At 70.9% G+C, this 54,781-nt stretch carries 55 protein-coding genes and 1 tRNA gene (1 of these 56 cut by a window edge); 36 read left to right on the top strand and 20 right to left on the bottom strand.

Annotated features, from left to right (window positions below; all coding sequences use genetic code 11):
- From ACOWU6_RS12880 to ACOWU6_RS12865, 4 genes are all read left to right on the top strand, one after another.
- Positions 1–886, top strand: partial view of an ABC transporter substrate-binding protein gene (locus ACOWU6_RS12880; protein WP_324013490.1) — the 3' portion only. The gene continues 431 nt to the left of window position 1, outside the view; 886 of the gene's 1,317 nt are visible here — the last part of the coding sequence; its start codon lies off the left edge, out of view; its stop codon occupies positions 884–886.
- A 62-nt stretch (positions 887–948) separates the two neighbouring features.
- Positions 949–1,890 (top strand): carbohydrate ABC transporter permease, encoded by a 942-nt coding sequence (locus ACOWU6_RS12875; protein ID WP_421075929.1) that lies wholly within the window; start codon positions 949–951, stop codon positions 1,888–1,890.
- On the top strand, positions 1,887–2,750 hold the full coding sequence (locus ACOWU6_RS12870; RefSeq protein ID WP_421075928.1) for a carbohydrate ABC transporter permease: 864 nt from the start codon (positions 1,887–1,889) through the stop codon (positions 2,748–2,750). Before ACOWU6_RS12875 ends, ACOWU6_RS12870 begins: the two co-directional genes overlap by 4 nt.
- A 28-nt stretch (positions 2,751–2,778) precedes the next feature.
- On the top strand, positions 2,779–3,831 hold the full coding sequence (locus tag ACOWU6_RS12865; RefSeq protein WP_421075927.1) for a LacI family DNA-binding transcriptional regulator: 1,053 nt from the start codon (positions 2,779–2,781) through the stop codon (positions 3,829–3,831).
- A 129-nt stretch (positions 3,832–3,960) separates the two neighbouring features.
- Here ACOWU6_RS12865 and ACOWU6_RS12860 read toward each other — a convergent pair whose 3' ends face one another.
- Both ACOWU6_RS12860 and ACOWU6_RS12855 read right to left on the bottom strand, forming a co-directional pair.
- Positions 3,961–4,293 carry a TfoX/Sxy family protein gene (locus ACOWU6_RS12860; protein WP_324013496.1) on the bottom strand — a complete coding sequence of 111 codons (333 nt, stop codon included), beginning with the start codon at positions 4,291–4,293 and terminating at the stop codon, positions 3,961–3,963.
- A gap of 2 nt (positions 4,294–4,295) precedes the next feature.
- Entirely contained in the window at positions 4,296–4,676 is a 381-nt protein-coding gene (locus tag ACOWU6_RS12855) for a hypothetical protein (protein ID WP_421075926.1), read from the bottom strand.
- A gap of 66 nt (positions 4,677–4,742) precedes the next feature.
- Here ACOWU6_RS12855 and ACOWU6_RS12850 point away from each other — a divergent pair, with 66 nt between their 5' ends.
- Positions 4,743–5,369 carry a winged helix-turn-helix transcriptional regulator gene (locus tag ACOWU6_RS12850; protein WP_421075925.1) on the top strand — a complete coding sequence of 209 codons (627 nt, stop codon included), beginning with the start codon at positions 4,743–4,745 and terminating at the stop codon, positions 5,367–5,369.
- Positions 5,370–5,436: 67 nt separating this feature from the next.
- On the opposite strand, the gene ACOWU6_RS12845 is transcribed toward ACOWU6_RS12850, so the two are convergent.
- Positions 5,437–9,072 (bottom strand): glycoside hydrolase, encoded by a 3,636-nt coding sequence (locus ACOWU6_RS12845; RefSeq protein ID WP_421075924.1) that lies wholly within the window; start codon positions 9,070–9,072, stop codon positions 5,437–5,439.
- Positions 9,073–9,293: 221 nt separating this feature from the next.
- On the opposite strand from ACOWU6_RS12845, the gene ACOWU6_RS12840 reads away from it, so the two are divergent.
- Positions 9,294–10,418, top strand: a complete 1,125-nt coding sequence (locus ACOWU6_RS12840; RefSeq protein WP_421075923.1) for a branched-chain amino acid aminotransferase — start codon at positions 9,294–9,296, stop codon at positions 10,416–10,418.
- A gap of 51 nt (positions 10,419–10,469) precedes the next feature.
- Here ACOWU6_RS12840 and ACOWU6_RS12835 read toward each other — a convergent pair whose 3' ends face one another.
- On the bottom strand, positions 10,470–11,339 hold the full coding sequence (locus ACOWU6_RS12835) for an AraC family transcriptional regulator (protein ID WP_421075922.1): 870 nt from the start codon (positions 11,337–11,339) through the stop codon (positions 10,470–10,472).
- A 77-nt stretch (positions 11,340–11,416) separates the two neighbouring features.
- Positions 11,417–12,793, bottom strand: coding sequence for a plasmid pRiA4b ORF-3 family protein (locus ACOWU6_RS12830; RefSeq protein ID WP_421075921.1), 1,377 nt, complete (start codon positions 12,791–12,793; stop codon positions 11,417–11,419).
- A gap of 118 nt (positions 12,794–12,911) precedes the next feature.
- Here ACOWU6_RS12830 and ACOWU6_RS12825 point away from each other — a divergent pair, with 118 nt between their 5' ends.
- The 3 genes from ACOWU6_RS12825 (at position 12,912) to ACOWU6_RS12815 (ending at position 14,285) form a co-directional block, all read left to right on the top strand.
- Complete coding sequence (locus tag ACOWU6_RS12825) at positions 12,912–13,484, top strand: hypothetical protein (RefSeq protein WP_421075920.1); 573 nt, start codon at positions 12,912–12,914, stop codon at positions 13,482–13,484.
- 119 nt (positions 13,485–13,603) lie between these two features.
- Positions 13,604–13,674 (top strand) — tRNA-Cys (locus ACOWU6_RS12820).
- Between the two features lie 23 nt (positions 13,675–13,697).
- Positions 13,698–14,285, top strand: coding sequence for a 2'-5' RNA ligase family protein (locus ACOWU6_RS12815; protein ID WP_421075919.1), 588 nt, complete (start codon positions 13,698–13,700; stop codon positions 14,283–14,285).
- A 41-nt stretch (positions 14,286–14,326) separates the two neighbouring features.
- Here the strand turns inward: ACOWU6_RS12815 and ACOWU6_RS12810 are convergent, their stop codons facing one another.
- A complete protein-coding gene (locus ACOWU6_RS12810; RefSeq protein WP_421075918.1) occupies positions 14,327–14,689 on the bottom strand; it encodes a MerR family transcriptional regulator in 363 nt (120 codons plus the stop codon).
- 50 nt (positions 14,690–14,739) lie between these two features.
- Here ACOWU6_RS12810 and ACOWU6_RS12805 point away from each other — a divergent pair, with 50 nt between their 5' ends.
- Positions 14,740–15,630 (top strand): aldo/keto reductase, encoded by an 891-nt coding sequence (locus tag ACOWU6_RS12805; RefSeq protein ID WP_421075917.1) that lies wholly within the window; start codon positions 14,740–14,742, stop codon positions 15,628–15,630.
- A gap of 1 nt (position 15,631) precedes the next feature.
- Here the strand turns inward: ACOWU6_RS12805 and ACOWU6_RS12800 are convergent, their stop codons facing one another.
- Both ACOWU6_RS12800 and ACOWU6_RS12795 read right to left on the bottom strand, forming a co-directional pair.
- The gene (locus ACOWU6_RS12800; protein ID WP_421075916.1) at positions 15,632–16,150 is read right to left on the bottom strand and encodes an ATP-dependent endonuclease; all 519 of its coding nucleotides are present in this window, start codon (positions 16,148–16,150) and stop codon (positions 15,632–15,634) included.
- A gap of 24 nt (positions 16,151–16,174) precedes the next feature.
- Complete coding sequence (locus tag ACOWU6_RS12795; protein WP_421075915.1) at positions 16,175–17,203, bottom strand: LacI family DNA-binding transcriptional regulator; 1,029 nt, start codon at positions 17,201–17,203, stop codon at positions 16,175–16,177.
- A gap of 174 nt (positions 17,204–17,377) precedes the next feature.
- On the opposite strand from ACOWU6_RS12795, the gene ACOWU6_RS12790 reads away from it, so the two are divergent.
- The 4 genes from ACOWU6_RS12790 to ACOWU6_RS12775 all read left to right on the top strand — a co-directional run bounded on the left by ACOWU6_RS12790 (position 17,378) and on the right by ACOWU6_RS12775 (position 21,926).
- Entirely contained in the window at positions 17,378–18,760 is a 1,383-nt protein-coding gene (locus ACOWU6_RS12790) for an ABC transporter substrate-binding protein (RefSeq protein ID WP_282979890.1), read from the top strand.
- Positions 18,760–19,719, top strand: coding sequence for a carbohydrate ABC transporter permease (locus ACOWU6_RS12785; RefSeq protein ID WP_271174117.1), 960 nt, complete (start codon positions 18,760–18,762; stop codon positions 19,717–19,719). Before ACOWU6_RS12790 ends, ACOWU6_RS12785 begins: the two co-directional genes overlap by 1 nt.
- A gap of 9 nt (positions 19,720–19,728) precedes the next feature.
- A complete protein-coding gene (locus ACOWU6_RS12780) occupies positions 19,729–20,562 on the top strand; it encodes a carbohydrate ABC transporter permease (RefSeq protein WP_421075914.1) in 834 nt (277 codons plus the stop codon).
- A 65-nt stretch (positions 20,563–20,627) separates the two neighbouring features.
- Entirely contained in the window at positions 20,628–21,926 is a 1,299-nt protein-coding gene (locus ACOWU6_RS12775) for a glycoside hydrolase family 32 protein (protein ID WP_421075913.1), read from the top strand.
- A 103-nt stretch (positions 21,927–22,029) separates the two neighbouring features.
- Here ACOWU6_RS12775 and ACOWU6_RS12770 read toward each other — a convergent pair whose 3' ends face one another.
- Complete coding sequence (locus ACOWU6_RS12770) at positions 22,030–27,039, bottom strand: CshA/CshB family fibrillar adhesin-related protein (RefSeq protein WP_421075912.1); 5,010 nt, start codon at positions 27,037–27,039, stop codon at positions 22,030–22,032.
- Positions 27,040–27,438: 399 nt separating this feature from the next.
- Between ACOWU6_RS12770 and ACOWU6_RS12765 the strand changes: the two genes are divergently transcribed.
- The 4 genes from ACOWU6_RS12765 to ACOWU6_RS12750 all read left to right on the top strand — a co-directional run bounded on the left by ACOWU6_RS12765 (position 27,439) and on the right by ACOWU6_RS12750 (position 31,679).
- Positions 27,439–28,161, top strand: coding sequence for a GNAT family N-acetyltransferase (locus ACOWU6_RS12765; protein WP_421075911.1), 723 nt, complete (start codon positions 27,439–27,441; stop codon positions 28,159–28,161).
- A 72-nt stretch (positions 28,162–28,233) separates the two neighbouring features.
- Positions 28,234–29,541: a GAF domain-containing protein gene (locus tag ACOWU6_RS12760; protein ID WP_421075910.1), complete on the top strand. Its 1,308-nt coding sequence runs from the start codon at positions 28,234–28,236 to the stop codon at positions 29,539–29,541.
- Between the two features lie 100 nt (positions 29,542–29,641).
- Positions 29,642–31,189 (top strand): aldehyde dehydrogenase family protein, encoded by a 1,548-nt coding sequence (locus ACOWU6_RS12755; RefSeq protein WP_271174111.1) that lies wholly within the window; start codon positions 29,642–29,644, stop codon positions 31,187–31,189.
- Positions 31,190–31,286: 97 nt separating this feature from the next.
- Positions 31,287–31,679 (top strand): DUF779 domain-containing protein, encoded by a 393-nt coding sequence (locus ACOWU6_RS12750; protein WP_271174110.1) that lies wholly within the window; start codon positions 31,287–31,289, stop codon positions 31,677–31,679.
- A gap of 158 nt (positions 31,680–31,837) precedes the next feature.
- Here the strand turns inward: ACOWU6_RS12750 and ACOWU6_RS12745 are convergent, their stop codons facing one another.
- Together ACOWU6_RS12745 and ACOWU6_RS12740 are read right to left on the bottom strand one after the other, a co-directional pair.
- Positions 31,838–32,368, bottom strand: a complete 531-nt coding sequence (locus ACOWU6_RS12745; protein ID WP_421075909.1) for a hypothetical protein — start codon at positions 32,366–32,368, stop codon at positions 31,838–31,840.
- Positions 32,369–32,379: 11 nt separating this feature from the next.
- Positions 32,380–33,528, bottom strand: coding sequence for a zinc-dependent alcohol dehydrogenase (locus ACOWU6_RS12740; protein WP_282979879.1), 1,149 nt, complete (start codon positions 33,526–33,528; stop codon positions 32,380–32,382).
- Between the two features lie 153 nt (positions 33,529–33,681).
- On the opposite strand from ACOWU6_RS12740, the gene ACOWU6_RS12735 reads away from it, so the two are divergent.
- Complete coding sequence (locus ACOWU6_RS12735; protein ID WP_282979878.1) at positions 33,682–34,179, top strand: DUF2243 domain-containing protein; 498 nt, start codon at positions 33,682–33,684, stop codon at positions 34,177–34,179.
- Positions 34,176–35,033: a cytochrome c oxidase assembly protein gene (locus ACOWU6_RS12730; protein ID WP_421075908.1), complete on the top strand. Its 858-nt coding sequence runs from the start codon at positions 34,176–34,178 to the stop codon at positions 35,031–35,033. The genes ACOWU6_RS12735 and ACOWU6_RS12730 overlap by 4 nt, the downstream gene beginning before the upstream one ends.
- Here ACOWU6_RS12730 and ACOWU6_RS12725 read toward each other — a convergent pair.
- From ACOWU6_RS12725 to ACOWU6_RS12715, 3 genes are read right to left on the bottom strand one after another with little or no spacing between them, the layout of a single operon-like run.
- The gene (locus ACOWU6_RS12725) at positions 34,978–36,114 is read right to left on the bottom strand and encodes a hypothetical protein (RefSeq protein WP_421075907.1); all 1,137 of its coding nucleotides are present in this window, start codon (positions 36,112–36,114) and stop codon (positions 34,978–34,980) included. The two genes, ACOWU6_RS12730 and ACOWU6_RS12725, sit on opposite strands and share 56 nt — an antisense overlap.
- A gap of 27 nt (positions 36,115–36,141) precedes the next feature.
- Positions 36,142–36,843 (bottom strand): cache domain-containing protein, encoded by a 702-nt coding sequence (locus ACOWU6_RS12720; protein WP_421075906.1) that lies wholly within the window; start codon positions 36,841–36,843, stop codon positions 36,142–36,144.
- Between the two features lie 20 nt (positions 36,844–36,863).
- The gene (locus ACOWU6_RS12715) at positions 36,864–37,646 is read right to left on the bottom strand and encodes a FadR/GntR family transcriptional regulator (protein WP_324013550.1); all 783 of its coding nucleotides are present in this window, start codon (positions 37,644–37,646) and stop codon (positions 36,864–36,866) included.
- 120 nt (positions 37,647–37,766) lie between these two features.
- Here ACOWU6_RS12715 and ACOWU6_RS12710 point away from each other — a divergent pair, with 120 nt between their 5' ends.
- The 10 genes from ACOWU6_RS12710 (at position 37,767) to ACOWU6_RS12665 (ending at position 46,709) form a co-directional block, all read left to right on the top strand.
- The gene (locus ACOWU6_RS12710; RefSeq protein WP_421075905.1) at positions 37,767–38,840 is read left to right on the top strand and encodes an ABC transporter ATP-binding protein; all 1,074 of its coding nucleotides are present in this window, start codon (positions 37,767–37,769) and stop codon (positions 38,838–38,840) included.
- Positions 38,841–38,894: 54 nt separating this feature from the next.
- Entirely contained in the window at positions 38,895–40,085 is a 1,191-nt protein-coding gene (locus tag ACOWU6_RS12705; RefSeq protein ID WP_421075904.1) for an extracellular solute-binding protein, read from the top strand.
- Positions 40,086–40,144: 59 nt separating this feature from the next.
- The gene (locus tag ACOWU6_RS12700) at positions 40,145–40,972 is read left to right on the top strand and encodes an ABC transporter permease (protein ID WP_271174100.1); all 828 of its coding nucleotides are present in this window, start codon (positions 40,145–40,147) and stop codon (positions 40,970–40,972) included.
- Positions 40,973–40,979: 7 nt separating this feature from the next.
- Positions 40,980–41,789 (top strand): ABC transporter permease, encoded by an 810-nt coding sequence (locus ACOWU6_RS12695; RefSeq protein WP_421075903.1) that lies wholly within the window; start codon positions 40,980–40,982, stop codon positions 41,787–41,789.
- 138 nt (positions 41,790–41,927) lie between these two features.
- Entirely contained in the window at positions 41,928–42,842 is a 915-nt protein-coding gene (gene phnD / locus ACOWU6_RS12690; protein ID WP_421075902.1) for a phosphate/phosphite/phosphonate ABC transporter substrate-binding protein, read from the top strand.
- A complete protein-coding gene (gene phnC, locus ACOWU6_RS12685; RefSeq protein ID WP_324013554.1) occupies positions 42,839–43,663 on the top strand; it encodes a phosphonate ABC transporter ATP-binding protein in 825 nt (274 codons plus the stop codon). The genes phnD and phnC overlap by 4 nt, the downstream gene beginning before the upstream one ends.
- A complete protein-coding gene (gene phnE, locus ACOWU6_RS12680) occupies positions 43,644–44,522 on the top strand; it encodes a phosphonate ABC transporter, permease protein PhnE (RefSeq protein WP_421075901.1) in 879 nt (292 codons plus the stop codon). Before phnC ends, phnE begins: the two co-directional genes overlap by 20 nt.
- A complete protein-coding gene (locus tag ACOWU6_RS12675; RefSeq protein ID WP_421075900.1) occupies positions 44,519–45,283 on the top strand; it encodes a tyrosine-protein phosphatase in 765 nt (254 codons plus the stop codon). Before phnE ends, ACOWU6_RS12675 begins: the two co-directional genes overlap by 4 nt.
- Complete coding sequence (locus ACOWU6_RS12670) at positions 45,280–45,987, top strand: TetR/AcrR family transcriptional regulator (protein WP_421075899.1); 708 nt, start codon at positions 45,280–45,282, stop codon at positions 45,985–45,987. The genes ACOWU6_RS12675 and ACOWU6_RS12670 overlap by 4 nt, the downstream gene beginning before the upstream one ends.
- Complete coding sequence (locus ACOWU6_RS12665) at positions 45,984–46,709, top strand: tyrosine-protein phosphatase (protein ID WP_421075898.1); 726 nt, start codon at positions 45,984–45,986, stop codon at positions 46,707–46,709. Before ACOWU6_RS12670 ends, ACOWU6_RS12665 begins: the two co-directional genes overlap by 4 nt.
- Positions 46,710–46,886: 177 nt before the next feature.
- Here ACOWU6_RS12665 and ACOWU6_RS12660 read toward each other — a convergent pair whose 3' ends face one another.
- Positions 46,887–47,681 (bottom strand): mechanosensitive ion channel family protein, encoded by a 795-nt coding sequence (locus ACOWU6_RS12660; protein ID WP_421075897.1) that lies wholly within the window; start codon positions 47,679–47,681, stop codon positions 46,887–46,889.
- A gap of 341 nt (positions 47,682–48,022) precedes the next feature.
- Here ACOWU6_RS12660 and rpsF point away from each other — a divergent pair, with 341 nt between their 5' ends.
- From rpsF to dnaB, 5 genes are all read left to right on the top strand, one after another.
- Positions 48,023–48,385: a 30S ribosomal protein S6 gene (gene rpsF, locus ACOWU6_RS12655; protein ID WP_271174091.1), complete on the top strand. Its 363-nt coding sequence runs from the start codon at positions 48,023–48,025 to the stop codon at positions 48,383–48,385.
- A 6-nt stretch (positions 48,386–48,391) separates the two neighbouring features.
- Positions 48,392–48,952: a single-stranded DNA-binding protein gene (locus tag ACOWU6_RS12650; RefSeq protein ID WP_271174090.1), complete on the top strand. Its 561-nt coding sequence runs from the start codon at positions 48,392–48,394 to the stop codon at positions 48,950–48,952.
- Positions 48,953–48,982: 30 nt separating this feature from the next.
- Positions 48,983–49,237, top strand: a complete 255-nt coding sequence (rpsR, locus tag ACOWU6_RS12645) for a 30S ribosomal protein S18 (RefSeq protein ID WP_029146075.1) — start codon at positions 48,983–48,985, stop codon at positions 49,235–49,237.
- Positions 49,238–49,246: 9 nt separating this feature from the next.
- Positions 49,247–49,702, top strand: a complete 456-nt coding sequence (rplI, locus tag ACOWU6_RS12640; protein ID WP_271174089.1) for a 50S ribosomal protein L9 — start codon at positions 49,247–49,249, stop codon at positions 49,700–49,702.
- A 414-nt stretch (positions 49,703–50,116) separates the two neighbouring features.
- Positions 50,117–51,499 carry a replicative DNA helicase gene (dnaB, locus tag ACOWU6_RS12635; protein WP_271174088.1) on the top strand — a complete coding sequence of 461 codons (1,383 nt, stop codon included), beginning with the start codon at positions 50,117–50,119 and terminating at the stop codon, positions 51,497–51,499.
- A gap of 21 nt (positions 51,500–51,520) precedes the next feature.
- Here dnaB and ACOWU6_RS12630 read toward each other — a convergent pair whose 3' ends face one another.
- From ACOWU6_RS12630 to ACOWU6_RS12615, 4 genes are all read right to left on the bottom strand, one after another.
- Positions 51,521–51,814 carry a hypothetical protein gene (locus ACOWU6_RS12630; protein ID WP_421075896.1) on the bottom strand — a complete coding sequence of 98 codons (294 nt, stop codon included), beginning with the start codon at positions 51,812–51,814 and terminating at the stop codon, positions 51,521–51,523.
- Between the two features lie 73 nt (positions 51,815–51,887).
- Positions 51,888–52,091: a hypothetical protein gene (locus ACOWU6_RS12625; RefSeq protein WP_271174087.1), complete on the bottom strand. Its 204-nt coding sequence runs from the start codon at positions 52,089–52,091 to the stop codon at positions 51,888–51,890.
- A 74-nt stretch (positions 52,092–52,165) separates the two neighbouring features.
- Complete coding sequence (locus ACOWU6_RS12620) at positions 52,166–53,050, bottom strand: J domain-containing protein (protein ID WP_421075895.1); 885 nt, start codon at positions 53,048–53,050, stop codon at positions 52,166–52,168.
- A gap of 28 nt (positions 53,051–53,078) precedes the next feature.
- Entirely contained in the window at positions 53,079–53,603 is a 525-nt protein-coding gene (locus ACOWU6_RS12615; protein WP_421075894.1) for a hypothetical protein, read from the bottom strand.
- A 106-nt stretch (positions 53,604–53,709) separates the two neighbouring features.
- On the opposite strand from ACOWU6_RS12615, the gene ACOWU6_RS12610 reads away from it, so the two are divergent.
- A complete protein-coding gene (locus tag ACOWU6_RS12610; RefSeq protein ID WP_421075893.1) occupies positions 53,710–54,441 on the top strand; it encodes a hypothetical protein in 732 nt (243 codons plus the stop codon).
- A 60-nt stretch (positions 54,442–54,501) separates the two neighbouring features.
- Here the strand turns inward: ACOWU6_RS12610 and ACOWU6_RS12605 are convergent.
- The coding region (locus ACOWU6_RS12605) for an HNH endonuclease (RefSeq protein ID WP_421075892.1) at positions 54,502–54,781 on the bottom strand (280 nt) is incomplete at its 5' end.

Here is a 54,781-nt window from a genome sequence, read left to right as displayed (position 1 = left end):
CGACACGCGCTACGCGGCGCTCATCACGACCCCCGCTGTCGAGGGCGTGTACTACAACAAGGAGGTCTTCGAGGAGGCCGGGGTCACCGACCTCCCGAAGAACTGGGACGAGTTCATCGCGCTCGCGCGGGACCTCAAGGAGCAGGGCACGACGCCGTTCTTCGACTTCGGCGGGGGCACGCCCTGGGCCACGCAGTGGTGGGTTCAGGTGCAGCTCGCCGACGCCGCGAAGGACGGCCTGTGGGACGAGGTGAACGCGAACGAGAAGGGGTTCGACGAGTCGCCGATCCAGGACGCGATCGACGAGTACGCCGCCCTGATCGATGAGGGGCTCTTCAACGAGGACATCAAGACCGCGACGTTCGAGGAGCAGGGCCCTGCCCTCCTGAGCGGCGAGGCGGCGATGGTCGTCCAGGTGAACTCGTTCTTCGGCCAGCTGCAGTCCCTGGCGGACACTGCGGAGCTCGATGAGAAGATCGGCTTCTTCCCCATCTCGCCGAGCGGCAACGTGGGCACCTTCATCCCCGATCAGTCCAACGCCCTCGTGGCGTTCAAGACGGGGGATGCCGAGCGCGAGGCCGCATCGCGGCAGCTCCTCTCGTACTGGCTCGGCGACGGCTACGAGGAGTTCGTGAACGCCCAGTCCACGGTCTCGCTGCAGACGGATGTCCCGTCGTCGGACGAGGTGCCGCAGGCGCTTCTCGACGTGAGCGCGTCGCTCGGCGACGCGGTCGGCTCGATGCAGGCGCTCGCCGTCGCCAACCCCGACCTCTACCTGAACCTCGGCGACATGATCCAGGGCACCATGACGCCGGCCGAGGTGGGCGAGGCCACGCAGGCCCAGTTCGCCGAGCTGGCCAAGGCGATCGGCGCCTCCGGCTTCTGACTCTCGGACAGCCGGGCGCCGACGAGGTCGGCGCCCGGCACCCCACCGGAAGGCATTCACCCATGACGACCACCCTCGGTCTCCCGCGCCAGGCGGCGCCGGCCGCTCGACCCGACGAGCAGCCGGCCCGGCCCGCACGACGCACGCAGGACCATCCGGCCTGGTTCCTGATCCCCGCGCTCGTCGTTCTCGTCGTGTTCTTCCTCGTGCCGACGATCTTCAACTTCATCTACGCGTTCACCGACTGGTCGAGCTTCAAGTCCGAGATCGGCTTCGTCGGCTGGGCGAACTTCACCGCGCTGTTCTCGAGCGGCCAGCTCGTGAACGCGCTCTGGGTGACGCTCCTCTACGCCGTGCTCGTCGCCGTCTTCCAGAACCTCTTCGGTCTCGCGCTCGCGCTCCTCCTCGAGCGCGACACGCGACTGAACCGGATCATCCGCGTCGCGTTCTTCATCCCCGTCATCATGTCGGCGCTCGCGGTCGGCTACATCTTCCAGGCGATGCTCAAGCCCGAGGGCGCTCTCAACGGCATCCTCGGCTTCCTCACCGGCCAGGACGTGCAGATCGCGTGGCTCGGAAGCACGACCTGGACCATCGTCGTCGTCGCTCTCGTGCACGCATGGAAGTGGATGGGGCTGTCCATGCTCATCTATCTCGCGGGGCTGAAGACGATCAGCGGCGATGTTCTCGAGGCGGCGCGGATCGACGGATCCGGCTGGTGGGGAACCTTCACCGCCATCCGCTTCCCGCTCCTCGCGCCCGCGGTCACCTTCAATGTCGCGACCGCGCTGCTCGGCTCGATGAACGGGTTCGACATCGTGCAGGCCACGACGGCGGGCGGTCCGGGCGGCACGACCGAGCTCCTCAACATCTTCATCTTCCGCACATTCGGCCAGGGCCTGTTCGCCCAGGCGACGACGATGAGCCTCGTGCTCTTCCTGACGGTGGCCGTGCTGGCCTTCCCCGTCATCCGCATGCTCCGGAAGCGAGAGGACATCCTGTGAGCGCCACCATCCCTCACGCCGCGTCGCGGCGTCGCTCGAGCGTCGCGGCCTCGCGCTGGGCGCAGCCTGTCGTCGCCGTCGTGACAGCTGTCGTGCTGCTCGGGATCCCGTTCTGGCTCGTCGTCGTCACCGCGTCGAAGACCCAGGCGGAGGCCTTCGAGCCCGACCTCAGCCTGCCTTCCGAGTGGCGTCTCCTCGAGAATCTCGCGACGGTCTTCACGGAGGGCCGGATGTGGCCGGCGTTCCTCGGGAGCGCGCTCGTGATGATCCCCTCCGTGCTCGGGGTGCTCATCCTCGGGTCCATGGCCGCCTGGATCCTCGGGCGCCGGCGGGGCCGCGTCATGTCCGCTGTGTACGCGCTCGGCATCAGCGGCATCGTGCTCCCGCCCGCGGTCGTCACGATCGTCCTCCTGCTGAGGCAGCTCGGCCTCGCCGGAACGCCGCTCGGCATGATCGGCGTCTACATGGGCATGTACCTCTCCACCGTGATCTTCTTCGTGACCGGCTTCGTGAGGACCATCCCCGCCGAGCTCGAGGAAGCCGCGCGGGTCGACGGCGCAGGGCCCGTCCGGGTCTTCGTGCGGATCATCCTGCCGCTGCTCATGCCCGTGCTCGCGACCGCGACGATCCTCATCTGCCTCTACATCTGGAACGACGTCTTCTACGCGCTCTTCGTGGTCGGCGGTCGCCTGGACACCCTGCCCCTGAACCTCTACCAGGTCGCGAGCTCGGGACTCTACCTGCAGAACTGGCACCTGATCTTCGCGTACATCGTGCTGATGAGCCTTCCGCTCCTGATCACGTTCATCGTGGCGCAGCGCAAGATCATCTCCGGTATCACGAGCGGCGCGGTCAAGTGAGACGATGAGGGCGAAGGACACCACCGACATGAAGAGCAAGCACCCCACCATCGCCGACGTCGCCCGGCGCGCCGGAGTCTCGGTGCCGACGGTGTCGCGGGTGCTCACCGGTGCGGCGAGGGTCAGCCCGACGAAGCGCGAGGCCGTCGAGAACGCGATCGCCGAGCTCAACTACCGCCCGAGCGCAGCCGCCCGCGCCCTCGTCTCCCGGCGCTCGCAGGTCATCGCCGTGATCGCCGGGGACACGTCCCGCTACGGATACGCCGAGACGATCCGCGGCGTGGAGCTCGCCGCACGCGCCGAGGGGTACACCGTCATGATCACGGTCGTCGAGTCGGCAGACGACGACGAGGTCGACCGCGCGATCACGGCCACGCTCACACATGCCATCGCGGGCGTGGTCGTGCTCAAGTTCGACCCTCCCGGGGTGGCCGTGGTGAACCGGCTTCCCGATGACGTCCCCGTCGTCGCGCTCTCCGGCGTGCGCGACGTCAGTGTCCCGCAGGCGGTGCTCGACGAGACCCGCGCGGCAGAGGAGCTCACGAACTTCCTGCTCGAACTCGGCCACGAGACGGTGCATCATGTGCGCGTGCCGCCCTCGCGTCGGGAGGACGGACGGACGACCGGATGGCGCCGAGCGCTGCGGAAGGCCGGCGCACCGATCCCCGCGCCGTTCGACGCGACGTGGGAGCCGGTGAGCGGACGACAGGTCGCGCGGGAGATCGCGGCGGATCCGACCGTGACCGCCGTGTTCTGCGGCAACGACGAGATCGCGATGGGCGTCATGCGCGGTCTGGCCGACGCCGGCCTGCGCGTCCCGGAGGACATCTCGGTGGTCGGATTCGACGATCACCCGCTGAGCGAGATCTGGTCGCCTCCCCTGACGACCGCCCATCAGGATTTCGCCGGGATGGGACGCCGGGGGTTCCAGCTGCTGCTCGACCTCCTGAACGGCGCCGGCGGCAAGCGCTTCTCCTCCGAGCGCCCGGCGCTCGTCACGCGGGAGAGCGCCGCAGCGCCCAGCCCTGAGCGCATGCGCGCGCTCGAGGACGCTCGAGGCGAGCTGGCCGCGGGCGCCTGACGCGCGCACAGAACCGGGACGCCGAACAGAAGTAGGCGTCCCGTCAGGCGGCGATCTTCGGCCGTCGCCGACCGTGACGGGGCCTCGTCCGCGTTGCGCGCGAGGCCCCGCCACGCTGTCGCGTGGACGTCAGCCCGCTCGTTCCAGGCTCACGTCCACCCAGAACTGCAAGGCGTCCTCCGCCTGCACGTGCTCCGGCGCGACGTGCAGCCATCCGGGTCCCATCGTCCGCTCGCCCATGAAGGCCTGCTCGGCCGCGGTGCTCTCGATCAGGTCCGCATGACGGCTCGGTGCGACGTGAACCAGCAGCTCCCCGTCCTTGCCGGCCGTCACCGCCATCCTCTCGTCGACCATGAACGCGCGGCTGCCGAACATCGACACTTCGCGGACCACGCGCCCGTCGAGGAGCTCGCGGATGCGCGCCGCGAGCGCATCTCGCGCCGGTCGCTCGGCGGCAGCCACTGTCAGCGCCCGCCCTTTGCGAGGTAGTCCTGGCCGTCGTAGTGCAGCTGCAGCCGATCGATGACGCCGTCGCGAAGCGTGAAGAACTCGGCGATGCGCACCACGCCGCCCGGCATCGTCGCGTCGTAGAGGACCGCGGAGCCGCCCGTGCCATGCACCTCCTGGACGAGCTCGATTCCCTGCACCGTCGCGACGAAGCCCGAGGCGCCCTGGAGGAAGCCCTCCGTGGCATCGGGGATGTGGCCGGCGAGCGATCCCGTGAAGTCGAGATGGTCGGAGAGGAGCGGGCGGAGCGCGTCGCCATCGCCATAGGCATCGGCGCCGGACGTGAGCACGGCGTAGTACTCCTGCAGGACACGCGGCGCGTCGCTGGAGACGATCATGGGGAACCTCCCGAGTAGAGTTACTATAAATTCTCAAGTGATCTTTCTCGAAGTCAAGAGGGTTCCGTGAAGTCATACGGCCAGCTGTGTGCGGTTGCGCGTGCTCTGGATGTGATCGGCGATCGCTGGACGCTGCTGATCGTGCGCGAGCTGCTCATCCGGGGTCGTGCCCGATTCCGCGACCTGCAGGCGGGTCTGCCCGGTCTCGCACCGAATCTGCTCACCCAGCGCCTGCGCGACCTGGAGGGGGAAGGTGTGCTGCGACGCGAGCGGGGTACGCCGCGGAGCGACTACATCCTCACCGAACGCGGACGGGCGCTCGAGGGGGTCGTGCGCGAGCTGCTGAAATGGGGAGCGCCGACCGTGCGCGATGCGCCCGCCGACGCGATCTTCCAGATGCACTGGCTGAGCATGCCGGCGGCGCACCTGCTGCGCGACAGCCAGCCGGAGCGAGGTGCTGGGTGCGTGCGATTCGGCGATCCGGCGGACGGGTTCGACGTGCTCGTCGGTGACGGCACGGTCCGCGTCGGTCCGTGCGATGGCGGGCGGACTCCGGACGCCGTCGTGAAGGGTCCAGGGGCAGTTCTTGTCGGACTGGTCCAGGGTGCGCTGCCGCTCGAGCGCGCCGCGGCCGCGGGTGTCGCGATCGAGGGCGACGTCGAGGCGCTTCGCCGCATCCTGCCCGCGGGTTGAGCGGAGACAGAGCTGCGGCGGACAGGGGTGCATCCCCGTCCGCCGCAGCGTGTGCGGTATCCGCTTCTCAGCGGCGTGCCGGCGCGGGCAGCATCCGCTGCTCCTCGCTGACGAGGGTCGCGCTCTCGAAGCCGGGAGCCGACACGGTGAGCTCGACGCTCAGGTGCTTGCCGGCGTCGCCGCGGACCGGCGTGTAGCTCGAATCCGTCGCACCCGCGATCGGCCGCCCGTTGCGCAGCCACTGCCACGAGACGTCGCCGTCGGCGGGGGCGGACTCCGCGACCGCCTCGACGGGCTCGCCGATCGCGGGCGCCTCGCTGAGCTCGAGCCGCGTGATCACGGCCGTCCTCGAGATCGCGACGGTCGTCTCGCTCGAGACGGATCCGTCGGCCGATGTCACGACGATGCGCGCGGTCCATCCGCTCGAGGCGTCGGCCTGCTCGACCTCGACCGATGCCTCATCGTCGAGCGCGAAGGCCTGCACGACGGGCGGAACGGACGGATCGGCGGTCACCTCGTAGGCGCTGGCCTCGGGCGAGAAGCCCTCCACCGTCTCGCCGGCCACGCGGAGGTCCGCGAGGGTTGCGACTGCGGCCGGCGAGGCGACGCTCTCGAACAGCTCGACCTCCGAGACGATCATGTGCATCCCCTCGGCGGCGTGCAGGGTGAAGCGCACCCCGGTCGCCGTCCGGGTGGCGAACTCGGCCGTCACGATCGGAGCGCCGGTGGACGGAGACTCCACGGCCTGCGGAGACTCCCAGCCGGGCGCGGGCGCCCAGGTGCCGTCGGCGTCGCGCACCTCGATCGTCATCGTCTCGGCCCAGCTCGGGCGGCCGTCGCGCCAGAAGCGGATCGCGGCTCCGTCGAGGTCGCGCGCCTCGAACGCGTACGTGAGGGTGCTCGTCTGCTGCTGAGCGCTGCCGGACCAGTTCGACCATCCCTTGTCGTCGAGGACGCCGTTCAGGGTGCGCTCCGCCGGGTAGCCGGGCTCCGTGTAGCTGGCCTCGACCGCGACGCCGCCGTCTGCCGCGAAGCTGCGCTGCGTGCCCTCCGTGACGAGCACGGCGAGCCGCGCCTCGAGCTCCGCGCCGTCGGCCTGCGCCGTCCCGGCGATCGAGATCGCACCAGGCTCGGTCAGCGCGCTCTCATCCAGCGTCGTCCAGTCCCACTCGACTGGCACCTCGAAGGCGTGCTCCGACGCCCCCACGCGGGCCGGGACGGTGTCGGGGGCCGCGGCACGCACAGCGTCCGCCGTGGTGCCCGCCGCGACCGTGACCGATACCGGATCCGTCGCGGTGAGGCCGCCGACATCGACGTGCGCGACGACGGTGAACGTCTGCCCGAACAGGTCGACGGCCGTGCCCGGCACCTCCACGCGGCCCTCGTTCTCCCAGGTCGCGTCATCGGGAAGGTCCCACTCGACCGGAACCGCCGCGCCCGTGCCCCACGCGTACGCCGAGAGGACGGTCTCGGGGAGGAGAGGAGCGACGCCGGCCGTTGTGCGCGCAGGGATCGCCGTCCCATTGACGGGGGTCAGGTCGCGCGCCTCCCAGGCCTGGTTCGCTCCTCCGTTGGAGCCGTACACGCCGACCGAGGCGCCCTCGGCCGAGGACTGCCCGCCCACCTCGAGGGCGAGCGCAAGCGCCTCGTTCACGAACGAGAAGCTCTTCCCGTCGGTGGTGTTGACGATCCACCGTGTCTCGGGGCTCTCGGCCGCGGCCGTCGGGTCGATGTCGCGCAGGTCGGTGCCCGCGCTCGTCGCGCCGAGGACGCGCCCGTCGCCGTTCTCGAGCACGACGCGCTGGGTCGCGGTCCTCTCGCCGACGGCGACCGTGTGGGCCGTCCACTTCTGCGCCGCTGCAGTCGCCGTGTCGTCGGCGAGCGTCGTGATGCTCGTCGCCGCACCGGAGCCGCCGGCGGTGAGTGCCTTTCCGCTCTGCGCGCCGACGAGCTGGTAGCTGTGCCCATCCTCGATGGCCGGAGCATCGGCCGAGACGCCGGCGACGCCGTCGATCACGAAGGTCGTGACCGACTTCGAGGGCACGGTGAGCGTGGCCGAAGCGTCGTCGACGGCGACGGGTGCTCCCTCGACGAGCGCGTTCGCGGTCGGCTCATCGGGCGACGGGGCCTCCGTCGTGACGTACGGCGTCACGGTCGCGCCGTCCGCGATCTCGCCGAAGGCGGAGAGATCGAGCGTGACCGAAGCCGCATCCGCGCTCGTGTTGCGGTGGACGATGGTCGCGCCCGTTCCGTCGCCGCGGATGGCCGCGGTGCTCGAGGTGTCGTCGACGGGCACGAGGCGATCGCCCTCGTGGATGAACTTCGTGAAGTTGCGGATGGTGTTGAACTTCGAGTTGACCTCGACGCCGCACGGCTCGACGGCGGTCGAGTCGCCGCCCGCGTCCGCGACGCGTCGCGCCGACTTCCACACGGTGCGGCCATCCTCCTCGTAGGGCTCGCAGTCGAGGTCGATGAAGACCGAGCCCCAGTTGAGGTCCTCGCCCTGCGGCTGCATGTTGTAGAGGTCTTCGACGGGCTGCCAGAGCACCCACGCGCTCGGCTCGAGCTCGCGCAGGTCGTCCATGATCCGACCCGCGATGCCGAGACCGTTCTCGATGTCGACGGGGTCGTAGCCGTCGACCCAGCTGCCCTCGATCTCGCTCATCCAGAGCGGGGTGTCGGCCTGCTTCGCGAGGTCGCGCACGACGAGGCGTCCGCTCGTGCCATACGTGTGCACGTTCATGCGGCTGACGTCCTCGCGCGTCTCCGCGGGGTATGCCGCCCAGTTCCGCGCGAAGATCCCCGGGTTCGTCTCGTCCATGGCCGAGATGCGCGCATCCGTCTCGGCCCCGTCGAGCACGGCGGCGAGCGCCTCGACGACCTCGACCTGGCGCTGCGGCCCGACGTGCATGCCCTCCTGGCGGCCGCCGACCGGAACGCCGTTCTCGAGCCGCGTCCCCCAGTAGTTCGTGTTCGGCTCGTTGAACGGGTCGATCGTGTCGACCTCGATCCCGTGCTCGGCTTCGAGCTGCTCCGTGACGTTGACGAGGTACTGGGCGAACGCCTCGTCCGCCTCGGGCTTGAGCTGCTCGGCTGCCGCGTCGAACCCGCCCGAGACGTAGCCGCTCTCGGTCATGAAGTAGGGCGCCGAGTTCGCGAAGGTCTCCCAGTGCGTGATCTGCCCGTCGGCGACCAGGCGGTCGACCCACCAGCGCTGCGTCTCGTCCGCGTCCCAGTCATAGTGCGCGGGGTCATCCGCGTCGAACGCCGCGAGAACCGCGTCGCGATCGGCGTAGGTCGTCGCCGCTCCGCCGTAGAGCCCCTCGGAGCCGTCGGGATCCGGCGCCCACCAGCCCTCGACGGCGCCGCCTGCGCGCAGGTAGTCGGCCACGTCCGAGGCGTTGCCGCCGCCGATGTTGTAGCGGGCGATGTTGAGGTCGAGTCCGTCCTCGCCGAAGACGGCCTGGTAGAGCTCCTCGCGGAGTTCCTCGGGGTAGTCGCCGGTCGCATTCGCGAACCAGACGAGGCTTGTGCCCCACCCCTGGAACGCCTCGCCCGCGGAGGCGGGGTTCGGCGTGATCGTGACGGATCGCTCCGCCGCCTCGGCCGCGCTCGCGGCGGGTGAGGCGATCAGCGCCCCTCCCACGAGCGCGGCGCCCGTCGTGAGCGCCGCGGCGCGCCGCAGCGTGTGCGATGTCGGCATCGACACTGCCCCTTTCGTCGTCGAAAGCGTCGCGCGGCGCCCGGGCGGGCCACCCGCTGCGACAGACCATGTTTGCGCAACCATAGCGGATGCCGCGCTGCCGCGCTGCCGCCGCAGGCCGCGCGCACGCCACGACCTCGCGATTGGCCCGAGACGGAGCGCGCGCCCCTCTGCGAGTCTGCTCGGATGGGCGTGCCATGCACACGCGGGAAGGGAACGAGATGACGACGACGGCGACCGGATACATGGCAGGCGACTTCGCGGTGCGGCGGCATGCCGCCCCGACCTCGGTCGGCGAGCGCGAGCGCATTCTCGAGGACCCGGTGTTCGGCCAGCGCTTCACTGACCATATGGCGATCGCGGAATGGAGCGCAGACAGCGGCTGGCACGACCTGCGCGTGGAGCCCATGGGGCCGCTTCCGCTCCATCCTGCAAGCGCCGTCCTGCACTACGGGCAGGAGATCTTCGAAGGCCTCAAGGTCTACCGCCACCCGGATGGCCGGCTCGTCACGTTCCGCCCGGAGATGAATGCGCGGCGGATGGCGCGCTCGGCGGAGCGGCTCGCCCTGCCGGTCCCGCCAGAATCGCTGTTCCTCGCGGCGGTCGACGCGCTCGTCGCGCAGGACGCGGAATGGGTTCCCGCGCGGCCCGGCGCGAGCCTCTACCTGCGTCCGTTCGTCATCGCGTCGGAGGCGTTCCTCGGCGTGCGGCCGGCGAAGCAGGCGCTCTTCGGAGTGATCGCCTCGCCCGCCGGCGCCTATTTCTCGGGCGCGAGCGAGGGCGTCTCGCTCTGGCTCTCGACGGACTTCTCGCGCGCGGGGCGCGGCGGCACGGGAGCCGCGAAATGCGGAGGGAACTACGCGGCGTCGCTCGCCGCCCAGCGCGAGGCCGAGGCGCACGGCTGCGCACAGGTGCTCTTCACCGATGCCGAGACGCACACCTGGGTCGAGGAAGCCGGCAGCATGAACATCTTCTTCGCCTTCGCCGACGGCTCGATCGTCACGCCCCCTGCCGAGGGGACGATCCTCGAGGGCGTCACGCGCGACAGCGCGCTCGCGCTCGCGGCCGACCTCGGCCACCGGGTCGAGGAGCGCCCCGTGAGCGTCGGCGAGTGGGCCAGGGCGGCCGCGGACGGCACCCTCACCGAGGTGTTCGCGACGGGAACCGCCGCTGTCGTGACGCCCATCGCCCGTCTCGTCTCGCCCGAGCGCGTCATCGAGACGCCGACCGCGGGCTTCGGCCCGATCGTCGTCCGGCTGCACGACGAGCTGACCGGCATGCAGTTCGGAACCGTCCCAGATCGATTCGGATGGCTGCGGGAGGTCGGTCGCGCGCCGGCCGCCTGACGGCGGGCCATCCACCGCGCGTCTCGCAAGCGGCGGATGGCCCGATGCCCGTCAGGCGCGCTCGACCGGGAGCCAGAGCTCGCACCGGGCGTGGGTGAACGCGGCGTCGTGCTCGAGAACGGCCACGATGGACGGCCCCGGGCGCAGGCGCCAGGGGTTCGACGGGAACCACTCCGCGGCGGTCGCAGCCCACATGTCCTGCAGCGCCTTCGGATGCGGGCCGTCGCTCGTGAAGACGGCCCAGCTGCCGGCGGGCACGGCGATCGCATCGAGGTCGTCGGGAGCGTCGACGTCATCCGAGATCGCGACACCGTGCAGGTAGGTCAGGTCGCTGCCCTCCGCGCTGTCCTGCTCGATGTCGTCGGTCACCTGGAGGATGCCCGCCGGCTCCGTGTCGCCGAGCGCCTTGAGACGCACGTGCTCTTCCATCGGGATGCGGGCGATGTGCTCCTGGATGTGCGGGTTGACCCCCTCGTGAATGAGCGGGACGCGCGTGGCGTGGCCGACCAGCCGGAGTGCGGGGCGTTCGATGAGGCGGACGTGCATGGGGGTGCTCCCTTCGACGGTCAGGCGGAACCTGAGCTGCTGTTGACTGCGGAAGGGGCCGCCGTCGCGACGTGCCTCGCTCGGGCCGACGCCGTGCACGCTGCGGAACGCCCGCGCGAACGCCTCGGTCGATCCGTAGCCGTACCGCACCGCGATCGCGAGCAGGTCGCTCGACGACTCCGCGACATCCGCCGCGGCCAGCGTCATGCGCCGCCTCCGGACGTATTCCGAGACCGGCATGCCCGAGAGCGAGGAGAACATCCGTCGCAGGTGGTGCTCCGTCGTGCCGTGGGCGTGCGCTACGGCGGCCACGTCGATCTCGTCGTCGGGCGTGCGCTCGACGGCGTCGATCAGGTCGTTGAGTGCGGCGATCATGGCCCCTCCTTCCGCATCGAGTCTCGTTCGCACGACCGGTGCTCCGCCCGACCGTTCCGGACCGATCCGGTCGGGCGCTACCGCAGCGCCTCGCGCGCGAAGAGGGCGATGTCGGCGCTTCCCTCGCGCGTGAGCCGCTCGCGCCATCCGAAGAGCACCCCGAGCAGGTCCTCCGTCCGCCCGGCGACGCTCGCGATGTCGTCGCGGTCGAACTCGCCGCTCGGGTGCTGCCATCCCGCCATCGTGAGCCCGAAGGCGATCGCGCGCCACCGCTCATCCGCCGGGGTGCCGTCGGCGAGCGAGAGGAACAGGAGCACGGCCGCGTCGACCTCGGCGTCCTGCAGCTTGCGGTAGAGCCCGCGCGCGACGAGTCGCAGCAGCCTCCGCGGGTGGCCGAGCGCCTTCTTCGCCTCTGCGCCCAGCAGCAGGCGCCCCTTCTGCACGCGCACGAGTCCGAGGCGCTGCGCCGTCTCGCGCAGGTTCGCGATCGGCGGCGTGAGGTCCTCGCGGTTGCCCTTGCCGATCCAGTCCTCGATCCAGCCGAGCGCGGTCATGCCGTCGAGCACGACGTCGGGCGGCAGCCAGCCCGCCGAGGTGAGGTCGATGCCGCCCGCGCCGACGGCATCCACGAGCCATGCGAAAGGGCGGATCAGCCGCTCGGCCGTCGCATCGTCGAGGTCGGTGGGCGCGAGCACGCCGGTGCGATAGAGATGCTGGCGGAGCTCGGAGCGGATGGCCGGAGGCAGCGTCCCGGCGAACGCGACGATGGGCGACTCGAGGTCGACATCGCCCGGCGGGCGCAGCTCGTCGGCCTTGACGAGGCCCGACATGTCGTACGGGTGGACGCCCGAGCCGCTGGGGTTGAAGAGCAGATTGAGCTCGGCCTGGATCGACGGCGGGTCGAAGAACGTGGGGTCCGCCGGCGCCCAGGGCCCGACGGTGTCGGCGACCCACTGCCGGATCTCGTCGTGCTCGGGGTGGTCGGGGTCGGCCCAGATCGCGCACTTCTCCTGATACCCCTCCGCGCCGCCGGAGTCCTCCCACGGCCCGCGATTGCGCCCCGTGCGCAGAAGCACGGGCGGGGCCTCGGCGATCGGCGTCATCTCGTGGTTGATCTCCACGAGGTGGTGCCACGTGTCGCCGAAGTCGTAGATGTAGGCGAGCGGTGACTCCTCGAGGGCGCCGAGGATGGTCCACTCGTCCTCATCGAGGATCTCCGGATCGTCGGACGACGGCTGCCCCCACCGCAGCGGCGGGCGCGGGGTCAGGTCCTCGGTGAGGGGCAGCCCCTCGAAGGTCTCGTGTCGATGGGTCTCGCGCCAGCCCAGCATCACCTGGATCGCCATGTGCAGCTGGCGGATGGTCATCTGGCCGTCGATCTCGAACTCGCGCCAGATCTCCGGCTCGACGTCGCGCAGGGTGACGCGGAGGTAGAGGCGCTCGTCCGGTTCCATGGGTCGATCGTACGGACAGGCCGCGGCCCAACGTTGGGCCAGGGCCCTTGCCGCTGGTGCGCCGCGGCCCTACCGTGCTGTGCGAGGAGTCGACGCGCTCGACGCCGGAGGAGTGCCCATGACCGCCATCACGCCCCGGAGCCGGCCCTGGCTGCTGCGCCGCTGGGCCGCCCTCGCCGGGATCGTGTTCGGAGGGGCGCTCGCCCTCGCGTTCGCGCGCGGCTTCTCGGACGCCGCCGAGGTCGCTCAGGTGCTCACGGCGGCCGGCTTCGTCTACCTCGGCGCCGCGGCGCTCGGCCGGCCCGGCCTCGCGTGGCCGCTCTTCGGCGTCACCTTCGTGCTCATCGGCGCAGGAGCCCTCGTCGACGGATTCGACCCGTTCTGGGCCCTGGTCGTCCTCGCGATCGCGCTCGCCGTCGTCGGCGTCCTGCGCGGAGCCATCCGGCCGCCGTGGGGGCTCCCGCTGCAGGCCGCTGCGATGGCCGCGATCATCGGGATCGCGCTCGTCGTCGCGGCGCTCGGTCAGCCGTGGGCGGGAGTGCTCGTCGGGCTCGGGCTGCTCGGGCACGCGGTGTGGGATGCGCGGCACCTGCGCGCCCGGCGCGTTGTCGCGCCATCCATGGCCGAGTTCTGCTGCGCTCTCGACGCGCTGCTCGGCGTGGCGGTGATCGGGATGTCCGTGGCCGCGTGAGTCACGGTGACTCGGACACGGTGGATTTGTGACCAACGCCCCTGTCGCAGCGCGGTCTGACCGCCGTTCGGAAACACAGGGCCCTGCTCGGTCAGCGCGCCGATATCGTCGGTGGTCACGGTGCCTTGGCCGAGCGGTGAGGCAGCGGCCTGCAAAGCCGCGCAGGCGGGTTCGACTCCCGCAGGCACCTCGTCCCCATCAAAGGAGAAGCCCGTGAAGCGCGCGATCATGACCGACCCCGAGCAGCTGCGGTCGCTCGAGGGCCAGCAGTACGTCGTGCTCTGCCCGACGGGGCCGGTGGCGGCGTTCTTCGACTCGACGCAGGAGGAGCTCCGCGCGGCGGTGCCGACGGCGCCCTTCCCGACGGTCGGGCACGTGACGCTGCGCGGCTTCTCGGAAGCGCGCCGTGTCGGAGAGCTCCGCAATGAGATCCGGGCCTGGGCGGCGGGGATCCCTCCCATCGAGCTGCAGGTGGACGCCGTCGACGCCTTCCCTGCGCCCTTTCAGATCGTCATCACGCGGCTCGCCCGGACCGCGTCGCTCGTCGACGCCTACTCGAGCCTCACCGACCTCCTCGACGCCACGGAGTTCCGTCGGATCGGCGAGCTGCCCCTGGAGCAGTGGGTCTTCCATCTCTCGCTCATCTACGGCGCAGCGCTCTCCGCGGAGGAATGGGAGACGCTGCGTCGCGGAGCCGTCCGCGACATCCCCTCGGGCCCCAGCGAGACGGTCGCGAGCGTCGAGTTCGTGTGGTTCGAGGGCGGTGCCGAGCACTCCGAGACGATCGCGCTCGGCGTCTGAATCACCGTAATTCACCGTGATTCCCGCGCCGCCCGCGCACGTCACACTGCGACGAGTCGTCGCAGCCCTTCGATCGTCTCGCGCTGATGGTCGAGCGTCTCGATGCGCTCGTCGATGGACGCGAGATGCTCGCGCAGGTAGTCGGCGACGCACGCGTCGAGTCTGACGCCATCGCCGATGAAGCAGGGCAGGATCTTCGCGACGATCGCGAGCGGCAGGCCGGCGTCGAGCAGACGCCGGATGCGGAGCACCGTCTCGACGGAGGCGCGATCGAAGCGGCGGTGCCCCGCCGCGGTGCGAACCGAGGTGATCAGGCCCTGCTGCTCGTAGTAGCGGATCGAGCGGACGCTCGAGCGCGTGCGCTCCGCCAGCTCGCCGATCCCGATCACATCGAGACGCTCCATGTCGATCTCCTCTTGCATCTGACACTGATGTCAGGTCCTACGGTCGCCCCATGACCACGACACACGACGCAACCGCTGCCCTGACGGAAACCTTCCCGCTCGGAGGCGACCTCGCCATCCGCCGGATCGGGTTCGGCGCGATGAGGCTCACGGACGCGACCGGCGACGGCACCCAGGCCGGAGCGCGGATCTGGCGGGCACCCGCTGATCCGGCTGCTGCCGTCGCTGTGCTTCGCCGGGCCGTCGAGCTCGGGGTGCAGTTCATCGACACGGCCGATTCCTATGCCCTGGGCGAGAACGAGGAGCTGATCGCCCGGGCCCTGCACCCCTATGGCGAGGATCTCGTGATCGGAACCAAGGTCGGCAACCTCAGGCCATCGCCGGAGGAGTGGGTCCCCCTGGGGCATCCCGCCTACCTCCGTCAGCAGGTCGAGCTCTCGCTCCGACGGCTCCGTCTCGACCGGATCGATCTCGTCAGCCTCCACCGCCTCGACCCGGCGTACCCCGTCAGCGACCAGGTCGGGGCTCTCGCCGAGCTGCGCGCCGAGGGCAAGATCCGGCACATCGGCCTGTCCGAGGTGTCGGTCGCCGAGATCGACGAGGCCCTCGCGGTCGCGTCGATCGCCGCCGTTCAGAACCTCTACAACGTGGGCGCGCGCGATCACGACCCCGTGGTGGACAACACGGCTGCACGCGGTATCGCGTTCGTGCCGTTCTTCCCGCTCGCGGTCGGCGCCCACACGCGCGCCTCCGGAACGCTCGACGAGGTCGCGCGCAGGAACGGCGTCCTGCCCGGCCAGGTGGCGATCGCCTGGCTCCTCCGTCGCTCTGCGAACGTCGTCCCGATCCCCGGGACCACGTCCATCCGCCATCTGGAGGAGAACCTCGCGGCCTCGCGCGTCGCGCTGAGCGATGACGACCTGATCACGCTCGGCGGCTGAATCACCGTGATTCACTCGCCGCCTGGATGACCTCTACGAGCGGTCGGGGCAGCTCGTCGGGGCGGAGGATCGCGACGAGAGCGGAGGCGTAGCGGAGCTTGCGCCCGCCGATCGACCCCATGAAGCGGTGAAGCACCTCCTCGACGGGGTGCTCGCGGTGGAAGGGCTGACCGCGCAGTGCGCGCCACGCGGGCAGGTCGCCCTCCGCCTCAATGACGGCGAGCACGCGATCGGCTCCCGAGGCGCGGATCAGCTCCTCCTCGAGATCGCGCTCGCACGCGAAGAGAGCGGATGGCTGCGCCGACGAATGCGCGAGCGCGCGCTCGACACGGTGGTGCTCGGGCGCGTCGTAGAGCACGACGACGCGGTCGGCCGCGTGCTCTTCAAGGTGACGCAGGAGGTTCGTGATGCCGTACATGACGACGATCTCGGCCGAGAGCGGGCGGCGCAGGGCCACCGCCGCGGCCTGCAGCGCCGCGCGGTCGCTCTCGCCCTCGACGAGGATCACGGTCCGCGACATGAGGGGACGGTAGCAGGGGAGACGTCAGGGCCGCGGCGGCCCCACCGACTCCCGCTCGATGAGCGGCATGGGCACGAGCTCGTGGCCGAGCTCGCGCTCGCCGAGGATCATCGAGGCGCCGAGGGCGCCGATCTCGGGGTAGGGGAGCCGCGCGGTGGTGAGCCCTGGTCGCTGGTAGCCCGCGAGCACCTCGTCGTCGAACGAGATCACCGAGACGTCATCGGGGATCCGGCGACCGCGCTCGAGGAGCACCTGGTAGACCCCGAGCGCGACCGCGTCGTTCGACGCGAGGATCGCCGTGAGGCCGGGTTCCCGCGAGAGAAGCGCCGCCGCGGCGTCGTAGCCGAGCGCTGGCTGCCAGTCGGCGATGTCCACGCGCGTCGGGACGACCCCCGCCTCGTCGAACGCGCGCTGGATGCCGTCGAAGCGCAGCGCGATGGTCGCGCTTCGCCGGAGGTCCGACACGATCTCATCCGGCAGGTCGCCGACGAGGCCGATCCTCCGGTGCCCCGCGTCCAGAAGGCGCCGCGCCACGGCGTACCCCGCTGCGCGCTCATCGGGCAGAACGCTCGGATGATCCGAGGACGATCGCCCGTTCACGATCGCCACGGGCACGTTCGTCGAGGTCTCCGGCAGGTCGATCATGCGCGCACCCATGAGCCCGATGAGGATGCCGTCGACGCGGTGGTCGATCATCGTCTCGAACGCGTCGGCGAGGGCACCGTCGCCACCGCCGGTCTCGGCGATGAGCACGGTGTGCTCGTGCGCCTTGGCGACCTCGAGCGCTCCGCCGATGAGCCCCGAGGCCTGACGCGTCAGCGTGACCTGATCCGAGATGAATCCGATCGTCTGGGTCCTGCCGCGGCGGAGCACACGGGCAGCCGGATTCGGGCGGTAATCGAGCTCGGCTGCGGCCGCCCGCACGCGATCCGCCGCGGCGGCGGAGAGCCTCGAGCCCGGCCGGTCGTTGAGGATCATGCTCACGGCGGCCTTCGACATGCCCGCGCGCTCGGCGACGTCCGCGAGCGTGGCGCGGCGGCTCTGCTTCGGCATGGCACTCCTCGCTGCGTCCTCACCGACGCCCGTTGCTGAATTGTTTCAGCATATCCCTCGCGCACGGTTCCCGACCATGCTACGGTGCATCTGCTGAACGCATTCAGCACTCCATTTCACGGCACACGATCGGCTCGCGCGAGCCGCCGTGGCCCCATCCGCAGGAGCAACAACGTGGTTGAACTGAGTCGCAGGGCTGCGCTCGCCCTGCTCGGCCTCGGGATCGCCGGCACGGCGATCTCCTGGCCGCGCCTGACCGGTGCCGACATCCCCGGTCGCGGCGACGACGCGCTCACCGTCGCCCTCTTCGGGACCGCCCAGGACGCGGCCGCCCGCCAGTCGCTCGTCGAGGGCTTCCAGCGTCTCCATCCCGGCATCACCGTCCGCATCGTCGCGGTCCAGGGCCAGGACTGGAGCAACTTCTTCGCGAAGATCCTCACGATGGTCGCCGCCGGCAACCCGCCCGACGTCGTGTCGGTCGCGACCGAAGGCACGCAGCTCTTCGCCGAGCGGCTCGCCCACCCGATCGACGACTACGTCCAGCGTGACGCCGCCGACCTCCAGGAGTACTTCGACGACGTCCATCCCTCGCTCATCGAGTCGTTCATGTACAAGGGGAGCCTCTTCCAGCTGCCCGACAACTTCAACGCCGCGAACGTGTACTACAACACGGCTGCGTTCGAGCGGGCGGGTCTCGAGCGACCGCGCGACGACTGGACGGTCGACGACTTCTTCACCGTCGCGCGCACGATGAAGGACTCGGCCGAGGGGAGCTTCCTCCCGTACTTCTGGAACAACCGCCTGTGGGGCGGCGTCGTGCCGTGGCTATACGTCAACGACGCGAGCTTCCTCACCGAGGAGAAGGCGCCGGGTGGCGACTGGCTCTGGTCGCGGTTCTACCCCGGCGAGGCGCCGCGCGGCGGCGGCTATCTGTGGCAGAACGCCGACGCGCTGAACGAGCGCACGATCGAGAGCTTCGAGGTGCTGCAGCGGATGGTCGGCGAGGGCATCGCGGCGAACCCCGCGCAGGGCGGCGGCAACGAGCTCGTCTCGCTCTTCGCCCGCGGCTCGGTCGGGATGACGCCGGCCGGCGGGTTCTGGGTGCAGGGTCTGCATGACGCGGGCTTCGCGAACGACGAGTACGACGTCACGTACTTCCCCCGGATGCGCAGCCAGCGCCACCAGTTCGGCGCGGGTGGGTACGCCATCATGCAGACGTCGCCCCGCAAGGACGAGGCGTGGGAGTGGCTCAAGTACTGCATCTCGACCGAGGGCATGGCGCTCGCCCACCAGAAGCCCGACTCGTCGCTGCCGCGCCGCACCCTGAACGCCGAGCTGTACGGCGGCGAGATCGGACCGAAGCACTGGGAGGTGTTCTACGACACCCTCGACCGCCATCCCGACACTGGGCCCATGCCCGCTCCGCCGCAGCAGGCCGCTGTGGAATCCGCGCTCATCAAGAACGTCGTCTCGACGATCACGAACGGGCCCGGCGGCGTGCGCCGCGGACTCGAGACGATGCAGCGCGACCTCGAACTCGCACTGAAGGGACGCTGATGTCCACCGTCGTCACTCCGCCGCCGAGCACGCGCGCGGCCGTCCTCCCTCGGGGCGTGAAGGGCGTTCGCCCCGAGGCCACGGCCAAGAAGGGCAGTCGCCTGCTCATCTGGGTCTTCCTCGCGCCCACCGTCATCGGCCTGGGCCTGTTCAGCTTCATCCCGATCGTCGGGTCGTTCCTTCTCGCCTTCTTCCGCTGGGACGTCATCACGGCCCCCGAGTTCGTCGGCGTGGACAACTTCGTCGAGCTCGCCGCCGATCCGACCGTGCGCGTGTCGTTCCTCAACACGATCGGCTTCGTCGTCGTCGCGGTGCTGCTCCAGCTCGCGGTCGCCCTCTTTCTCGCCGTGCTCGTCCAGTCGAAGATGCCGAGCTGGCTGCGGACGTTCTTCCGCTCATCCCTCTTCTTCCCGCTCATCCTCTCCGCGGCGTCCGTCTCGCTCGTCATGGCCTACCTGTTCAACCAGGAGTTCGGACTCGTGAACCAGGTGCTCGGATGGTTCGGGGTCGCCAACATCGGATGGCTCACGACGGGATTCGGCGCGAAGATCGTCGTCCTGCTCGTCTACGTCTGGCAGAACTTCGGCTTCACGTTCCTGCTCTTCCTCGGCGGCGTCTCGGCCATTCCGAAGGAGGTCTACGAGGCGTCCTCGCTCGACGGCGCGACCGGGTGGACGCAGTTCCGCCAGATCACGCTTCCGCTCGTGAGCCCGACGATGCTCGTCGCCTCGGTCATGGCGATCATCAACGCGCTGCAGATCTTCGACCAGCCGTACGTGCTCACGCGCGGCGGACCGGGCGACGAGACCCGCACCGCAGTCATGGTGATCTACGAATCCGCCTTCCAGCAGCTCGAGTTCGGGCTCGCCTCCGCGATCGGCATCGTGCTGACCGTCCTGATCATGCTGGTGACGCTCGTGCAGTTCCAGCTCAGCAAGCGCTACGTCTTCTACGGATGAGGAACGACGATGTCCATCCACGCAGTTGAAGCCCGCTCCCCGCGGCAGGCCCTCGCCCAGGTCGGAAAGTACGCGGTGCTCGTCATCGCCGCGTTCTTCACGCTCGCCCCGGTCGTCTGGACGCTCATCACGGCGCTCACGCCGTCGAACCCGGAGACGAACGAGACCGAGTTCGGCCTCGGCGCCTTCGCCGACGTCTTCGCGCAGATCCCCGTCTGGCTCTACACCTGGAACAGCGCGCTCGTCACGCTGCTCATCGCGGCCGGGCAGATGCTCACCGCCGCGATGGCGGGCTACGTGTTCGCGCGGTTCGAGTTCCGCAGCAAGAAGGTCCTCTTCGCGCTCATCCTCGCCACGATGATGGTGCCGATGCAGGTCACGATCGTGCCCGTGTTCATGCTGATCCGCGGCATGGGCCTGGCCGACACGCTCCTCGCGCTGATCGTGCCGATGCTGCCGACCGCGTTCGGGACGTTCCTCATGCGGCAGTACTTCATGGGGCTCCCGCCCGAGCTCGCGGAGGCCGCCGAGATCGACGGCGCCGGGCCGTGGCGCGTCTTCTTCGGGGTCTACCTGCCGCTCGCGGCACCGGGTCTCGCGATCGTCGGGATCCTCGCGTTCAACTACCACTGGAACGAGTTCTTCCGCCCGCTCATCCTCACGATCAGCGAGCAGAACTTCACGCTCCCGCTCGGGCTCGTCACGCTCCAGGGCAACCTCGGCACCGGTTCGATCGCGACCGTCCTCGCAGGCGTCGTGCTCTCGATGATCCCCGCGCTGCTCGTGTTCATCTTCGGCCAGAAGCCGCTTCGCGAGGGCCTTACGGCCGGCGCGGGCAAGTAGCAGCTCCGCACGGTCGTCCCGCGTCCTGCGGGAAGCCGCGCGTCACCCCCTCACGAAAGGACCCCATGTCGGACATCCTCGCCCCGGCCGTCGACCACCCCGATCGAAGCTTCCCGCGGCTTCACCCCCGCCCCGCGCGCGGTTGGGTGAACGACCCCAACGGCATCCTCTTCACGGAGGGGCGGTGGCACCTGTTCTTCCAGTACAACCCCGATTCGGCGCGGCACGAGCTCATCTGCTGGGGCCACGTGAGCTCGCCCGACCTGCTGCGGTGGGACGAGCATCCGATCGCCCTGCGCCCGCAGGAGGGCGGGCCCGATGCCGCCGGCTGCTTCAGCGGCGTCGGCGCGCTCGACGACGGCGTCCCGACCGCGATCTACTCGGGGGTCGTCGGCTTCGACGGTCGCTCGGAGGTCGTGATCGCGCGCGGATCTTCCGACGCCGAGACGTGGGAGCAGACCGGACACGTCGCGGCACGGATGCCGGCCGACCCCGCGATCAGGATGGTGCGGGATCCGTTCCTCTTCGAGCTCGGCGGCCGCCGCTGGGCCCTGCAGGGATCGGGTCTCGCGGGGGATCGAGGCGCGCTACTGCTCTATGCCGCCGACGACCTCGACGCGTGGGAGGAGCACGGTTTCCTGCTCACCTCGGAGGACGAGGTGGCGGCGCAGCTGCCGGCGTGCGAAGGCTGGGAGTGCCCCCAGCTCGTGCGCAGCGGCGACGACTGGGTCGTGCTCGTGTCGCTGTGGCGCGACGGCCAGCCTCATCTCGGTGTCGGCTACATCATCGGCGCGCTCGACATCGATCCCGCCTCGGGCCTGCCCGCGTTCCGCGGGCGCGCTTCGGGGATCCTCGACGAGGGGGCGGCGTTCTATGCGCCGCAAGCCGTGCAGGATGAGCACGGCGACCGCGTGCTCCTGTGGGGATGGGCGCAGGAGGTCGCGGAGGACGGCGCCCGTGCGCGCACCCAGGAGGACAGCGACGCGCAGGGATGGTCGGGGCTGCTCACGTTCCCGCGCGAGCTGAGCGTGCGCGGCGACGACGTCGAGCTCGCACCCGCACGCGAGCTCGACGCGCTCCGGGCCCAGGAGGTCGACCCCGCAGCGCTCCCGGATCAGGCGGAGGTCCGGCTCTCGGGGGAGGGGGCGGCCGACCTGCGCCTGGGCGACCAGGTCGTGTGGCGGGGCGAGCTCGAGGGTGACGACGTGCGCATTCTCATCGACGCGTCGATCGTCGAGGTGCACCCGCGGGGACGCGCATCCGTCACCCTGCGTGCGTATCCCGCGGAGGGGGAGCACTACGCCGTGTCGGCTGAGCCGGGGGTGTCGGCGACCGCGTGGCGGCTGGCGCTGCCCCAGGAATGAGGCTGGTGTCGCCGCGTCTCGCGGCGACTCGCGGGGCGGGCCACCGTGGCAGACAGAGAGACGGCCGGCCATCCTTGCGGATGACCGGCCGTCTCTCATCGGGTCAGGCCGCGTCGCGCTCGCGACGACGGCGGACGACCATCAGGGCCGCACCGCCCGCCGCGGCGACGAGCGCCGCCAGAAGCGCACCCACCGTGATCGACACGCCCGTGGGCGACAGCGAGCCGTCGTCTTCTGGCTGCGGGGCCGGTGTCGGGTCCGCCGGCGCACTCGGCGCGGGGTCGGCGGGGTCGGATGGCGCGGGCTCCGCGGGCTCGCTCGGCTCCGGCTCCGCGGGCTCGCTCGGCTGAGGCGCCGGGTCCGTCGGCTCGGGCTCTGCCGGTTCGCTCGGCTCGGGCGTGGGCTCGGGTGCCGGGTCCGTCGGCATCGGCTCCGGCGTCGGCTGAGGTGCCGGGTCCGTCGGGGTCGGCTCGGGCGTGGGCTCGGGTGCCGGGTCCGTCGGGGTCGGCTCGGGCGTGGGCTCGGGTGCCGGGTCCGTCGGGGTCGGCTCGGGCGTGGGCTCGGGTGCCGGGTCCGTGGGGGTCGGCTCGGGCGTGGGCTCGGGTGCCGGGTCGGTCGGAGTGGGCTCCGGGGTGGGCTCGGGCGTCGGCGTCACCGTCGGGTGCTCCGTGCACAGGCGCGAGTCGGGGTCGCACACGGCCGGCGGCTCCTCGCCCGTCCGGGTGAGGTGGTTCGCCAGCGTGTGATCGCCCTGCTCGTCATACGGGCGCACCTCGACCGTGTAGGTCACCGTGGCCGTGGCCTCCGTGTCCAGCGTTCCCGTGACGTGCAGCACGTCACCGTCGAGGACGGCCGTGAGGCCATCCGCCGTCGGACCCTCGACGAGCTCGGCGTCGTCCAGCACGTCGGCGAGCGAGTCGGTCCAGTCGACCGCGGTCGCGGCCTGGCCGTCGTTCGCGAACGACAGCGTGTACGTCACGCGGTCGCCCGCGTCGACGGCCGTGTCCGATGCCGGGTCGGCCGACTTCTCGGCCGTGATGCGGCCGATGGGCGTCACGGTGCAGTCGGCCCCGTCGCACGTCGCCGGCGGCTCCTCACCCGAGGGCACGAGGAAGTTCGCCGCGACGTCGTTCCCGCGCTCGCCCTCGGCGTTGACGACGACCGTGTAGCGCACGGTCACGACCTGGCCGGCCGCGAGCTCGCCGGTGATCGCGAAGGCGCCGTTCAGCACCTCGGTCACCTGCAGCGCGTCATCGGAGGCCACCGGGGCCTCGCTGAGCGTGGCGTCGTCGAGCACGTCGGCCAGGCGGTCGATGTGCGCGACGGTCGCGGGGCCCTCGCCCTGGTTGTCGAACGTCAGGGTGTAGGTGAGCTCCGTGCCGGTCACGATCGGGTCGGACGACGCCTCGACGGCCTTGCCGGTGAGCAGGCGCCCGATGGGCGTCACCGTGCAGTCGGGGTGCTCGCCGTCGGCCGGCTGACACGTCGGCTCGGTCGGCGGCTCCTCGCCCGCCGGCAGCAGGAAGTTCGCGGCGATGTCGTCGCCGCGCTCGCCGTCGGCCTTCACGGTCACCGTGTACATGACGGTCTCGACCGAGCGCGGTGCCACCTCGCCCGTGATCGCGATCGTGTCGCCGTCGCGGATGGCCGTGAGGGCTCCCGCGGTCGGCTCGACGGTCACGTCGGCGTCGTCGAGCACGTGGACGAGGTGGTCGACCTCGTCGACGCTCGCGGGCGCCTCGCCCGTGTTCTCGAAGTGGAGCGTGTAGGTCAGCTCGGTTCCCGCGGCGACGGGCGTCGCGGATGCCTCGACCGACTTCCACGAGGCGAGCTCGGGAACGGGGTGCTCGGTGCACGACACGAGGGCGTCGTCGCACGACGGCTCCTCGAGGTCGCTCGGCGCGAGGACGTTGGCGAGGCGGTTGTCGCCGCGCGCGCCATCTTGCCCGACCTCGACCGTGTACGCGACGGTCGTGACCTGGCGCGGCTCGAGCGTGCCCGACACGCGCAGAGCGTCTCCGTCGATCACCGCGTCGAGCACCGCGGAGGACGGGTCGTCGACGAGGGCCGCGTCATCGAGCACACCGGACAGGTCGTCGACGTAGTCGACGCCCCCGGCCGCCGTGCCGTCATTGCGGAACTCGAGCGTGTAGGTCACGCGCTGGCCCGCGACGACCGTCTCGCCCGTCGCCGGATCGGCCGACTTGGCGGCCGAGATCGCGGGCATGGGGGTCGACGTGCAGTCGTCGCCGCTCTCGCACGAGGTGCTCGGGGTCTCACCCGGCGCCATGAGGAAGTTGTCGGCGCGGTGGTCGCCGCGTTCGGCGGCGGCCCTGACGGTGACCGTGTAGGTGATCGTCGCGGTCTTGCCCGCGCCGATCGTGCCGCCGATCGCGAAGCGGCCGTCCTGCACCTCGGTCACCGTGACCGACTCCGTGTCGGACGACGGCTGGGTCGTCAGATCGGCGTCGTCGAGCACGCCCGAGAGGTCGTCCTCACGGGCGACGGGCGCGGTCGTCTCGCCCGTGCCCGTGACGGTGATCTCGTAGGTGAGCACCGTGCCCTCGCCGACCGGATCGGTCGACGCGGTCACCGACTTCGCGTACTCGACGGCCGCGATGGGCGTCGTCGTGCAGTCGGGGAAGCGCGCGGCGTCGGGCTCGCACACGGGCTCGGTCGGCGGCTCCTCGCCCGCGGGCAGGAGGAAGTTCGCCGCGATGTCGTCGCCGCGCTGCCCATCCGGCTTCACGGTCACGGTGTACCGCACCGGCACCGTGGCGCCGGGAGGGACCGTGCCCGTGATGGCGATGCGGTCGCCGTCGCGCACGACTGTGAGCGTGTCGGACGACGGCTCGACGGTGACCCTGGCGTCGTCGAGCACGTGCACGAGGTGGTCGACCGCGTCGACGGTCGCATCGGCCTCGCCGTCGTTCGCGAACCACAGCGTGTACTCGAGCGTCGAGCCGGCGACGACGGGGTCGTCGTCCGTCTTGACGGTCTTCCACCACGTGAGGTTCGCCGCCGGGATCTGCGCGAAGTCGCAGCTCGGTGCGCCGGACGCGGTGTCGGCCTCGGGCACGCACGCGGTGTTGCGCAGGACGTTGTCGCCCGTGCCTCGGAAGTCGACCGTGTACTCGATCGTCACCGTCCGGCCCGACGCGAGAGCGCCCTGCCACGTGAGATAGCGCTCGCCGTCGAAGACGGGCTGCGGGTCGACATCGGACGTCGCGGTGCCGAAGACCGCGTCGTCGAGCACGTCGACGAGGTCGTCCTCGACGCGCGCGGGCTCCTCGGCCGTGAAGGCGCCGGGGCCCACGTTCGTGAGCTCGATGCGGAATGTCGCGGTCTCGCCGACGGCGGGGAGCTCCTCGGTGACCGCGGTCTTCACGACCTTCAGCTTCGGGAGCAGGTGCACGGCCTCCGCGCAGGGCTCGCCCGTCGTCGGGTCGACGCCGCCGTCGGCGGGGTCGCAGCTCGGGGTCGCCGGGTTCTCGGGGTCGTTCGGCTCCCACGCGACGTTGCGCGCGGTGCCGTCTCCGCCGGCCTTCACCGTGGTCGTGTAGGTGATCTCGACGGCGTCGCCCGCGGCGAGGGGCCCGGTCCACGACAGCAGCGGCTCGGCGTAGGCGAGGTCGCCCTCGCGGTCGGCTCGCGCGTCGTCGTTGTACGCGGCATCGTCCAGCACGCCCGAGAGGTCGTCGAAGACGACGGCCGGGTACGCGTCGGTGTACGCGGTGGCTCCCGTGTTCCGCGCGCGGACCGTGTAAGTGACCGTGTCGCCAGGGCGCGTGTCCGCGGTCGCGTCCGAGATCTTCTCGATCGCGAGGTGGGGCAGGGCGATCGAGAGCGCGTGGTCCTCGACCTCGCCCGTCGTCGTCATCCCCACGGGCGAGGCGACGCCATCCGCCGTCTGGGCGATGCGGATGCGCGCGAAGCTCGCGCCGTCCTGCGCGTCCATCGGCACGGTCCATGCCAGGTCGACGGACGAGCCGACGCACTCGACCGCTCTGGAGCGCTCGCCGTCGTCGAAGGCGCCGTTGCGGTTCCAGTCGATCCAGGCCGCGACGAACCCGGGCCCGGTGCAGGACACGTCCTCGATCACGTAGGGCTCCCCGGGCGTCACATCGATCGATCCGATCGCGGCCACCGCGTCCTCATCGGCCTGGGCGGTGCGGTCGTCCGCGTCGGCGGCCGCGCTGAACTGGTGGCCGTTGTCCGAGTCGACGATCGCGCCGAGGCGCGTGCGCGGCTGGCTCTGGGTCGCCAGCGCGAACGACGACGAGGAGACGTTCGTCTCACCCACCGGCACCTCGCCGCCGGTCCAGGCGCGCTCGAAGAGGGCGCCGGCAGCGCCGTAGCTCTCGGGGGCGTCGCCGAAGTCGGCCTCGAGGACGACGCCGAGCGCGACGGCGCTCTTGCCGCCGCCCTTGACCGTCACGGCGGCGCCGGTCGCGCCGTCCATGTAGCCGATCGCCATCGGGCCGCTGCCACCCCGCTGTCGCGAGGAGCACTGCTCGGCATCGGGGTGCAGGCGCAGGGTCTTGTCGGTGGCGAGGGTCGCCAGCACGTTCGTGTCGCAGCTGCGCGCCCGCTCGATCACGCGCCAGGTCGTGGCGGCCTCGTCGGGCTTGGCCTGGACGTACTCGCCCTGGCTCCGGTTGCTCGACTCCGCATCGGCGACGACGAGGCCGCCGAGCGGCACGAGGGCGCCGTTCAGGCGCGTCTCGCACGAGAAGTGGAAGCTCACCGTCGCGCCGTTGTCGCGGTTCACGAGGCCGTACACCATCTGGTTCGCGGAGCCCGCGCCGCCGATGTTGTACAGGTCGTCGAGCGAGTCGCCGCTGTAGTCGCCCGAGCGGTACGCCGCGACGCTGCCGACGACATCCGTGATCGTGCACGTCGTCGTGAGCTCCTGGCCCGCGATGTCGCGCGTGCTCGTCGCGGTCGTCCCGTTCGTGATCGGAGCGCCGCTCGCGCCCCATTCGATCCAGTCGATGGCGCCGATGTGCCGGCCCGATCCGCCCTCCGCATACGTCGCCGCAGCGGGCTCCGCGACGACGAGCGCGCCCGTCGCTCCGACAAGCCCTGCGACGAGCGTCGTGATGACGGCCATCGCGCCGCGTCGCGTCCTGCGTCGTCGTCCGTCACGGCGCCTTCCGCGCACGCCGAACGTCGGTGTCTCCGTTTTCACCGGTGCCTCCCCAGACAGCCTCTTTTTCGAGAGGGCAGGAGACACGGCGCGCTCCAGAGCGCACGGCGCCAAGCCGAGATGACCGTCGGCCCCAGACCGAACGATCGCATGGGCGTGCGAGCACGCCGAGATTCCCCAACCCCGCCTTCGACCCTATGGGGACTTCTGCCCAGCTGCCGTCCGCACACAGCGGATCTGCAGGTTCGCCCCGCTTTTTCGCCCGCGCATTCACCCCGCCTCACCCCGCGGGCGTGTCGGGAAGCGTCCGCGGCCATCGCGCGTTGCCGCTCGTGCCGCCATCCGCTCGACAGGAGGACTCCCATGACCTCGGCCATCCCGCTGCCCGCTGACCCCGCGGTCGACGACGCGGTCCTCGACAACCCGGCCTGGTCATCCCTCACCGGCCCGCACGCGCACTTCGCGATCGGCAACGAGCTTGTGAAGCACTACCCGGCCGACGTCTCGCCGTTCGTCGGCGTGCGCTCGTGGAGCGACCCCGACGTGTGGGACGCGCTTATCGACGTGTTCGGGCCCGGCGCGCCCGTCACGATCTCGAACGCCGACCCCGAGCTCCCGAGCGGATGGGCCGAGCTCGGCCGCGGCTCGGGCGTCCAGCTCGTCGAGACGGATCGGCTCGCGCCCGTGCCCTTCGATGAGGCCGTCGAGCTCGGCGCGGGCGACGTCGCCGACATGCTCGCGCTCGTCGAGCGCAACCAGCCCGGCCCGTTCCTGCCGCGCACGCACGAGCTCGGCCGCTACGTCGGCGTCCGACGGGATGGCCGCCTCGTCGCGATGGCGGGGGAGCGCCTGCACCCGGCCGGCTGGACCGAGATCAGCGCCGTGTCGACCGACGAGGCCTACCGCCGGCAGGGTCTCGCGTCGCGGCTCGTGCTCGATGTCGCCTTCCACATCCGCGAGCGCGGCGACCGGGCCCTCCTGCATGCGGCGGCCGACAACGTCGGCGCGGTCCGCGCCTACGAGAAGCTCGGGTTCGCGCTGCGCCGCACGTCGGAGTTCCTCACGGTGCAGACGCCCGAGCGCTGACCGGGCCTCCCCGACAGCAGCGCGACGACCTACACTGGTGGCCATCCGCTCCCTCGACGAGGAAGGAGCTCCATGTCGTCGCCGTGGCTGCGCAGCGAGGGCGTCCGCGCCTCGCGGCTCCTCGTCGAGCGCGCGCACGATGAGCTCCTCGCCGGCAACAGCGCGGATCCGCGCCTCGCGCAGGTGCGGCCCCTCGTGCGGGAGTCGTGGCGGAGGTCCGTCGGCAGCGCGGTGGGAGCCGAGGCGCTGCCCGCTCTCGAGCTGACCGGAGCCGCCCTCGAGGAGTACCGGCGTGCCCATCCGCTCGCGGGCGCGCTCGCGCTCATCCGCGGGCTCCTCCTCCCCGGCGAGGCCGACGAGGCGGGCGTCGTCGTCGCGGTCGGCGATGCCGCCGGCCGCCTCCTCTGGGTCGAGGGCGACCGCCGCGTGCGCGCGCTCACGGGACACATGGGCTTCGTCGAGGGCGCGAACTGGGCCGAGGACCGGGTCGGCACCGCGGCACCCGGCACGGCGCTCGCCCTCGGGAGGTCGGTGCAGGTGCGCGGCGCCGAGCACTTCAACCGCTTCGTGCAGCCGTGGTCGTGCACGGCCGCCCCGGTCAGAGACCCCGAGAACGGCCGCCTCATCGGGGTCATCGACGTGACCGGCGGCGACGAGGCGGCGACCCCGCAGGCGCAGCTGCTCGTCGACGCCACGGCGCGCGCGGTCGAGGGCGAGCTCCTGGTCGCCCGGCTGCGCGCGCAGAGGGAGCCGTCGCGGAAGCCGCGTCGACGCGTCGAGACGGCGCAGCGCGCGACGCTCAGCGTGCTCGGCCGCGATCGCGCGCTGCTCACCCTCGCCGGAGACGGCGGCGAGCGCGTCGTCGAGCTCGGCATGCGCCACGCCGAGCTCGTGCTCATGCTCGCGACCCACCGTCAGGGGCTCACGGCAGAGCGGCTCGCCGAGCTCGTGTACGGCGACCCCGCCGCGATCGGCACGCTGCGGCCCGAGATGGTGCGGCTGCGCAAGCTGCTCGAGCGGACGGCGCCGGCGCTCGTCCCCGAGTCCCGCCCGTATCGGATGGCGGGCGAGATCGAGACCGACGCGCAGCAGGTGCTCTCGCTCCTCGATCGCGGCGCCCACCGCGTCGCGCTCGCAGCCTACCGGGGCGACGTGCTGCCCGACTCGGCGGCACCGGGCGTCGAGGAGCTGCGCGAGACCATCCGCTCGTCCCTGCGGGAGGCGCTCCTCGCGGAGGCCGGCGTCGACGTGCTCCTCGCGTACACCGACACCGCGGCGGGCGCCGACGACGTCGAGGCGCTGCGGCAGGTGCTGCGGATGCTCCCGGCCCGGTCGCCGCGGCGCGCCGGCGTCGTCGCGCGGCTCGTGGCGCTCGAGTAGCCCTCCCGCGCGCAATCCGATGCAACCTCCGGCGACGTAGCGTGACGGCACAGCCACGCGGGGGCATCCCCGCGACGTCGCGCAGTCGAAGGAGACAGCAATGACCATCGTGGAAGAGGGCGTCTCGAGCGTCTACGCCGCCCCGGGCGAGAAGGGCTCCGTCGCCCAGTACCGCGCTCGCTACGGCCACTACATCGGCGGGGAGTTCGTCGCCCCGGTCAAGGGCGAGTACTTCGAGGACATCTCGCCCGTCAACGGCAAGCCGTTCTGCGAAGTCGGCCGCGGCACCGCCGAGGACATCGACCGCGCCGTCGAGACGGCGTGGAAGGCGTTCGCGTCGTGGCGGCACACGAGCCCCGCCGAGCGCAGCGTCATCCTCAACCGGATCGCCGACCGCATCGAGCAGAACCTCGAGGCGATCGCCGTCGCCGAGACGTGGGAGAACGGCAAGCCCGTGCGCGAGACGCTCGCGGCCGACATCCCGCTCGCGGTCGACCACTTCCGCTACTTCGCGGGCGTGCTGCGTGCGCAGGAGGGCGGGATCAGCCAGCTCGACGAGAACACCGTCGCGTACCACTTCCACGAGCCGCTCGGCGTCGTGGGCCAGATCATCCCGTGGAACTTCCCGATCCTCATGGCGACGTGGAAGCTCGCGCCCGCGCTCGCCGCGGGCAACTGCGTCGTCCTCAAGCCCGCCGAGCAGACGCCCGCGTCGATCCTGTTCCTCTTCGACCTCATCGGCGACCTCCTGCCGGCGGGCGTCGTGAACATCGTGAACGGCTTCGGCATCGAGGCCGGCGCTCCGCTCGCGTCGCACAAGCGCATCCGCAAGGTCGCGTTCACGGGCGAGACGACCACCGGGCGCCTCATCATGCAGTACGCGTCGCAGAACCTCATCCCCGTGACGCTCGAGCTGGGAGGCAAGAGCCCGAACATCTTCTTCGAGGACGTCGCGTCGGCGCAGGACGCGTACTACGAGAAGGCGAAGGAGGGCTTCGCGATGTTCGCCCTGAACCAGGGCGAGGTCTGCACGTGTCCGTCGCGCGCGCTCATCCAGCGGTCGATCTACGACACGTTCCTGTCGGATGGGCTCGACCGCGTCTCGAGGATCCGGCAGGGCAACCCGCTCGACCCCGAGACGATGATCGGCGCGCAGGCGTCGAACGACCAGCTCGAGAAGATCCTGTCGTACATCCAGATCGGCAAGGACGAGGGCGCGAAGGTCCTCGCGGGCGGCGAGCGCGTCGACCTCGGCGGCGACCTCACGGACGGGTACTACGTGGCTCCGACCGTGTTCGAGGGGCAGAACAGCATGCGGATCTTCCAGGAGGAGATCTTCGGCCCCGTCGTCTCGGTCACCGGCTTCGACACGTACGACGACGCCATCGCGACCGCGAACGACACCCTCTACGGCCTCGGCGCGGGGGTATGGAGCCGGAGTGCCGACCTCTGCTACCGTGCTGGTCGCGCGATCGAAGCAGGGCGGGTGTGGACGAACACCTACCACCAGTACCCGGCGCATGCCGCCTTCGGCGGCTACAAGCAGTCGGGTATCGGTCGGGAGAACCACCTGCGTATGCTCGATCACTACCAGCAGACGAAGAACCTTCTCGTCTCCTATGCGGAGGGGCCCATGGGCTTCTTCTGATCCGATCGGATCCGCCCGGGCGGGATGACCCGAATCCCCGCCCGGGCGTCGGATCCCCGCGACGACGACGTCGCGGGTGCACAGGGAAGGAGGAGGGATGTCCGAGGAGCTCAGCAGGGTCGCGGTGACCGAGGCGGCGGCTGCTCTTCTGCGCACGCTCACGGCCCAGCACGGGCCGCTCATGTTCCACCAGTCGGGCGGGTGCTGCGACGGCTCGTCGCCCATGTGCTATCCGGTCGGGATGTACCTGACCGGCACGGGCGATGTGCTGCTCGGGACGATCGACGCGGGTCTCGACGACCCGATCGAGGTCTACATGTCGGAGTCGCAGTTCGAGTACTGGAAGTACACGCACCTCACGATCGACGTCGTGCCGGGGCGCGGGGGAGGGTTCAGCGTCGAGTCGCCCACGGGCATGCGGTTCCTCATCCGGTCTCGCATGCTCACGGAGCCCGAGCTGGAGCACTTCGGCCTGACGCCGCGGGCGTAGCCGCACGCCGGGAGTGCGGCCCTGCTCACGCCGCCCCTGCAGACACGCTCCTGCTCACGCCGCCCGGCTCACGCCGACCCCTGCATGCATGTCTCGCTCGTGGCGGGTATCGGGGCGCCGAACCGACGGCGAGTGAGACATGCAGATCTGGGCTGCCGTTACCGGCGCCGCGTGAGGGAGCCGAGGGCGCGCACCGCGAGGACGCCTGCGAGCACCCACGGCCCGACGACGATGATCGGGTCCATCCACGCGTGGCGGAGGTCGATGCGGCCGCGGCCGATGCGCGACCCGACGGGGCGCCGGCTCCACTCTCCCCGCACGCCCGTCTGCGTGATCGGGTTGTCGGGATGGCGCGACGCGAGCGAGCGCACGTGCGCGCCGATCGACTCCACGCGGTCGCCGAGCACGAGCAGCAGCCAGTGCCGCAGCTTGCCCTCGCTGTACCGTGCGTAGGCGATCCGGCGGATCCTGCCCGAGAGCCCGTGCAGCGGCTGGGCGGTGCCGAACACGGGCGGCAGCTGCGGATGCTCGATCGAGTGCTCGCGCGCGGGGTCGGACATCCGATCCTCGAGCGCCCAGGGCGCGGCGAGTTCCTGCGGGTCGAGCTCGTGCTCCTCGCGCCATCCGTCCTCGAGCTCGATCCCCCAGCCGGGGATGCGCGGGCGGAGCGCGTCGACGGGCTGCGTCATGTCCATCCTCCTCAGTCGTCCGAGACCTCGACGACGGTCTTGATGCAGTCGTCGAGCTTCGCCGAGACCATGTGATAGCCGTCGACGATGTCGTCGAGCGGCAGCCGGTGCGTCACGAGCTCTCGCGGCGCCAGTCGCCCGGCGCGCACGTGGTCGAGCAGGGCGGGCCACATCGCGCGCACGGGCGTCTGATTGGCGCGGATCGTGAGCCCCTTGTTCATCGCGTCGCCGAACCGGACGGCGCTGTGCAGCGGGCCGTACGCTCCGATCACGGCGACGTTGCCGCCCTTGCGCACGCCGTCGATCGCCCAGTTCAGCGCGACCGGAGAGCCGCCCTGGAGCTTGAGCTTCGAGGCGGTCACGTGCTGCAGCCATCCGCCGTCGGCCTCGGCACCCACGGCGTCGATCACGACATCGGCCCCGAGGTGGTCGGTCTCGCGCTTGAGGTGCAGCACGGGATCGCCGATCTCCGACAGGGCGTGCGTCTCGGCGTACGCGAACGAGCGCGCCTTCTCCAGCCGGTAGTCGAGGTGGTCGAGCACGAGCACGCGGCCCGCGCCCATGAGCCAGGCCGAGCGTGCCGCGGCGAGCCCCACGGGGCCCGCGCCGAAGACCGCGACGGTGTCGCCCTCCTCGATGTGCCCGAGCCGCGCGCCGAAGTAGCCGGTCGTGAACGCGTCGGTGAGCATGAGCGCGTCCTCGTCGCTCAGCCACTCGGGGATGACCATGGGCCCGACGTCCGCGAACGGCACGCGCACGCGCTCCGCCTGACCGCCGTCGTAGCCGCCCGCCGTGTGCGAGTAGCCGTAGATGCCGCCCACCGCCGTCGCGTTCGCGTTTACGCTGTGGCAGTTCGAGAAGAGGCCCTGCCGGCAGAACGCGCACGACCCGCAGAAGATGTTGAACGGCACCATGACCCTGTCGCCAACCGCGAGGCGCTGCACCGAGCCGCCGACCTCCTCGACGACGCCGATGAACTCGTGGCCGAACGTGTGCCCGATGCGCGTGTCCGGGAGCATCCCGTGCAGCAGGTGCAGGTCCGACCCGCAGATCGCGGCCCGCGTCACGCGGACGATCGCATCGTTCGGATGCTCGATGCGCGGGTCGGGCTTCTCCGTCACCTGGAGCTTGTACGGACCTCGGTACGTCAGCGCCTTCATGTGTCCTCCTCGTCGCGTCGAGTCTGCGCAGGGCGCTCGGATGGCGCGAGGGGGTTGCGGATGACTCGGCGCTGTGCGACGCCGCGCGTAGCACGACGGGTCGGCGGATGTCCATGGCTTGGATGGCGACGGAGCACGCGAGAGCGTCGGACCATGGCCGGATCTCCTGACCCCCGGACCCTGTGGGCCGCGCGCGGCACGTACGCGACGCGCACCGCGTGGGCCGGTGCGCTCTTCGGCATGGGCCTTGTCGCCTTCGTCGACGAGGCCGTGTTCCACCAGATCCTGCACTGGCACCACTTCTATGACCGCGGCACGCCCGCGGCCGGTCTCGTGTCGGACGGGCTCTTCCACGCCTTCAGCTGGTTCGGCACCGTGGCCGGGCTGTTCCTCCTCGCGGATGTCGCGCGGCGCGGGGCGCTCTGGACGCCGCGCTGGGTCGGCGGAGCACTGCTGGGCGCCGGCGCCTTCCAGCTGTACGACGGCACGATCCAGCACAAGGTGCTCGGGCTCCACCAGATCCGGTACGTGGACGATGTCCTGCCCTACGACATCGTCTGGAACGCGATCGCCGTCCTGCTGCTCGCGGCGGGCCTCGTCCTCGTCGTCCGCACGCGCCCGGCCGCCGCGTGGGCCCACGTCGAGCGATGACGCCGATGTCCGGCGGCCACGCGCACGCCCACGGGGCGGGAGTCCCGCTCGACGTCGTCGTCCTCGCACTGGCAGCGCTCGCGGTCGCGTCGTATGCGGCAGGAGCGATCGCCTCGCGGCGCGGCGGGCGGCCGTGGCCCGTGCACCGGATGGTCCTCTGGTGCGTCGGCATCGCGGCCGCGACCGCGCCGGTCGTCGAGCCGTTCGCCTCGACGGTTCACGGCAGCTTCGTCGGACACGCGTGGGGCCATGTCGTGGGCGGCATGCTGGCGCCGATCCTGCTCGTGCTCGCCGCACCCGTCACCCTCGCTCTCCGCACGCTCCCCGTCACGCCGGCGCGGCGGCTGTCGCGCCTGCTGCGCAGCGCGCCCGTGCGCGTGCTCGCGCACCCCGTGACCGCGGCGCTCCTCTCCTCGGGCGGCCTGTGGCTCATCCATCTCACGCCGCTGCACGAGGCGATGCAGGCGAGCCCGTTCGTGCACCTCGTCGTGCACGCGCACACCGTCGCGGCCGGCTATCTCTTCACGGCCGCGCTGGTCGGCGTCGACCCGAACCCGCACCCGAGCCGATGGACGACGCGCGCGATCGTGCTCGTCCTCGCGATGGCATCGCACGCGGTTCTCGCGAAGCTCCTCTACGCGCATCCCCCGGGTGCGACCTCCGTCGCCGACGAGCGGCTCGGCGCGCTCACGATGTACTACGCGGGCGGGGTCGTCGAGCTCGGGCTCGTCGTGCTCCTCTGCGCCCGCTGGTATCGCGAGAGCGGGCGCCGCGTCGCGATCGGCGCGGCCGATCGGCTCAGTCGAGCACGCCCATCACCTGCAGCACGAACTGCAGGATCACGAAGGCGATGATGACGATGCCGAACCACGAGAACCGGCGCTTGAGGCGCCGGCCCGGCTCGGCCACTCCGCGCGGCGGAGGCGTGAGGGGCGCGGCCGCCGAGAAGGCGGGCGCCTCGTGGTGCCCCGAGGCGATCGGACGCGGCACCCCCGTGCCCGCTGCGAACCGCTCGTCACGCCAGCGCCCCCACTGATCGAGCTTGTGGATGAGGGCGGCGACGACCGAGAAGAGCCACGCCCAGGTCGCGGGATCGAGCGTCGAGACCTCGCGCCGCGTGTAGAGGAACAGCCAGTCGTCGACGATCTCGACGTCGAGCTGCCCGGCGTGGTCGAGGAAGCGCGCCATGATGTCGGGCGTGAAGAGGTAGAGCGCGTCGGCCTCGTAGCCCTGCGGGCAGTAGAGCGCGAAGTGCCGGTCGAAGTCGCCCTCGAGGGACAGCCGCTGGTCCTTGTCGAAGCCGACCGGGAGGTTCGAGCCGAAGATCGTGTTGTTGCCCACGGCATCGAGCACGATGTGGGGCAGCGGTGCGTCGAGTCGGATGGCCACGTAGCCCCAGCGATGCGTGGTCTGGTTCTTCCCCGATCCGGTCGTGTACTGGTAGTTCGCGAACTCCGCGAACCGCGGCGCCTCACCGCGCACGAGGTCGTTCGAGCGGCGGGCGCGACCGAGCCCGAAGATCATGCCGGGGAGGGCGGGGTCGCCGAGTGACGGGAGGTAGCTCATGCCGTTCGCGCGCGCGAAGCGGTCGAGCCGGTACTGGCGCTCGCGGCGCTGCCCCTGGAACGCCCGGACGCCCCAGACGACCGCGCCGATGACGAGGGCCGCGATGCCGAGCGAGACCCAGAATCCGGCGCCCGAGGCGCCGTCGGCGTCCGCGACCATGAGCAGGATCGACAGGATGAGGCCGCCGAACCCGAGGATCATGACGCCGACGAAGACGATCACGATCACCGCGACGACCGCGCCGGCTCCGGTGCCGCTCGGGAAGCGTCGCGAGAGCTCGTCGGAGAACCGCTTCACGTCAGCGCGGTCGACGGGCTCGGTGAGGGGGCGCGCGTCGAACGGCACGCTCTGCTGCGTCGTTCCGGACATGGCCTTCACGCTACAAGAGCGCGCGGATCACCCCACGATGACGTCGAGCGCGACCTCGCCGCAGGAGACGCGAGGCAGCGTCGCGAGACGGCTCCCGCGCACCGAGTCGCCGGCCCCCGAGCGATGGTCGGTCGACACGACGACCCGGCCGACGCCGTTCACGAGGGTCACCGGGAGCCCGACCTCCTCGAGTCGCGGCGTGAGGTCGCGCTCGATCGAGTCGACGAGGAGGTCGAGCGCGGCCACGCCGGCGAACGCGCCGCGGGAGGCGACGGGCGCCGCGATGGTGACCGTGTACTCGTCGCTGCAGAGGTAGTCGACGTAGGGGCCGGCGACGTGCGGGCGGCCCGTCGCGTGCGGTACGCGGAACCACTCCATCTCGCTGTAGTCGATGCGCTCCTTGCCGAGCGACTGCGCCGCGAGCACGAGGCGCGACCGGTCGCTGCCCTGCCACCAGGCGAGGTGGCTGCGTGCGTCGTCGAGCAGGTCGATCGCCGCGACGTAGCCCGCGCCGTACACGGCGAGGTCGGGCAGTGCCAGCAGCGTCATCGCGTGCGGCTGGACCAGCGCGTCGAGCTCGGACACCGTGAGCGGCGCTGCCGCGCGCACGGCGTCGAGATCCCGCGAGACGGCGGCGGCGGTCTCGACGAGGCTGTCCACGGGCGCGCGGAAGTAGCTCTCGACGATCGACGCGGCACGGTCGACGGCGGTGTCGGTGTCCTGGTGCATGCTGACCTCCTCCTTGAGGTTCACGGGACGTCGTCTGCGCTCGCGGCGGGTCGCGAGCGCAGCTCGATGAGGGTGTCGATCACGGCCGCCGTCATCTCCTCGACCTCGCGGCCGGCGCCGACGTCGTCGCCGGCCTCGATCGCCGCGACGACGCGCTCGAGGCCGGCGCGGTAGGCATCGCGCGCGGACGCGTCGGCGTCGATGAGCCGCAGGTACGGGGAGAGCTCGGCCTGCAGCTGCATCTGCACGCGGGTCAGCCGCGCCGACTGGCTGAGCGCGACCAGCTCGAGCTGAGCGTCGTCGAGGATGCGGCGCCAGGCCTCGATGTCGGCCGGATCGAGCCGCTCGAGGTGGCGCGCGACGAGGCGCGCCTCGCTGGGGTCGGCGCGCCGTGCGGCGAGACGGACGGCAGCGCCCGTGATCGCGGCGTAGTGGACGCCCATGTCGCGCAGCGCGGTCCGCGTCGCGCGACGGACGGCGTCGCGCGCGTGGGCGAGCGGGTCGGCATCCTCCGCGACGAAGCTGCCGCCGCCGCGGCCGCGCCGCGTCACGACGAGGCCGCGCGAGCGCAGCGAGAGGAGCGCTTCGCGGACGGTGACCGGCGCGACCCCGAAGCTCTTCGCGAGATCGGTCTCGCTCGGCAGTCGCTCGCCCGCGCGCAGGTGCCCGCCGGTGATCGCCTCATCGAGGCGCCGCTCGACGAGCGCCGCGCGCCCCTCGTCGCCGATCGGCTGGAACAGCGCGCCCTGAAGGCGGCGCGGGCCCGAGGAGGCGACGGCGTGCGGCGGCGCCTGTGCGGCCATGAGCGGTCCTTCCTCGAGAGCGGTCGTCCCAACGTTATGCCTTCGAGACTTGAAATATGAACTATGGGTTCATATGTTAAACCTCAGCTTCCGTGTTCGACGATGATCCGAGGAGGAGCGATGAGCCCATCGCCCGCTGCCGCACCCGCCCGCCCGCAGTCCGGCGACCCGCACGTGGGTGCTGTCTCGCTCCGCGGTGTCACGAAGACGTTCGGCGAGTTCGACGCCGTGAAGGATCTCGACCTCGACGTCCGCCCGGGCGAGTTCCTCTCGATGCTCGGGCCGTCCGGCTCCGGCAAGACGACCGTCCTGCGCATGATCGCCGGCTTCGAGGACGCGACGTCGGGCGCCATCTCGCTGAACGGCGTCGACGTGACCCGGGTTCCGCCCCACCGACGGCAGGTCAACACGGTCTTCCAGGACTACGCCCTGTTCCCCCATCTCACGATCGAGGAGAACGTGGGGTACGGCCTGCGAGTGCGGGGCGAGGGGAGGGCCGCGCGCCGCGAGCGCGTGGGCTCCGCACTCGAGCAGGTCCGGCTGGCCCACGTCGCGCAGCGCCTCCCGCACCAGCTGTCGGGCGGCCAGCGTCAGCGCATCGCCCTCGCCCGTGCGCTGATCCTGCGCCCGCAGGTGCTCCTGCTCGACGAGCCGCTCGGCGCGCTCGACAAGCAGCTGCGCGAGCAGATGCAGATCGAGCTCAAGCAGATCCAGCGCGAGGTCGGCATCACGTTCATCTTCGTGACGCACGACCAGGAGGAGGCGCTCACCCTGAGCGACCGCGTGGCGGTCTTCAACGGCGGTCGGATCGAGCAGATCGGCACGCCGCGCGAGGTGTACGAGTACCCGCAGACCGAGTTCGTCGCGAGGTTCCTCGGCCTCTCGAATCTGCTGCCCGCAGACGCGGCCGAGCGCATCGCCGGCCGCCGCGAGGCGCTCAGCATCCGGCCCGAGCGCGTGCGGGTGCTCGGGCCGGACGAGCACGCGCGCCCCGGTGAGGTGACGGTCGCGGGCGTCGTGGCGGAGGTCGTCTACACGGGGCCGTCGACCCGGTACCTCGTCGACGTCGAGGGCGGCCTGCAGCTCATCGCCGAGCGCCCCAACGCCCACCATCCGTCCGCGGCCGAGGCCGTCGAGCGCGGCGCCGCCGTGCGCGTCGGCTGGCTCGCCGACCACGCCGCGCGTCTTCCCTGACCGCGGCCATCCGCCGTCCACCCATCACAGAAGAACCGAACGAGGAGCGATCACATGCGATCCAGGATGATGACCGGAGCGGCGCTCGTCGCCGTCTCGCTGCTGGCCGTGACCGGCTGCAGCAGCACGTCGGAGGCCGCGGGCGGCGAGGAGGCCGCCGGCGGGCTCCAGATCGACGTCCCCGACGTGCCGATGCAGGAGGAGCTCGGCGACTACGAGGGCGAGGTGAACATCGTCGCGTGGAGCGGGTTCGTCGAGCCCGCATGGAGCGACGCGTTCACGGAGGAGACCGGCTGCGTCGTGAACCGCCGCGTGGCGGGCACGAGCGACGAGATGGTCCAGCTCATGCGCACGGGCGACTACGACCTCGTGTCGGCGTCGGGCGACGCGAGCCTGCGCCTCATCGCGGGCGGCGACGTGGCGCCCCTCAACCTCGATCTCATCCCGAACTTCGGAGACGACATCGTCGAGGGCATGAAGGGGCAGGTCTACGACACCATCAACGGGAAGTCGTACGGCGTGCCGATCGGGCGCGGTGCGAACATCCTGCAGTACAACAGCGAGGTCGTCACCGAGGAGCCCACGAGCTGGGACGTCGCCTGGGAGGCCGACAGCCCTTACGCGGGCAAGGTGATCGCATACGACGCGCCCATCTACATCGCCGACGCGGCGGTGTACCTCATGGCGCACGAGCCCGAGCTCGGCATCACCAACCCGTACGCGCTCGACCAGACCCAGCTCGACGCCGCGATCGAGCTGCTCCAGCAGCAGAACGAGATCGTGTCGGAGTACTGGGCCGATCCGGCCGCGCAGATCACGTCCTTCGTCGGCGGGACGACCGTGCTCGGGACGTCGTGGGAGGTGCTGCGCAAGCTCACCGAGGACGAGAAGTTCAAGAGCGTGCTGCCCGAGGAGGGCTCGACCGGATGGTCGGACGCCTGGATGCTCGCGGCCGAGGCCGAGAACCCCAACTGCGCCTACGCGTGGATGGACTACACCTCGTCGCCCGAGGTGAACGGCGCGATCGCGATGAACTTCGGCATGGCCCCCGCCAACGCCGCCTTCTGCGAGACGAGCGACGAGGCGAAGGAGCACTGCGAGTACTACCACGCGACCGACGAGGAGTACTTCGACAAGGTGTGGTTCTGGACCACGCCGATCGAGCAGTGCGTCGACGGCCGCACGGATGTGACGTGCACCAACTTCCAGCAGTGGACGGACGCCTGGCTCTCCGTCAAGAGCTGACCAGCCCGGCGGGGCGGACCCCAGCCGCCCCGCCGTCTCCTCTTCACGACAGGACGACCATGAAACGGCGACTCCAGCTCGCGGGCCTGCTCGCGCTCCCGATGGCCTGGCTCATCGGCATCTACATCTTCTCGCTCGTCATGCTGCTCGTGACGGCGTTCTGGGTGACCGACCCCTTCACCTCGAAGGTCGAGCCCGGGTTCACCCTGCGCAACTTCGAGCAGCTCGTCGCGAATCCCGCCTACCTCTCGACCGCGCTGCGCACCCTCGCGATCGCCCTCGCGGTCACCGTGCTCTGCATCCTCATCTCGGTGCCGCTGGGCATCTTCATGGCGAAGATCGCGCCGACGTGGCTGCGCGCCGTGCTCGCGGTCGCGATCACGCTCCCGCTGTGGGCGGGCTACCTCGTGAAGATCCTCGCGATGCGCATCACGTTCACGGAGGACGGCTTCTTCAACGCCGTGATGGCGCCGCTCGGGATCACGGGGCCCGGGTTCAGCGTGATCACGGTCGTGCTCACGCTCACCTACCTGTGGCTGCCGTACATGGCCGTGCCCGTCTACACGGCCATCCGCCAACTGCCTCCGAATCTCTTCGACGCGTCCGCCGACCTCGGCGCGGGCGCGGGCCGCACCATCCGCACCGTCGTGATCCCGCTCGTGAAGCCCGCGATCATCGCCGGCTCGATCTTCACGTTCTCGCTGAGCCTCGGCGACTACATCGCGGCCAAGTTCGTCGGCGGATCCACGCAGATGATCGGCAGCGTCATCGCCTCGAACATCAACCTCAACCCCCCGATCGCGGCGGCCTTCTCGGTCGTGCCGATCGCCTTCGTCGTCATCTACCTGATCAGCGTGCAGCGCACCGGCGCGCTGCAGCGGATGTGAGGCCGTCATGCTCAGACTCTCCCTCGGCGCGCGGATCGCGCTCGGCGCCATCGTCGCGGTCGTCCTCGCGTTCATGTATGTGCCGCTCCTGCTCGTCGTGCTCAACTCGTTCAACGAGGCGCGCATCGCGAGCTGGCCCATCCGCGGCTTCTCGCTGCAGTGGTGGGGAGCCGCGCTCGCGAGCGAGCCGGTGCGCGCCGCCGTGGGCAACTCGGTCGCGGTCGGGCTCGGCGCGACCGCGATCGCCCTCGTGCTGGGGACCCTCGTCGCCTTCGCGCTGCAGCGCCACGCGTTCTTCGGCAAGCAGACCGTGAACCTGCTCGTCGTGCTGCCGATCGCCCTTCCCGGCGTCGTCACGGGTGTCGCGCTCAACAACACCTACAACCAGCTGCTCGAGCCGATCGGCATCCACGTCGGCTACTTCGGCATGATCATCGCGCACGGCACCTTCTGCATCGTCATGGTGTTCAACAACGTGCTCGCGCGACTGCGGAGGCTGAGCCCCAACGTCGAGGAGGCCTCCGCCGACCTCGGTGCGACGCCGTGGCAGACGTTCCGCATGGTCACGTTCCCGCAGTTCCGCAGCGCGTTCGCCGCGGGCGGCATCCTCGCCTTCGCGCTCAGCTTCGACGAGGTCGTCGTGACGATCTTCACGGCGCCCGCGGGCGTCGACACCCTGCCCCTGTGGATCATGAACCAGATGGCCCGGCCGAACGAGGCGAGCGTGGTCAACGTCGTCGCGACGGTCATCATCGTGCTGTCGTTCATCCCCGTGTGGATCTCGCAGCGGCTCGCGAGCGAGCGCGACGGGGTGTGAGGGGGCGGGCGCGCCGTCACGGGATGTTCACCTCGGATTCCCTTCCGGATACGGCGGTCTCGTAATTCGGCGTCACCTCGACCGGGTTGCCTTTCGATATCGCCCGTCGCGATATCTCCTCCCGAAAGGACACCCGCCATGCGCGCCCGCGCCCTCCCCGCCCTCGGCCTCCTCGCCCTCGGAGCCGTCGCCCTCTCCGCGTGCTCGAGCTCGTCATCCGACGATGCCGCGGCCGCCGCGTCCGACGCGCCCATCACCTTCGCCACGACGCCCCTCGGCGACGACCCGACTGCCGAGAACCCCATCGAGGCGTTCGCCGGTCTCGTCGAGGAGGAGACCGGCCGCGCGGTCGAGATCGTCGACGTGCCCGACTACACGGCCGTCGTCGAGGCGATCCGCAACCACCACGTCGACATCGGGTTCATGAGCGGCTTCCCGTCGGCGCTCGCGGTCAACACGGGCGAGGTCGACGCGCTCGTCGCGTGGCCGGGCAGCGACGAGCCCGTGTCGACGTGCCTCGTGCTCGACGACTCGCCCCTCCAGTCGCTCGAGGACATCACGCCCGAGACGGTCGTGGCGTTCGCCGACCCCGCATCGAGCTCGGGGTACTTCATGCCCGTCGCGATGCTCGACGCCGCCGGCCTCGAGAAGGACGCCGACTACACGGCGATGTTCTCGGGCGGCCACGACATGAGCTTCATCGCCCTCAAGGAGGGTCAGGTCGACGTGGCGTGCACGTCGACGATCTTCCCCACGATGACGGGGACCGACATGTTCCCGTTCGCCGAGGGAGAGACGCGCTCGATCGGCGAGAGCGACTCGATGCCCGTCGCGGTGACCGTGCTCGCCGACCAGGGCATCGCCGACGACAAGCGGGAGCTCCTGCTCGAGGCGCTTCCGAAGGTCTTCGTCGAGGAGAACGCCGAGGCCCTCGGCGCGATGTTCGAGGCGATGCAGGGCACCGAGCCGATCCTCGAGCCCGAGGACGAGCTCTTCGAGCCGTTCGTGGACATCGCCGCGATCGCCGACGTCGACATCTCGGACCTCGGATGAGCCCCGCGGACACGGCCGTCGAGCCGACCACGGCCGAGCTGCGCCAGCGGCTGCCGCTCGTCTCGGTGCGCGGGCTGAAGGTCGCGTACGGAGACGGCCCGCTGGTTCTCGACGGCGTCGACCTCGACCTTTTCCCCGGTGAGATGGTCGCGCTGCTCGGCTCGTCGGGCTCGGGCAAGTCGACGCTCATGAAGAGCCTCACGGGCTTCGCGCCCATCACGGATGGCGCGGTGCGCGTCGGCGGGTACGACATGGCGAACCTGCGTCGCGGACAGCTGCGGCAGGTGCGCGCGTCTGTCGGCCAGGTGTTCCAGCAGTTCAACCTCGTCGGCCGGCTCAGCGTGCTCACGAACGTGCTGACCGGCGCGCTCCACGACGCCGGGCCGCTCAACCTCGTGGGCGGCTTCTCGAGCGCGCACCGGCGTCGCGCGCTCGAGCTGCTCGACCGCGTCGGCATCGCGCACAAGGCGCAGGACGAGGCGCGATCGCTCTCGGGCGGCCAGCAGCAGCGGGTCGCGATCGCGCGCGCCCTCATGCAGGCGCCCAAGGTCATCCTCGCCGACGAGCCGGTGGCATCCCTCGACCCGCGCATGTCGCACCAGGTGCTCGAGCTGCTGCATGAGATCGCCCGCGAGGACGGCATCCCGGTGCTCGTGAGCCTGCACGTCATGCCGCTCGCGCTCGCGCACTCCGACCGCATCGTCGGACTCCGGCACGGCGAGATGCTCGTGTCGGCGCCGACCGCCCAGCTCGACGCGACCGCGCTCGAGCCGATCTACGCGCACGACGAGGAGGAGCAGGATGTCGACGGCATCGCCTGAGCGCACGGCGCGGGCCTCGGGCTCCGCGAGGGCCGCCCGCGACCGCGCCCCGCGGAGCCCGCAGCTGGACCCGCGGGACCGGGAGCGGATGGAGCGGGCCTTCCGCGTGCCGCGCGCCCGGTTCCTGCTCGGGCTGCCCGTTGCGGCCCTCCTCCTCGTGTGGTCGTTCACGGGTGCGGGCTTCGACGTCGGCAAGCTCGGCGAGGGCGCCGTCAACATGGGCGCCTTCCTCTCTCGCCTCTTTCCGCCGACCTGGGACAAGTTCGGCACGATCGCGGAGCTCCTCGTGGAGACCCTGCAGATGGCGATCGTCGGGACCGTGCTCGGCGCCGTGCTGTCGCTCGTCGTCGCGTTCGGCGCCGCGTCGAACATCGCCCCGCGCTGGCTGTACTACCCCACGCGCTGGGTCATGAACGTCATCCGATCGCTGCCCGACCTCGTGTTCGCGCTCATGTTCGTCTCGGCCGTCGGCCTCGGGCCCTTCGCCGGCATCCTCGCGATGACGATCGGCTCGATCGGGTCGATCGGCAAGGTGTTCGCGGAGGCCATGGAGTCGGTCGACCGCGGACCGGTCACCGCGATGCAGGCGGTCGGAGCCTCGCCGCGCCAGGTCGTGCAGTACGGCGTTCTGCCGCAGGCGGCCCCGCTCCTCGTCTCCTACACGCTGCTCCTGTTCGAGGGCAACGTCCGCGGCGCCACGATCCTCGGCATGGTCGGGGCGGGCGGCATCGGCCTCGAGCTCACCACCGCCATGAAGATGTACGACTACGGCCACCTCTCCGCGATCGTCATCTGCATCATCGTGCTCGTCACGGTCATCGACCAGGCGAGCGCCGTCATCCGAAGGAAGATCACATGACCGTCGTCGACGCCCCCGCCATCGCGCTCTCCGCGCCCGTCAACCTCCGTGACCTCGGCGGCATCCGCGTCGCCGGGGGAGCGGTGCGCGAGGGCTTCGCGATCCGCGCCGACGACCTCTCGATCGTCACCGAGGAGGACGCCGCCCGCCTCGTCGCCGCCGGCCTGCGGGCGGTGGTCGACCTGCGCTCCTCCGACGAGGTGGCGCTCACGGGCCGCGGGCCGTTCGGAGCGCTCGCCGACGTGAACTACCACCACGTGCCGTTCCTCGCGTCGATCGGCGACGGCATCGACGACATCGAGCTCGACCAGTCGTCGTTCGCGGGCATGTACGTGCGGATGTTCGAGGGCGCCGCCGCGCAGATCGTCACCGCGCTCGCGATCATCGCGCACACCCCCGGAACGGTCGCGTTCCACTGCGCCGCCGGGCAGGACCGCACGGGGGTGCTCGCGGCGGCCATCCTGCTGACGCTCGGCGCCGAGCCGGACGACATCGTCGCGGACTACGCCCGCACGGGCGAGAACGCCGCGGCGATCATGCGGCGGATCGCGCCGATCATGCAGCCGCTCATGGCGCGATACGGGCTCGATCTCGATGACGCGGCCCGCGCGGCCGCTCGCGCCGAGTTCTCGCCGGCGCCCATGCGCGACCTGCTCGGCGCGCTCGCGACGCGCCACGGGGATCCGCTCGCTCCGCTCCGCGCTGCCGGCCTCACCGACGCGCTCATCGGCCGCCTGCGCGAGCGCGCGCTCGCCGCATGAGCGCGACCGCAGCCTCCGTGCAGGCCGGCGCCGCGCCATCCGCTCGTCGTGCTGAGCGGAGCGGGGTCGCGGCCGAGGGCGGCGGGACGCCTGCTCGACCGCCCGGACGCCCGCGTGCCGAGGGACACGACGCGCGGATCCTCGCCGCCGCGGTCGAGCTGCTCGAGCGCGGCGAGGAGGTGACCGTCAGCAGGGTGGTCGAGCTGAGCGGCGTCAGCCGCGCCGCGCTGTACCGGCGGTGGCCGAGCATGACCGATCTGCTCGCGGCGGCCCTCGACGTCGGGCGCGAGGCGCCGCGCATCCCGCTGGGCGACGACCTGCTCGCGGCGCTCCTCGCGGCGTACACGACCGGATCGGCGGGGCCGGGCTACACCGAGGAGCGCTTCCGGCTGCGCCTGCGGCTCGCGATGACGGACCGCAAGCTCGCGCAGGCGTACTGGCGCTCGCACGTCGCGCGACGGCGCGGCGGCGTCGCCGCGCTGCTCGCGGAGGGCGTCCGCCGGGGCGAGCTGCGCGACGATCTCGACATCGACGCGTGCATCGACCTCATCAACGGCGTCTTCTACTATCAGTTCGTCGTGCGGGGCGTGAACTTCGACGATCCCGCCGCCGTCGCGCGCTGCGAGAAGGCTGTCCGCGTAGCCTGGCGGGGGATGGCCGCAGACCCTCCGGCCGCCGACGCCGCCCACGAGGAGGACGAATGAGCATCCGCGAGATCCCCCGAGGCCTGGTGAACCTCCGCGACGTCGCATCGTCGACCGCGCGCGTGCGGCCGGGCGTGCTTCTGCGCAGCGATGCCCCGCACTCGGGCGACGACGCCCCCGAGGTGGGGGAGTGGCCCCCCGCCGTCGTCGTCGACCTCCGCGACGACGCCGAGAAGAGCGAGGACCATCCGCTGCTCGACGTGTGCCGGGTCGTGGACCTGCCGCTCCTGGGCGGCCGCGCCACCATGGACGCCGACGAGGAGGACGTCGCAGCGTTCCTGCGCGCGGGGCTCGGCGGGATGTACGCCTCGATGCTCGAGGGCGAGGCCGCGGTGCTCCTTGTGCGCGCGATCGAGGAGATCGCCCGGGCGGATGGCCCCGTGCTCGTCCACTGCACGGCAGGGAAGGACCGGACGGGAGTCACCGTCGCGCTCGCTCTCGCCCTCGTCGGCGTGCCGGACGACGAGATCGTCGCGGACTACGTCCGCACGGCCGAGAACATGCCGCACGTGCACGCCCGCGCACGGCGCACGGTCGCGGCGCGGACCGTCGGCGCGCAGCTCGCGCTCGACATCCCGAAGGAGATCCTGTCGGCGCCGGCGGCGGCGATGGAGGGGTTCCTCGACGACCTCGCCTCGCGAGGCGGCGCCGAGGCGTGGTTCCTCGCGGCGGGCGGCGCTCCCGAGACCGTCGCCGCGCTGCGCCGCCGCCTCCGCGCGTAGCCGCCCGCGGTCATCCGCCGGGATCGCCGTGGCGCTCGCGGTGCGGGCGCGGGAGTGGCCGCTGTTCGTGCGTGCGCCGGATGTCTCGCTCGCATGCGGATGCCGCGACCCGATCGTCCCCCGATGATCGAGCCGCGGCATCCGTGCCGACGCGACCGAGCGCGTCGACGGGTCCGCTCAGACGGCGGGCGGCTGCGGCGGCAGCTGCGTGCCCGGCTCGGGCGGAAGGGTCGTCGCCTCGCGACGGGTCGCCGGCGCGGTGCTCGGCGGTCCGGGCACCGACGTCGTGGCCGTCGTGTCGGCCTTGCCCAGCTCGCCCTCGACGGCGCCGAGCCACTTCTCCCAGCGTGAGCGCATCGGTCCGATGAGCCCTCCGCCGATGCCGACGATCGCGATGCCGACGATGGCGGCGAGCACGGCGACGAGGATGGGCATGGTCACCGTGACGGCGATGCCGATCTGGTTGAGCGCGGCGATGACGCCCATGGCGATGATCGAGATGACGACGATCTTCGTGAGGATCGACCCGAAGCGGAACCTCGCGAGCGCGGGCCGCATGAGGTCGCCGACGAAGTTCGCGATCGCGGCGACGACGATGACGATCACGACCGCGACGAGCACGCGAGGCAGCCAGCTGATGATCTCGGTGACGATCCCGGACACGGGGTTGTCGGGGCCGAACGCGCCCAGCGCGAGCAGCAGCGCGATGAGGAGCACGAAGTAGTACACGAGCTTGACGACGAGCGTCAGCGGATCGATGCCCGTCGGCGCGAGCAGCTTCGTGATGCCGGCCTTGTCGAGCAGCCGCTGGAATCCGATCCTCTTGAAGAGGTACTCGAGCGCCTTGGCGATGCTCTTCGCGATGAGCCATCCGATCAGCAGGATGACGAGGAAAACGATGAGCTGCAGGATGAAGCTCCCGACACCGGCGAGCATGTCGCCGATCCCTGCGGTGATTCCGGACCAGTCCATGGTCTGTACCTCCCCCTTCGTCGGCCCGAGCGAGACGATCCCGGACGGGCGTTCTGCCTCCGGTCTAGCGACGGGCCGCGCGCGGCGTCAACGGATGCCGTGGCATCCAGCGGTGTATCGAGCTCCTTCCCCGGGGCGAAGAGGCGGGAGTTCGCGGGAGGAAGTGCCCGGGGAGCGCGCCGGCGCAGGAAGGGGGCTTGGGTCTTCGCCCTCGGATCGGGTACGCTATGAAGGTTGTGCGACGGCAGCCCTGTCTGCGATCACGTCCGCACAACGTGCAACACACCCTCCTGGTGCCGGGAAATGCCCGGCATCCGTTCAAGTCCGAAGGAGGTGGGTAAGTGACGCACCAGTACGAACTCATGGTGATCATCCAGCCTGAGGTCGACGAGCGCCAGGTCCCCGCACACCTCGACAAGTTCCTGTCGGTCATCACCGAGCGCGGTGGATCGATCGAGAACGTCGACATCTGGGGCAAGCGCCGTCTGGCATACGAGATCCAGAAGAAGAACGAGGGCATCTACGCCGTCGTCAACTTCACCGCGACGAGCGAGGCGACGGTCGAGCTCGACCGCCAGCTCAAGCTCAACGAGCTGATCATGCGCACCAAGGTGCTGCGCGCCGAGGAGGCCATCGCCCTGGTGGCTGCCGAGGCGAAGCGCGCCGAGGAGAAGGCGGCTCGCAAGACGGCGGCGAAGGCCTAACGCACCATGGCTGGCGAAACCGTCATCACCGTCGTGGGGAACCTCACGGCTGACCCCGAGCTGCGCTACACGCAGAACGGCCTGCCCGTGGCGAACTTCACGATCGCCTCGACGCCGCGCAACTTCGATCGCGCGTCCGGCGAGTGGAAGGACGGCGAAGCCCTGTTCCTCCGTGCCAGCGTGTGGCGCGAGTTCGCCGAGCACGTCGCCGGATCGCTGACGAAGGGCATGCGCGTCATCGCGCAGGGCCGTCTGCGTCAGCGCTCCTACGAGACGAAGGAGGGCGAACGCCGCACCTCCATCGAGCTCGAGGTCGACGAGATCGGCCCCTCGCTGCGCTACGCGACGGCACAGGTGACCCGCGCCGCATCGAGCGGCGGCGGCAACTACGGCGGCGGGAACAACGCCGTCGGCGGGAACTACGGCGGCGGCAGCGCTGGCGGCGGCTACGGCCAGCAGCAGCGCCCGCAGCAGCAGGTCTCGGAGGAGCCCTGGGCGACACCCGGCCAGTCCGGCGCCGATGCATGGAGCACCCCGGGGTCGTTCTCGGACGACACCCCGTTCTGATTCAGAACTCACACTTTCAAAGGACCCAACATGGCTGGAAAGTCGAGCGGCGACCGCCGCAAGCCGCGGAAGGGCGCGAAGAACGCCGCTCCCGCGAAGTCGATCCGGGTCGGCGTCATTGACTACAAGGACGTCGCGACCCTTCGCAAGTTCATCTCGGAGCGCGGCAAGATCCGCGCCCGTCGTATCACCGGTGTCTCGGTGCAGGAGCAGCGTCTGATCGCCCGCGCGATCAAGAACGCGCGCGAGATGGCGCTCCTGCCCTACGCAGGCGCTGGCCGCTAAGGAGCACCCATGTCGAAGCTGATTCTCACGAACGAGGTCGACGGCCTGGGCAGCGCCGGAGACGTGGTCGAGGTCAAGGACGGCTACGCCCGTAACTACCTCATCCCCCAGGGCTTCGCGGTGGCGTGGAGCCGCGGTGGCGAGAAGCAGGTCGCGGACATCCGCGCGGCCCGCGAGGCTCGTGCCATCGCGACGCACGACGACGCCGTCGCCCTGAAGAACACCCTCGAGAACGCCCGCGTGCGCCTGTCGGTCAAGGCCGGCGCCGAGGGCCGTCTGTTCGGCTCGGTCAAGCCGGCCGACATCGCGAACGCGGTGGCGGAGGCCGGTCTCGGCCAGCTGGACAAGCGCACCATCACGGTGCCGTCGCCCATCAAGGCCGTCGGCGACCACGAGGCGCTCGTGCGTCTGCACGACGAGGTGACCGCGGTCATCTCGCTGCAGGTCGTCGCGCTCAAGAAGTAAGTTCTCGCGAACGCCGGAAGCGGCGCGGAGCCATCGGCTCCGCGCCGCTTCGTCGTGTTCGCGATGGGTCTCCTGGCCGTCATATCGGACTCTCGGAGGCGTGGTTGTACACAGTGCGAACGGCCTACCACAAACCTTCAAGTGCTCCTTTAATCACACATCCATCCACAGGGTGTGTGAAACAGGATGACCAGGTCAGACGGCGTTTCGGTGGAGAGATCTCCCGTGCGAGTCTTTTCTCTCCACAGGGCGATTCCACACCCTCCACGGCGTTTTGCGCAGGCCCTCCACAGAGTTATCCACAGGCCGCGTTGAAGGTGCGGGTGGCTGCCCATAGCCTCGTCGGGGCGGTGTCGGTGGTCGCTGGTGTCATGAAGCAGATCACCCCCGCGGGGGAACGGAAGAGGAGGGCGCGTGTCGATCGCTGAAATCGGGGAGGACCGTCTCGGGGGGCCTCGGGAACGCGACAGGACCCCGCCGCACGATGTCATCGCGGAGCAGAGCACGCTGGGCGGCATGCTCCTGTCGAAGGACGCGGTGGCCGATGTCATCGAGACCCTGCGCGGCCCCGACTTCTACGTGCCGAAGCACGAGGTGATCTTCGAGGCCATCCTCTCGCTCTACTCGCACGGCGAGCCGACCGACGTCGTCGCGGTGACCGACGAGCTCATCAAGACGGGCGACCTCCAGCGCGCGGGCGGGGCCGACTATCTGCATTCGCTGACGTCGATCGTGCCGACGGCGGCGAACGCGGGCTACTACGCGGGCATCGTGTCGGAGCGCGCCCTGCTGCGCCGACTCGTCGACGCGGGCACGAAGATCGCGCAGATGGGCTATCAGGGCCAGGGCGAGGCCGTCGAGCTCGTCAACGCGGCTCAGGCCGAGATCTACAACGTCACGGGCACCGAGCAGACCGAGGACTACGTGCCGCTCACGGTCGCGGTCGACGCGGCCGTCGACGAGATCGAGGCCGCGCGCGGTCGCGACGGCCAGATGACCGGCATCCCGACCGGGTTCAGCGAGCTCGATCAGCTCACGAACGGCCTCCACGGCGGGCAGATGATCATCATCGCGGCGCGACCCGCGATGGGAAAGTCGACCCTCGCGCTCGACTTCGCGCGCGCGGCGGCGATCAAGAACGACATGCCGACGATCTTCTTCTCGCTCGAGATGGGGCGCAGCGAGATCGCGATGCGTCTGCTCAGCGCGGAAGGTGCCATCCCTCTGCAGTCGATGCGAAAGGGCACGCTCGACTCGCGCGACTGGACGACCGTCGCCGCGACGCGCGGACGCATCAACGACGCGCCGCTGTACATCGACGACAGCCCGAACATGACGCTCGTCGAGATCCGCGCGAAGTGCCGGCGGCTCAAGCAGCGTGCCGGGCTCAAGATGGTCATCATCGACTACCTCCAGCTCATGACGAGCGGCAAGAAGGTCGAGTCGCGTCAGCAGGAGGTGTCGGAGTTCTCGCGTGCGCTCAAGCTGCTCGCGAAGGAGATCCAGGTGCCGGTCATCGCGCTGTCGCAGCTGAACCGAGGGCCCGAGCAGCGCCAGGACAAGCGGCCTCAGGTGAGCGACCTGCGCGAGTCGGGTTCGATCGAGCAGGACGCCGACATGGTCATGCTGCTGCACCGCCCGTCGGTGTACGACAAGAACGACAACCCGGGCGGCGCCGAGATCATCGTCGCGAAGCACCGCAACGGCCCGACCGCCAACATCGAGGTCGCGTTCCAGGGCCACTACTCGCGCTTCGCCGACATGGCGCCCGTGAGCGAGTTCGGCGGAGGCGACTGAGGCGAGGCGCCCGGCCCGAGGTCAGTCGCGCTCGGCCGAGGGTCTGACGCCGTCCTCGGTCAGGTCGGGCAAGCCCGCCTCTCTGCGGCGGCGGATGATGTACGCCACGCGCGGCTCGGGGTTCTCGCTGCGGGAGCGGATGTTGCGGAACGTGTTGAGCCACCGCTGGTTCCACGTCCGTCCGTCGGACAGGACGTGTCCGCGCGCCTCCATGGCGATCATGCGGTCATAGTCCTCGAATGCTCCCTCGCGCTCCGCGTCCGTGTCCGCGATGCGGACGCGGCCCGCGTCATCCACCGTGATGTCGATCCCCATCCACCGCTTCGCCGCCCGGATCCGTCGCCGCGCCTCCCGCGAATCAGCGGCCGGCCGCTCCTCGTCGGTCATGTCAGGTGCCGGCGTCCGGCCGCCATCCGGAGGGGATGCTGTCGGGCGTCTGGCCCGCGCTCAGACGGTCGATGTGGTACTCGGCCCACGAGACGATCATCCGCTCCGGCGTCGCGTGGTACAGCTCCGCGAGCGCGTCCAGCGCCCGCGCGCGGTCGACGTCGAGCTCGATGAGGAGCCTCCGCGAACGCGATCCGCCGGACACAGCGCCATCCTACTGAGCGCCCGACGGCCCATTCGTGCTCGAGCATGCGCGGGGCGAGGCGCCGCGGTCCGAGGTCAGACGAACCGGATGGCGCTCTCGAGGCGCGTGCGGACGTCGAACAGCACGTTGCCCCCGACGATCTGCGCGCCGGGGATGCCGGCGCGGAGGACCGCACGCAGCGCGCTGCGGCGGACGGCGGCAACAGGCAGTCCCTTCACGGAGCCGAGCACGACGACCGGGTCGGCGAGGTCGTCGTCGGGGAGGACGAACACGGCGCCGCCGAAGCGGACGCGCGCGGCGCGCGAGACCGAGCGGATGCGCGAGAGCAGGTCGGCGACGGGGGTCGCCTCGCCGATGACCTCGCCGCCGCGGAACGCGACAGGGCGACCGAAGTCCTCGCTCGTCAGGCCGTAGAGGCCGGTCGGGCTGAGGACGACATGGTCGAGCTTGTCGTCCGCGTCCGCCGTCGTCGCGACGTCGTGCCAGGCCGTGAAGCCCATGCCGAGCTCATCGATCATCGCCGAGGTGTCCTCCTCGGCGAGGGTGTCGGCGAGCATCCGCCGCAGCTCCCACGGCGCCGAGCGGACGAAGGCGGGCGCGTACGGGTCGGCGACCTCTCCGGCCCACTCGGCCACCATCGCGAGGTAGCGCCTCCGCCGCCACGCGCCCGCGGCCCCGTGCGAGCGTGTCCGGGGTCGCGTGTCCCGTCGGCCCGTCGCGCGGCGTCCGGCCCACTGCAACGGGGCGCCGTCATCACGGTCATACGCGGCGCGGGCCTCGGGTGTGCCGACGAGCTCCCACGCGCGCTGCACCTGGATGAACGCGGCGGCGTCGCCGCCTGTATCGGGATGGGTGCGCCGCAGTTGCAGGCGATACGCCCGGCGGAGCTCCTCGTCATCGGCCGAGCGGAGGACGCCGAGCACCTCGTACGGCGACGCGGAGAGCGGGCTGTTGAACATCGCCGCCCAGGCTATCCCGGGGCGGCGGTCAGCGCCGCAGGGCCGCCGGGCGCGGCAAGCCGAGATCCTCGATGAGGTCGCCGAGCGCGCGGTCGAGCTCCGCTCCGCCCTGCGTCACCTTGTTGATCTCGAAGGAGCGCAGGCGCGCGCTCGGCACATCGAAGGTCAGGATGGTGCCGGGCTGCGCGGTCGTGTGCGCCTCGACGCGCACGTGAGCGGAGAGGATCGCGCCGGGATCGAGGCGGTGCAGTCGCGCGGCGATGCCGTGGTGCGCGATCGTCCAGACGACGCTCCGCGTCGTGCTTCCCGCGTGCTGCAGGAGATCGCTCGGGCGAGACGTCGCAAGACGCACGAAGCCGCTCGGCGACTCCCACTGCAGGGCGCGGATGAATGCCGCCCAGTCGCCGGAGAGCTGCGCACGGGCATCCGCCTCGGACAGGGAAGGCACCGCGGCCTCGAACGCGTCGACGAGCGCATCGAACTGCGCGTTCGCGGCGAGTCGAATTCGGCGGGCCGTGTACTCGAAGACCGTCTCGTCGACCTCGTAGCTCATGAGACCATCCTCTCGCCGCGTGCACAGGGTCTCGTCCGCCCGCGCGTCGTCCTCGGACCGTCCCTCGGCGCGGTGACGGGGTCGTTCGCCGCTTCACGATGAGGGGATGAGCGCGCTCAGCACCTCCGGGTTCCTGCCCGACCGACCTCCCCTCCATCTTCCGTACGTCGACGAGGAGGAGCGCGACGTCGTGCTCGCGGAGATCACTGATCTGTTCGACGATCTTCCGACCCTCTGTCTCACGGTGGCGCAGAAGCACATCCGGGAGGATCGGCTCGACGTGCCGACGAATGAGCGCGTCTTCGCGGCTCTCGTGGCGCTCGTCGAGACGATGCTCGATGAGGATGGCCCCGAGATCAGCCCGGAGCAGCACGGGCAGCTGCTGTTTCTCACTCTCGTTCCGGGCGTCACGTTCGCGGTTGCTCTGCAGGTCGCCTTCGGCGTGGCGATGGCGGACGCGAACGTTCCGCGCTTCGCCGAGCTGACGGCGTGCCTCGAGCGGGTCGGACTCGACGCTGACGGCGACGTCGTCCTGCCCCAGCCGCCGCCGACGTTCGCGCCAATCGCAAGGCTCCTTCGCGGTGAGGCTCGGCGCGCCATCGACATCGCTCGCGTGCGCCGAGGCATTCAGGTGCTGCGCATGACCGCAGCATTGGCGCCGGCTCTGTTCGTTGTGCCGATCTTCTGCGTGCTCGCCTGGTTGCACTGGGCGGGCGGGCGGCGACCGCTCGCGATGGCGTACCTGTCCGCGGCCCAGACGGTCGATCCGGGCAGCCGAATGGTGACGCGACTGTCGGAGCTCTTCATGGTGCGTCTGCCTCTGTGGCTCTGCGAGTAGATGGCCGCGCGGTCGAGCAGCGGTCATGGTGCGGGGTTCCCTGCGGATTCCGCGCGGTTGTCAGCATCTGAGGTGTTGGGTGAGTTTTGCGTGGAGTCGGGTGCGGGAGGTGGGTGCTGGGCGGTGGCGGTGGTGTCGGTCGATCCAGTTGGGGGCGGCGATGTAGGGCACGCCGTGGTGCATGTGGATGGTCCAGCCGGAGGTGTCGAGGTGGTGGTGGTGCCACCAGCAGAGCAGGACGCCGTTGTCGGTTTCGGTGGGTCCGCCGTGGGCGTGGTCTTGGACGTGGTGGATCTCGCACCAGGCGGCGGGGATGGTGCAGCCGGGGATGATGCAGCCT

This window comes from Microbacterium sp. SA156 (assembly GCF_049065455.1).
Lineage (GTDB): Bacteria > Actinomycetota > Actinomycetes > Actinomycetales > Microbacteriaceae > Microbacterium > Microbacterium barkeri.
The sequence above is the reverse complement of the archived record's forward strand: the minus strand, read 5'-3'. Positions and strand labels throughout refer to the sequence as shown.

Excerpts from the sequence above, each read along its gene's own strand:
- ACOWU6_RS12875 (WP_421075929.1), top strand. The coding sequence starts at position 949 with ATGACGACCACCCTCGGTCTCCCGCGCCAGGCGGCGCCGGCCGCTCGA.
- ACOWU6_RS12865 (WP_421075927.1), top strand. The coding sequence starts at position 2,779 with ATGAAGAGCAAGCACCCCACCATCGCCGACGTCGCCCGGCGCGCCGGA.
- ACOWU6_RS12855 (WP_421075926.1), bottom strand. The coding sequence starts at position 4,676 with ATGATCGTCTCCAGCGACGCGCCGCGTGTCCTGCAGGAGTACTACGCC.
- ACOWU6_RS12845 (WP_421075924.1), bottom strand. The coding sequence starts at position 9,072 with ATGCCGACATCGCACACGCTGCGGCGCGCCGCGGCGCTCACGACGGGC.
- ACOWU6_RS12840 (WP_421075923.1), top strand. The coding sequence starts at position 9,294 with ATGACGACGACGGCGACCGGATACATGGCAGGCGACTTCGCGGTGCGG.
- ACOWU6_RS12835 (WP_421075922.1), bottom strand. The coding sequence starts at position 11,339 with ATGATCGCCGCACTCAACGACCTGATCGACGCCGTCGAGCGCACGCCC.
- ACOWU6_RS12830 (WP_421075921.1), bottom strand. The coding sequence starts at position 12,793 with ATGGAACCGGACGAGCGCCTCTACCTCCGCGTCACCCTGCGCGACGTC.
- ACOWU6_RS12825 (WP_421075920.1), top strand. The coding sequence starts at position 12,912 with ATGACCGCCATCACGCCCCGGAGCCGGCCCTGGCTGCTGCGCCGCTGG.
- ACOWU6_RS12810 (WP_421075918.1), bottom strand. The coding sequence starts at position 14,689 with ATGGAGCGTCTCGATGTGATCGGGATCGGCGAGCTGGCGGAGCGCACG.
- ACOWU6_RS12805 (WP_421075917.1), top strand. The coding sequence starts at position 14,740 with ATGACCACGACACACGACGCAACCGCTGCCCTGACGGAAACCTTCCCG.
- ACOWU6_RS12800 (WP_421075916.1), bottom strand. The coding sequence starts at position 16,150 with ATGTCGCGGACCGTGATCCTCGTCGAGGGCGAGAGCGACCGCGCGGCG.
- ACOWU6_RS12795 (WP_421075915.1), bottom strand. The coding sequence starts at position 17,203 with ATGCCGAAGCAGAGCCGCCGCGCCACGCTCGCGGACGTCGCCGAGCGC.
- ACOWU6_RS12785 (WP_271174117.1), top strand. The coding sequence starts at position 18,760 with ATGTCCACCGTCGTCACTCCGCCGCCGAGCACGCGCGCGGCCGTCCTC.
- ACOWU6_RS12780 (WP_421075914.1), top strand. The coding sequence starts at position 19,729 with ATGTCCATCCACGCAGTTGAAGCCCGCTCCCCGCGGCAGGCCCTCGCC.
- ACOWU6_RS12775 (WP_421075913.1), top strand. The coding sequence starts at position 20,628 with ATGTCGGACATCCTCGCCCCGGCCGTCGACCACCCCGATCGAAGCTTC.
- ACOWU6_RS12770 (WP_421075912.1), bottom strand. The coding sequence starts at position 27,039 with ATGGCCGTCATCACGACGCTCGTCGCAGGGCTTGTCGGAGCGACGGGC.
- ACOWU6_RS12765 (WP_421075911.1), top strand. The coding sequence starts at position 27,439 with ATGACCTCGGCCATCCCGCTGCCCGCTGACCCCGCGGTCGACGACGCG.
- ACOWU6_RS12760 (WP_421075910.1), top strand. The coding sequence starts at position 28,234 with ATGTCGTCGCCGTGGCTGCGCAGCGAGGGCGTCCGCGCCTCGCGGCTC.
- ACOWU6_RS12755 (WP_271174111.1), top strand. The coding sequence starts at position 29,642 with ATGACCATCGTGGAAGAGGGCGTCTCGAGCGTCTACGCCGCCCCGGGC.
- ACOWU6_RS12750 (WP_271174110.1), top strand. The coding sequence starts at position 31,287 with ATGTCCGAGGAGCTCAGCAGGGTCGCGGTGACCGAGGCGGCGGCTGCT.
- ACOWU6_RS12745 (WP_421075909.1), bottom strand. The coding sequence starts at position 32,368 with ATGACGCAGCCCGTCGACGCGCTCCGCCCGCGCATCCCCGGCTGGGGG.
- ACOWU6_RS12740 (WP_282979879.1), bottom strand. The coding sequence starts at position 33,528 with ATGAAGGCGCTGACGTACCGAGGTCCGTACAAGCTCCAGGTGACGGAG.
- ACOWU6_RS12735 (WP_282979878.1), top strand. The coding sequence starts at position 33,682 with ATGGCCGGATCTCCTGACCCCCGGACCCTGTGGGCCGCGCGCGGCACG.
- ACOWU6_RS12730 (WP_421075908.1), top strand. The coding sequence starts at position 34,176 with ATGACGCCGATGTCCGGCGGCCACGCGCACGCCCACGGGGCGGGAGTC.
- ACOWU6_RS12725 (WP_421075907.1), bottom strand. The coding sequence starts at position 36,114 with ATGTCCGGAACGACGCAGCAGAGCGTGCCGTTCGACGCGCGCCCCCTC.
- ACOWU6_RS12720 (WP_421075906.1), bottom strand. The coding sequence starts at position 36,843 with ATGCACCAGGACACCGACACCGCCGTCGACCGTGCCGCGTCGATCGTC.
- ACOWU6_RS12715 (WP_324013550.1), bottom strand. The coding sequence starts at position 37,646 with ATGGCCGCACAGGCGCCGCCGCACGCCGTCGCCTCCTCGGGCCCGCGC.
- ACOWU6_RS12710 (WP_421075905.1), top strand. The coding sequence starts at position 37,767 with ATGAGCCCATCGCCCGCTGCCGCACCCGCCCGCCCGCAGTCCGGCGAC.
- ACOWU6_RS12705 (WP_421075904.1), top strand. The coding sequence starts at position 38,895 with ATGCGATCCAGGATGATGACCGGAGCGGCGCTCGTCGCCGTCTCGCTG.
- ACOWU6_RS12700 (WP_271174100.1), top strand. The coding sequence starts at position 40,145 with ATGAAACGGCGACTCCAGCTCGCGGGCCTGCTCGCGCTCCCGATGGCC.
- ACOWU6_RS12695 (WP_421075903.1), top strand. The coding sequence starts at position 40,980 with ATGCTCAGACTCTCCCTCGGCGCGCGGATCGCGCTCGGCGCCATCGTC.
- phnD (WP_421075902.1), top strand. The coding sequence starts at position 41,928 with ATGCGCGCCCGCGCCCTCCCCGCCCTCGGCCTCCTCGCCCTCGGAGCC.
- phnC (WP_324013554.1), top strand. The coding sequence starts at position 42,839 with ATGAGCCCCGCGGACACGGCCGTCGAGCCGACCACGGCCGAGCTGCGC.
- phnE (WP_421075901.1), top strand. The coding sequence starts at position 43,644 with ATGTCGACGGCATCGCCTGAGCGCACGGCGCGGGCCTCGGGCTCCGCG.
- ACOWU6_RS12675 (WP_421075900.1), top strand. The coding sequence starts at position 44,519 with ATGACCGTCGTCGACGCCCCCGCCATCGCGCTCTCCGCGCCCGTCAAC.
- ACOWU6_RS12670 (WP_421075899.1), top strand. The coding sequence starts at position 45,280 with ATGAGCGCGACCGCAGCCTCCGTGCAGGCCGGCGCCGCGCCATCCGCT.
- ACOWU6_RS12665 (WP_421075898.1), top strand. The coding sequence starts at position 45,984 with ATGAGCATCCGCGAGATCCCCCGAGGCCTGGTGAACCTCCGCGACGTC.
- ACOWU6_RS12660 (WP_421075897.1), bottom strand. The coding sequence starts at position 47,681 with ATGGACTGGTCCGGAATCACCGCAGGGATCGGCGACATGCTCGCCGGT.
- ACOWU6_RS12650 (WP_271174090.1), top strand. The coding sequence starts at position 48,392 with ATGGCTGGCGAAACCGTCATCACCGTCGTGGGGAACCTCACGGCTGAC.
- rpsR (WP_029146075.1), top strand. The coding sequence starts at position 48,983 with ATGGCTGGAAAGTCGAGCGGCGACCGCCGCAAGCCGCGGAAGGGCGCG.
- rplI (WP_271174089.1), top strand. The coding sequence starts at position 49,247 with ATGTCGAAGCTGATTCTCACGAACGAGGTCGACGGCCTGGGCAGCGCC.
- ACOWU6_RS12630 (WP_421075896.1), bottom strand. The coding sequence starts at position 51,814 with ATGGGGATCGACATCACGGTGGATGACGCGGGCCGCGTCCGCATCGCG.
- ACOWU6_RS12620 (WP_421075895.1), bottom strand. The coding sequence starts at position 53,050 with ATGTTCAACAGCCCGCTCTCCGCGTCGCCGTACGAGGTGCTCGGCGTC.
- ACOWU6_RS12615 (WP_421075894.1), bottom strand. The coding sequence starts at position 53,603 with ATGAGCTACGAGGTCGACGAGACGGTCTTCGAGTACACGGCCCGCCGA.
- ACOWU6_RS12610 (WP_421075893.1), top strand. The coding sequence starts at position 53,710 with ATGAGCGCGCTCAGCACCTCCGGGTTCCTGCCCGACCGACCTCCCCTC.